47 protein-coding genes, 1 tRNA gene and 1 CRISPR repeat array (1 of these 49 running past the window's edge) are annotated in these 57671 nt (G+C 39.6%); of the genes, 29 read left to right on the top strand and 19 right to left on the bottom strand.

Annotated features, from left to right (window positions below):
* The 6 genes from hflX to JWR87_RS17820 all read left to right on the top strand — a co-directional run.
* Nucleotides 1–1155 carry the 3' portion of a GTPase HflX gene (gene hflX, locus JWR87_RS17845; protein ID WP_297822730.1) on the top strand. The gene continues 36 nt to the left of window position 1, outside the view, so 1155 of the gene's 1191 nt are visible here — the last part of the coding sequence; its start codon lies off the left edge, out of view; the stop codon is at nucleotides 1153–1155.
* Nucleotides 1156–1515 (top strand): Rieske 2Fe-2S domain-containing protein, encoded by a 360-nt coding sequence (locus tag JWR87_RS17840; RefSeq protein WP_297822728.1) that lies wholly within the window; start codon nucleotides 1156–1158, stop codon nucleotides 1513–1515. It begins immediately after the preceding gene.
* Between the two features lie 219 nt (nucleotides 1516–1734).
* Nucleotides 1735–1808: transfer RNA gene (locus JWR87_RS17835), tRNA-Asn, on the top strand.
* 1724 nt (nucleotides 1809–3532) lie between these two features.
* A complete protein-coding gene (locus tag JWR87_RS17830) occupies nucleotides 3533–9604 on the top strand; it encodes an ATP-binding protein (RefSeq protein WP_297822725.1) in 6072 nt (2023 codons plus the stop codon).
* A 337-nt stretch (nucleotides 9605–9941) separates the two neighbouring features.
* Complete coding sequence (locus JWR87_RS17825; protein ID WP_297822721.1) at nucleotides 9942–10196, top strand: hypothetical protein; 255 nt, start codon at nucleotides 9942–9944, stop codon at nucleotides 10194–10196.
* A 151-nt stretch (nucleotides 10197–10347) separates the two neighbouring features.
* On the top strand, nucleotides 10348–11889 hold the full coding sequence (locus JWR87_RS17820; RefSeq protein WP_297822719.1) for a bifunctional GNAT family N-acetyltransferase/carbon-nitrogen hydrolase family protein: 1542 nt from the start codon (nucleotides 10348–10350) through the stop codon (nucleotides 11887–11889).
* Between the two features lie 298 nt (nucleotides 11890–12187).
* Here JWR87_RS17820 and JWR87_RS17815 read toward each other — a convergent pair whose 3' ends face one another.
* Both JWR87_RS17815 and JWR87_RS17810 read right to left on the bottom strand, forming a co-directional pair.
* Nucleotides 12188–12385, bottom strand: a complete 198-nt coding sequence (locus JWR87_RS17815; protein ID WP_297822717.1) for a YwbE family protein — start codon at nucleotides 12383–12385, stop codon at nucleotides 12188–12190.
* 190 nt (nucleotides 12386–12575) lie between these two features.
* Nucleotides 12576–14153: a lipase maturation factor family protein gene (locus JWR87_RS17810; RefSeq protein WP_297822715.1), complete on the bottom strand. Its 1578-nt coding sequence runs from the start codon at nucleotides 14151–14153 to the stop codon at nucleotides 12576–12578.
* A gap of 290 nt (nucleotides 14154–14443) precedes the next feature.
* Here JWR87_RS17810 and JWR87_RS17805 point away from each other — a divergent pair, with 290 nt between their 5' ends.
* Nucleotides 14444–15532 (top strand): NAD(P)-dependent alcohol dehydrogenase, encoded by a 1089-nt coding sequence (locus JWR87_RS17805; protein WP_297822714.1) that lies wholly within the window; start codon nucleotides 14444–14446, stop codon nucleotides 15530–15532.
* A gap of 53 nt (nucleotides 15533–15585) precedes the next feature.
* Here JWR87_RS17805 and JWR87_RS17800 read toward each other — a convergent pair whose 3' ends face one another.
* The 5 genes from JWR87_RS17800 to JWR87_RS17780 form a co-directional block, all read right to left on the bottom strand.
* Nucleotides 15586–16506, bottom strand: coding sequence for an alpha/beta hydrolase (locus JWR87_RS17800; RefSeq protein ID WP_297822712.1), 921 nt, complete (start codon nucleotides 16504–16506; stop codon nucleotides 15586–15588).
* A gap of 118 nt (nucleotides 16507–16624) precedes the next feature.
* Nucleotides 16625–17305: an alpha/beta family hydrolase gene (locus JWR87_RS17795; protein WP_297822710.1), complete on the bottom strand. Its 681-nt coding sequence runs from the start codon at nucleotides 17303–17305 to the stop codon at nucleotides 16625–16627.
* A 563-nt stretch (nucleotides 17306–17868) separates the two neighbouring features.
* Complete coding sequence (locus JWR87_RS17790) at nucleotides 17869–18630, bottom strand: energy transducer TonB (protein ID WP_297822706.1); 762 nt, start codon at nucleotides 18628–18630, stop codon at nucleotides 17869–17871.
* An 822-nt stretch (nucleotides 18631–19452) separates the two neighbouring features.
* Nucleotides 19453–19644 carry a hypothetical protein gene (locus JWR87_RS17785; protein ID WP_297822704.1) on the bottom strand — a complete coding sequence of 64 codons (192 nt, stop codon included), beginning with the start codon at nucleotides 19642–19644 and terminating at the stop codon, nucleotides 19453–19455.
* Nucleotides 19645–19855: 211 nt separating this feature from the next.
* Nucleotides 19856–20401: a sigma-70 family RNA polymerase sigma factor gene (locus JWR87_RS17780; RefSeq protein ID WP_297822702.1), complete on the bottom strand. Its 546-nt coding sequence runs from the start codon at nucleotides 20399–20401 to the stop codon at nucleotides 19856–19858.
* 297 nt (nucleotides 20402–20698) lie between these two features.
* Between JWR87_RS17780 and JWR87_RS17775 the strand changes: the two genes are divergently transcribed.
* Both JWR87_RS17775 and JWR87_RS17770 read left to right on the top strand, forming a co-directional pair.
* A complete protein-coding gene (locus tag JWR87_RS17775; protein WP_297822700.1) occupies nucleotides 20699–21166 on the top strand; it encodes a c-type cytochrome in 468 nt (155 codons plus the stop codon).
* 123 nt (nucleotides 21167–21289) lie between these two features.
* Nucleotides 21290–21547 carry a hypothetical protein gene (locus JWR87_RS17770; protein ID WP_297822699.1) on the top strand — a complete coding sequence of 86 codons (258 nt, stop codon included), beginning with the start codon at nucleotides 21290–21292 and terminating at the stop codon, nucleotides 21545–21547.
* 37 nt (nucleotides 21548–21584) lie between these two features.
* Here the strand turns inward: JWR87_RS17770 and JWR87_RS17765 are convergent, their stop codons facing one another.
* The 3 genes from JWR87_RS17765 to gpmI all read right to left on the bottom strand — a co-directional run bounded on the left by JWR87_RS17765 (nucleotide 21585) and on the right by gpmI (nucleotide 25471).
* The gene (locus tag JWR87_RS17765) at nucleotides 21585–22520 is read right to left on the bottom strand and encodes a 1-phosphofructokinase family hexose kinase (RefSeq protein WP_297822697.1); all 936 of its coding nucleotides are present in this window, start codon (nucleotides 22518–22520) and stop codon (nucleotides 21585–21587) included.
* Nucleotides 22521–22540: 20 nt separating this feature from the next.
* A complete protein-coding gene (locus tag JWR87_RS17760; RefSeq protein WP_297822694.1) occupies nucleotides 22541–23686 on the bottom strand; it encodes a lycopene cyclase family protein in 1146 nt (381 codons plus the stop codon).
* A 255-nt stretch (nucleotides 23687–23941) separates the two neighbouring features.
* Nucleotides 23942–25471, bottom strand: a complete 1530-nt coding sequence (gpmI, locus tag JWR87_RS17755) for a 2,3-bisphosphoglycerate-independent phosphoglycerate mutase (protein ID WP_297822692.1) — start codon at nucleotides 25469–25471, stop codon at nucleotides 23942–23944.
* Nucleotides 25472–25595: 124 nt separating this feature from the next.
* On the opposite strand from gpmI, the gene JWR87_RS17750 reads away from it, so the two are divergent.
* From JWR87_RS17750 to JWR87_RS17735, 4 genes are all read left to right on the top strand, one after another.
* Entirely contained in the window at nucleotides 25596–25973 is a 378-nt protein-coding gene (locus tag JWR87_RS17750) for a DUF4783 domain-containing protein (RefSeq protein ID WP_297822690.1), read from the top strand.
* A gap of 273 nt (nucleotides 25974–26246) precedes the next feature.
* Nucleotides 26247–27104, top strand: coding sequence for a carboxylating nicotinate-nucleotide diphosphorylase (nadC, locus tag JWR87_RS17745; protein WP_297822688.1), 858 nt, complete (start codon nucleotides 26247–26249; stop codon nucleotides 27102–27104).
* 53 nt (nucleotides 27105–27157) lie between these two features.
* Nucleotides 27158–27502 carry a translation initiation factor gene (locus tag JWR87_RS17740; protein ID WP_297822686.1) on the top strand — a complete coding sequence of 115 codons (345 nt, stop codon included), beginning with the start codon at nucleotides 27158–27160 and terminating at the stop codon, nucleotides 27500–27502.
* Nucleotides 27503–27587: 85 nt separating this feature from the next.
* A complete protein-coding gene (locus JWR87_RS17735) occupies nucleotides 27588–28580 on the top strand; it encodes a C-terminal binding protein (RefSeq protein WP_297822683.1) in 993 nt (330 codons plus the stop codon).
* 63 nt (nucleotides 28581–28643) lie between these two features.
* Here JWR87_RS17735 and JWR87_RS17730 read toward each other — a convergent pair whose 3' ends face one another.
* The 3 genes from JWR87_RS17730 to JWR87_RS17720 form a co-directional block, all read right to left on the bottom strand.
* Nucleotides 28644–29750: an Ldh family oxidoreductase gene (locus tag JWR87_RS17730; protein WP_297822681.1), complete on the bottom strand. Its 1107-nt coding sequence runs from the start codon at nucleotides 29748–29750 to the stop codon at nucleotides 28644–28646.
* Nucleotides 29751–29778: 28 nt separating this feature from the next.
* On the bottom strand, nucleotides 29779–30324 hold the full coding sequence (locus JWR87_RS17725) for a hypothetical protein (protein WP_297822677.1): 546 nt from the start codon (nucleotides 30322–30324) through the stop codon (nucleotides 29779–29781).
* A gap of 239 nt (nucleotides 30325–30563) precedes the next feature.
* On the bottom strand, nucleotides 30564–32018 hold the full coding sequence (locus JWR87_RS17720) for an isocitrate/isopropylmalate family dehydrogenase (RefSeq protein ID WP_297822675.1): 1455 nt from the start codon (nucleotides 32016–32018) through the stop codon (nucleotides 30564–30566).
* A gap of 288 nt (nucleotides 32019–32306) precedes the next feature.
* Between JWR87_RS17720 and JWR87_RS17715 the strand changes: the two genes are divergently transcribed.
* Nucleotides 32307–32732, top strand: coding sequence for a hypothetical protein (locus JWR87_RS17715; RefSeq protein ID WP_297822673.1), 426 nt, complete (start codon nucleotides 32307–32309; stop codon nucleotides 32730–32732).
* A gap of 287 nt (nucleotides 32733–33019) precedes the next feature.
* The gene (locus JWR87_RS17710; protein WP_297822671.1) at nucleotides 33020–33586 is read left to right on the top strand and encodes a hypothetical protein; all 567 of its coding nucleotides are present in this window, start codon (nucleotides 33020–33022) and stop codon (nucleotides 33584–33586) included.
* A gap of 397 nt (nucleotides 33587–33983) precedes the next feature.
* Here JWR87_RS17710 and JWR87_RS17705 read toward each other — a convergent pair whose 3' ends face one another.
* Nucleotides 33984–36632 (bottom strand): HEAT repeat domain-containing protein, encoded by a 2649-nt coding sequence (locus tag JWR87_RS17705; protein ID WP_297822669.1) that lies wholly within the window; start codon nucleotides 36630–36632, stop codon nucleotides 33984–33986.
* 393 nt (nucleotides 36633–37025) lie between these two features.
* Entirely contained in the window at nucleotides 37026–37631 is a 606-nt protein-coding gene (locus tag JWR87_RS17700; RefSeq protein ID WP_297822668.1) for a hypothetical protein, read from the bottom strand.
* A 131-nt stretch (nucleotides 37632–37762) separates the two neighbouring features.
* Here JWR87_RS17700 and mutL point away from each other — a divergent pair, with 131 nt between their 5' ends.
* Complete coding sequence (mutL, locus tag JWR87_RS17695; protein ID WP_297822666.1) at nucleotides 37763–39634, top strand: DNA mismatch repair endonuclease MutL; 1872 nt, start codon at nucleotides 37763–37765, stop codon at nucleotides 39632–39634.
* 12 nt (nucleotides 39635–39646) lie between these two features.
* Here the strand turns inward: mutL and JWR87_RS17690 are convergent, their stop codons facing one another.
* The 3 genes from JWR87_RS17690 to JWR87_RS17680 all read right to left on the bottom strand — a co-directional run bounded on the left by JWR87_RS17690 (nucleotide 39647) and on the right by JWR87_RS17680 (nucleotide 42352).
* Complete coding sequence (locus JWR87_RS17690; protein WP_297822664.1) at nucleotides 39647–39778, bottom strand: hypothetical protein; 132 nt, start codon at nucleotides 39776–39778, stop codon at nucleotides 39647–39649.
* Nucleotides 39779–39868: 90 nt separating this feature from the next.
* Nucleotides 39869–41188 carry a D-alanyl-D-alanine carboxypeptidase gene (locus JWR87_RS17685; RefSeq protein WP_297822662.1) on the bottom strand — a complete coding sequence of 440 codons (1320 nt, stop codon included), beginning with the start codon at nucleotides 41186–41188 and terminating at the stop codon, nucleotides 39869–39871.
* A gap of 27 nt (nucleotides 41189–41215) precedes the next feature.
* Entirely contained in the window at nucleotides 41216–42352 is a 1137-nt protein-coding gene (locus JWR87_RS17680) for a formimidoylglutamase (RefSeq protein WP_297822659.1), read from the bottom strand.
* Between the two features lie 323 nt (nucleotides 42353–42675).
* Here JWR87_RS17680 and JWR87_RS17675 point away from each other — a divergent pair, with 323 nt between their 5' ends.
* Both JWR87_RS17675 and uvrB read left to right on the top strand, forming a co-directional pair.
* On the top strand, nucleotides 42676–43182 hold the full coding sequence (locus tag JWR87_RS17675) for a GNAT family N-acetyltransferase (RefSeq protein WP_297822657.1): 507 nt from the start codon (nucleotides 42676–42678) through the stop codon (nucleotides 43180–43182).
* A gap of 292 nt (nucleotides 43183–43474) precedes the next feature.
* A complete protein-coding gene (gene uvrB, locus JWR87_RS17670) occupies nucleotides 43475–45511 on the top strand; it encodes an excinuclease ABC subunit UvrB (protein WP_297822655.1) in 2037 nt (678 codons plus the stop codon).
* A 277-nt stretch (nucleotides 45512–45788) separates the two neighbouring features.
* On the opposite strand, the gene JWR87_RS17665 is transcribed toward uvrB, so the two are convergent.
* Entirely contained in the window at nucleotides 45789–46643 is an 855-nt protein-coding gene (locus JWR87_RS17665) for a VOC family protein (protein ID WP_297822653.1), read from the bottom strand.
* A gap of 635 nt (nucleotides 46644–47278) precedes the next feature.
* On the opposite strand from JWR87_RS17665, the gene JWR87_RS17660 reads away from it, so the two are divergent.
* The 11 genes from JWR87_RS17660 (at nucleotide 47279) to cas4 (ending at nucleotide 57163) form a co-directional block, all read left to right on the top strand.
* Complete coding sequence (locus JWR87_RS17660) at nucleotides 47279–49135, top strand: hypothetical protein (RefSeq protein ID WP_297822651.1); 1857 nt, start codon at nucleotides 47279–47281, stop codon at nucleotides 49133–49135.
* Entirely contained in the window at nucleotides 49135–50046 is a 912-nt protein-coding gene (gene cas7i / locus JWR87_RS17655) for a type I-B CRISPR-associated protein Cas7/Cst2/DevR (protein ID WP_297822649.1), read from the top strand. The genes JWR87_RS17660 and cas7i overlap by 1 nt, the downstream gene beginning before the upstream one ends.
* A 2-nt stretch (nucleotides 50047–50048) precedes the next feature.
* A complete protein-coding gene (locus tag JWR87_RS17650) occupies nucleotides 50049–50753 on the top strand; it encodes a CRISPR-associated protein Cas5 (RefSeq protein ID WP_297822647.1) in 705 nt (234 codons plus the stop codon).
* Nucleotides 50754–52994: a CRISPR-associated helicase Cas3' gene (gene cas3 / locus JWR87_RS17645; protein ID WP_297822645.1), complete on the top strand. Its 2241-nt coding sequence runs from the start codon at nucleotides 50754–50756 to the stop codon at nucleotides 52992–52994.
* Between the two features lie 8 nt (nucleotides 52995–53002).
* Nucleotides 53003–53680, top strand: coding sequence for a CRISPR-associated endonuclease Cas6 (locus JWR87_RS17640; RefSeq protein ID WP_297822643.1), 678 nt, complete (start codon nucleotides 53003–53005; stop codon nucleotides 53678–53680).
* Between the two features lie 83 nt (nucleotides 53681–53763).
* Nucleotides 53764–53940: a DUF1016 N-terminal domain-containing protein gene (locus JWR87_RS17635; protein WP_297822640.1), complete on the top strand. Its 177-nt coding sequence runs from the start codon at nucleotides 53764–53766 to the stop codon at nucleotides 53938–53940.
* A 5-nt stretch (nucleotides 53941–53945) separates the two neighbouring features.
* Entirely contained in the window at nucleotides 53946–54176 is a 231-nt protein-coding gene (locus JWR87_RS17630; protein WP_297822638.1) for a DUF1016 N-terminal domain-containing protein, read from the top strand.
* 183 nt (nucleotides 54177–54359) lie between these two features.
* On the top strand, nucleotides 54360–54788 hold the full coding sequence (locus JWR87_RS17625) for a PDDEXK nuclease domain-containing protein (RefSeq protein ID WP_366090939.1): 429 nt from the start codon (nucleotides 54360–54362) through the stop codon (nucleotides 54786–54788).
* A gap of 188 nt (nucleotides 54789–54976) precedes the next feature.
* Complete coding sequence (gene cas1, locus JWR87_RS17620) at nucleotides 54977–56011, top strand: CRISPR-associated endonuclease Cas1 (RefSeq protein WP_297822636.1); 1035 nt, start codon at nucleotides 54977–54979, stop codon at nucleotides 56009–56011.
* Between the two features lie 186 nt (nucleotides 56012–56197).
* On the top strand, nucleotides 56198–56488 hold the full coding sequence (gene cas2 / locus JWR87_RS17615; protein WP_297822633.1) for a CRISPR-associated endonuclease Cas2: 291 nt from the start codon (nucleotides 56198–56200) through the stop codon (nucleotides 56486–56488).
* A 102-nt stretch (nucleotides 56489–56590) separates the two neighbouring features.
* Nucleotides 56591–57163, top strand: a complete 573-nt coding sequence (gene cas4, locus JWR87_RS17610; protein WP_297822631.1) for a CRISPR-associated protein Cas4 — start codon at nucleotides 56591–56593, stop codon at nucleotides 57161–57163.
* A gap of 195 nt (nucleotides 57164–57358) precedes the next feature.
* A CRISPR array of direct repeats spans nucleotides 57359–57616; the repeat unit is 37 nt; unit sequence CTCACTGACCACCATCCAGAATAAGAAGGATTGAAAC.
* Between the last annotated feature and the right edge of the window lie 55 nt (nucleotides 57617–57671).

Here is a 57671-nt window from a genome sequence, read left to right as displayed (position 1 = left end):
AAAGCAGTGTTAATAGGGTTGGTTAATAAAGACCAGTCAGAAGCAGCGGTAAAAGAATATTTAAACGAATTAGCATTTCTTGCAGAAACCGCCGGTGCTGTTGCAGTAAAATCGTTTTATCAAAAGCTACCCCGTCCCGATAGCAAAACCTTTGTTGGAAAAGGGAAGCTCGAAGAAATAAAAGATTATGTGTGGGAAAAAGAAATACAACTGGCAATTTTTGACGATGAATTAACCGGATCGCAGATTTCTAACATACAGAAAGAACTCGAAATAAAAGTAATAGACAGGAGCGATCTTATTCTCGACATTTTTGCCAGCCGGGCACGAACCGCACAGGCTAAAGTGCAGGTAGAACTTGCACAGTATCAATATATCTTGCCACGTTTACGTGGTATGTGGAGTCACCTCGAAAGACAGGGAGGTGGTATTGGCTCAAGAGGCCCGGGGGAAACGGAAATAGAAACTGACAGGCGGATTGTAAAAGATAAAATAAGCCTGCTTCGTAAAAGGCTGGGTGAAATAGACAAACAGTCTTTTACCCAACGTAAAGATCGCGGAGAGTTTATACGGGTCGCACTCGTAGGTTATACAAACGTAGGCAAAAGCACGCTTATGAACTTACTCAGTAAAAGTGAGGTTTTTGCAGAAAACAAGTTATTCGCAACGTTAGATACAACTACACGGAAGGTCGTGTTCGAGAATACGCCTTTTCTTCTAAGTGACACTGTCGGCTTCATTAGAAAACTTCCTCACCACCTTGTTGAAAGCTTTAAAAGCACGCTGGATGAAGTAAGAGAGGCAGATATATTGCTACATGTCGTAGACACTTCGCACCCCCAGTACGAGGACCAGATTGGTGTGGTTAATAAAACGCTGCAGGATTTGAAGGCCTTTGAAAAGCCTATTCTTACCATCTTCAACAAAATGGATCTATACGAAAAGCAAACCTTCGACGAGTGGCTTGAAGATGACGTAAAGCAGGAAATCCTGCAGGATCTGAAACAAAGGTGGCAAAATATTACAGGCGGTAACTGCGTATTTGTCTCCGCGCTGGAAAGAAAAAATATAGACAATTTAAGACAAACAATTTTAAATAAAGTAAGGGAGATGTACCAAATTCGTTACCCTTATAAGTCTGAATATTTCTTTTAAATGGCCGTAAAAAATATAAAATGGTTTAAAGTAGCCGATAGCAAAAGCGAACTACAATGGCAGGATAACAATTTGATGGTAAAAGAAGTCGGAGGCAAAAAAATAACACTGGCACAAATTGGTAATGAAGTGTTTGCCTGCGCCCACAAATGCCCTCATGCTGGCGGCCTCCTTGCCGATGGGTTCATTGATGCAACCGGAAATATCGTTTGTCCCTTACACCGGTACAAGTTCAACCTTGGCAACGGTCGAAACGTTAGTGGCGAAGGGTATTATTTAAAAATCTATGCTTTAGAGGAGCGTGAAGCCGGGATATTTGTAGGCTTCGAAGAAAATAGCTGGTTAAACATTTTTAAATAGAGAAATAGTGTTACCAACATTATTACCTCAAGGGTCAGTTGTTGCGACGCTCCGTTCAACTGCTGTTTTCGGTTGGAGCCCAATACAATAACTTTATAGATCTATTCTCTCGTACACCAGGAAAATTCAACGTTTTTTTTCTAAAAAAAATTTTGCTGATATACTTTAAACCCTATTTTTGCAACCCCAATTCAATCCGTTGAAAAGGGAAAGCAAAATTCCTCCTTAGCTCAGTTGGTTAGAGCATCTGACTGTTAATCAGAGGGTCCCCCGTTCAAGTCGGGGAGGGGGAGCTACCAATCAAGCACTTATGAAGGTTCTCTTCTAAGTGCTTTTTTATTTACAGGCTGTTTTCAAGCGCTTTTCTCCCTTTTAGGTTTTTTTATTTAAGCTTATCCGACCATAGAGCTGTGAACATAATTTTTTGACATTTATCAATTCGAGCCTTTCTCTTCCTTCTTAATGCTAACATGACCTTATTATTAGTTAAAAGCAAGATTATGACATGGAAGGAAAAACTGCATGGTAACTTACTCCTTCGTAGTATGCTTCCGCTTTGATAGGATTTTCAGCTTCTGTAGCTAAAAATAATTTTATTCCTTACTTCCGGTATTAATTGGTATTTACCTTGTTTAAACGACTGAAGAAAAAATGAAAGCAGTACGAATGCTTATTTAAGAGGTTACACCCATCTTAACAACCACAATCACGGGCGAAATTATTCACACTCGTCATTACAGGGGCACAGGACCACTCAATAGTCGCAGCAAAGCAGCATATACAGTTTTTTAAAAATACCAATTAAAAGAGGTTTCAGGGAAAGACCATGCAGGAACATTAAGCAGTCGGTAATACTATAACGCCGTAGAGCAGTTCATGAATCAATAGCATACCGTGAAGTAGCAGAGCATCTAACCTTTCGTTTGGCTTCGGTACAGCCATTTTCTGCTCGCAGATGCAAGCATGTTGATGACAGCTAAAATAATCAGGAATATTTTCGTTTTCATTGTTACTTTTTCAGCTTATAAAACTTTCACTCTTTCAAAACCCAGATGCTTGCCCATGCATTCAACTCCGGGAAGTCTCTGACCTGTAAAATGCAATGTTTTAAGTGATGCAGAGAAGAACTGAGGGTCTGCCAGATTTCGCACCATAGATTTTACCCCCTTTCCCGGTTGGGTAATTTCGAAGTGTAAAAACTTTCTCTCCAACGTTTACAACTGTTGGAAGCCTAAATTGTCTTGTCGACATTACCGTTTTCTGTTCGCTTATGAATTAACCCCTCTTGCATTTAAAGTTTTTTATGAGTAGTATTAGATGTAGTTAAAAAGCAATTCGAAGCTTCAATACCTCCATTGCCACGAACTCCCTTAAACCGAATAAGTTCTACTTATATAATCGGGTTTCGCTCTAAAGGCATAGCTGCGCTTCTAACCATTATTTTCGATGTAGATGAATGATGGCCAGGGCGACAAGCTGCACCGGGCTATAATATTGTGAAAGCAGATGGGGGGAGAGGCGAGTGGAAACGAAGGAAGGTGAGTAAACGGGGCTTTTGGTTCATTGACCATTATAGCTTATAGGGTAACCTCATCTTGCTAGCGTGCTACGTAGAAGAATGTTTCATACGCTTGGTAAGTTTCGTTTTTCTTACCCGATTCAATCCTAGTCTATTGCAATGAGAAAGTACCTGCTTGCTACACTTCTTATTTTATCTCCTGCTCTTACACCGGCAGAACACTTGAGCTTCGAAAGCTTGAAACGCCAACTTAATGATTCAAAAGAAGACACCGGTAAGGCTTATCTTTTAGCACACTTGTCGAAGTATTATATCAATATCCAACCGGATAGTGCTTTTTATTATGCACGTCGACTTGTAGAACTTTCTCGGAAACTGCAGTATCATACGGAGAGGCAATGGGTTTTTTTACCTGTCCGGCGCTTTAGATAGACAGTAGACAAAATTTTTCAGCCCTTCTTTACAACAAAACCCACTGGGTAGGGAACAGGACTGGGATTGTCGTTGAGTTATGATATTATTGAAGCGGGTGGAGGAGTATTGAAGGTTAAAAGCAAGGAGGGAGTGGGAGCCGACTTTATTATTAATTGCCAATTAGTTGATATGAATACGCAACAAGAAGAACTACTGCTTAAAAGAAATGCTAAGTTGGAACAGACACTAGCAGCCATGAACCGTGAATTGGAAATAGAAGCTGCATTAGAAAAAGTGCGGACGAAAACCATGACAATGCAAAAAAGTGATGAATTGTTTGAAGTTATAAAAACAATTTATGACGAATTTCAGAAGCTGGAATTTGATGCGTTGGTTGCGGATCTAATGATTTTTACTGAAGATAAAAAGGGATATGATATATGGCTGTCGGGACGTTATGGAGCAGAAGGCCCTTACAGTGTGGGAGAAAATTTTTATAATCACCCACACCATAGCGGTACTATGAAGGCATGGTTAAATGGCGAGGAAGTTCGTATAACTGAGTTGAAAGGTGAAATGTTTACGAGTTATTTTGAAATTGTGCTTAACAATATAACCGGGCTGCAAAACTTATCTGAAGAAGATAAAAACAAAATATTTTCATTAGGACAGGTTGTGCAGACTGAAGTTTTTACGAGGTACGGCTGTATTCGCGTTGGTGGGGCTGAAAAACGAACAGAAGCTCAATTAGGTATTCAAAAACGGTTTGCCAAAGTATTCGATCAAAGCTATACACGTTTCCTTGATTTGAAAAAAGCTGAAGCCCAAGCCAGGGAAGCACAAATAGAATTGGGATTGGAAAGAGTAAGAGCAAGGGCAATGGCAATGCACAGCTCTGATGAGTTGAATGAACTCGTAAAAACGCTGTTTGAAGAGCTGACCCGTCTTGATGTCGGGCTTGCGACATGTTTAATTTGGACATGTAATCCAACTACTTTGAATGCAAAAATATGGATATATCATCCTGTAACAAAAGAACCTAATGCTTATGTAGTTCAGTATAACGAAGACCCTTTTTACCTGGAATTGCTAAGGGCATGGAAAGAAAGAAATGCAGACTGGAGATACTGTCTGCAGGGAGATGAAAAAATAAAGTGGGGAAATTTTCTCTTTACTGAGACAGGTTTTTCACTTTTATCAGACGTGGTAAAAAATGAAATGCGAAAACCTGGCAAAGTATTTTTCTCTGCATCTTATTATAAATCCGGAGCGATACAGGCAGCAGGGCTGGAGCCGTTCTCGCAACAGAACATTGATATACTGCAACGTTTCAGCAAAGTATTCGATTTATCTTATACCCGTTTTCTGGATCTGCAAAAAGCAGAAGCACAGGCAAGAGAAGCACAAATTGAAGCTGCATTAGAAAAAGTTCGTTCGCGTTCTTTAGCTATGCATAAAAGCGACGAGCTCAATGAAGTAGTTACCGTTGTATTTGAAAAACTACTGGAGTTGGAAATGGTATTTGATGGAGGAGCCGTTATTGTAATATTTACGGAAGGTTCAAAAGATCTCATTTATTGGATAGCTAGCGAGCTGTTGTCAACAGCTTCATCTTTCCGCTTTCCGTATATTGATCATCCCATGGTTACCATGTATGAAGATGCCAGAGACCAGGGACTCGATTTTTTCTCCAAAATCTTTTCCTTCCAAGATAAAAACAGCTACTATACATATGCGTTTGAGCATTCCGATTTTAAATTCTTGCCAGAAGATTTAAAGAACTATATTCTTGAAAGCAAAAGTATCGGTGTTTCGTTTGCTTTGTCAAAACATTCTGCAATTCTTACTCCCAGTTTTGGGGGACAAATGATTTCAGAGCAAAGAGGTGAATTGCTGAAACGTTTTTCCCGCGTTTTTGACCAGGCTTATCGCCGTTTTCTTGATTTGCAGCAGGCAGAAGCGCAGGCTAGAGAAGCACAGATAGAAGCAGCCCTGGAAAGAGTTCGGGGCAGGGCTATGGCAATGCACAAAAGCAATGAATTGCTCGATGCCGGAGAACTGTTGTACCGCGAGCTTTCTAAGTTAGGAATTACAAGTTTTACAACAGGATATGTGCTGATGGATGACGAAGAAAAATTTGGATGGATTTATGCTGCAAGCCCTGCTGATGGCACCCTGCTTCCTGAACCGACGGGCCTTCCGCATGAATCAGATGTAATGGGTTCAATAAAGGCAAGCTGGAAAAAACAGGAACAGTTTCATGTGGTAGAGCTCGATCCACAGGCTACTATTGAACATCATACTTATTTAGCAAAAAACAGCAAAAACTTTCTTTTTACGCTAGAGGAGTTTCTTGCTATATCACCTAAAGGGGTGGTATTGCATTCTTTCAACTTCAAACAGGGATATATATTGGTTGTGAACGAGCAAAGGCTAACTTCTGCACAGGAGGAAATGGTGGTGCGTTTTACCAAAGTATTTGAGATGACTTACCGCCGTTTTCTCGATTTGCAAAAGGCCGAAGCGCAGGCAAAAGAGGCAAAGATTGAAGCAGCTTTGGAAAGAGTGCGTGCAGGAGCGATGGCGATGCACAAAAGCGAAGAACTGGGCAAGGTGGGTTCACTAATGTTTGACCAGATACGGTTGTTTGAAGGCGAATTATGGGCTTGCGGCGTTGTATTATGTGAGAAGGATAAACTTGATACCATACAATGGATGAGCGTACCGGGTATAGGGATGATTCCGCCGAATAATGTTCCCAGGGACTTGGAGGTTTGTCAGCAGCACATGTTTGATGCATGGAAAGAAGGCAGGGAACTTTTTATGGAAGAAATTAGCGGAGAAGCAATTATAAAGCATTACGAGGGGCTCAGTACCATTCCCAGTTTGAATGAAGCCTTTCAAAGGATAATTGAGTCAGGTACACCCTTACCTGTCTGGCAGAAGAATCATGTAGCTCCTTTTAAACATGGGTATCTTTTAATCATTACAATAAAACCATTTGATCAGGTTAATTTATTTCCCCGTTTCGCTAGAGTTTTTGAACAGGCGTATACCCGTTTTCTTGATTTACAAAAAGTAGAAGCACAGGCACGAGAAGCTAAAATAGAAACTGCTCTTGAAAAAGTACGAAGCAGGACGATGGCTATGCAGAAAAGCGAGGAGTTGAAAGAAGTTCTTCAGTTGATTGTAGAACAATTATGCCTTCTCAATTTTAAAATCGACTCCGCAAGCTTTGCCTTGGATTATAAGGTAAGTAACCATTTTAATTTATGGCTTGCTACACCCGATCAGCAATACCCTACAAAAATATATCTTCCTTATTTTGATCATCCTATATTCAACCGTCTTGTGGAGGCAAAGGAAGCTGGCGAAGAAATATATACACTACACTGTCCGGTTGAAGAAAAAAATGAATTCTTTGATCACTTTCTAAAATATGTTCCAGGAGTTCCGGCGGAAAGGAAGGAAGTAATGTATGGTGGGTCTGCATGGGTGCAATCAGCCGTATTAATGAAAAATGTAGGTTTCAATGTTCAAAATTACTCCGGCGATCTTTATTCTGATGAACAGAATGCCACCCTGTTCAGGTTTGGTAAGGTATTCGAGCAAACATATACCCGATTTAATGATTTAAAGCAAGCAGAAGCCCAGGGAAGAGAAGCAAAGATAGAAACTGCTCTTGAAAAAGTAAGAAGCCGAACCATGGCAATGCAGCGAAGCGATGAACTGTCTGAAACAGCTTTTGTTCTTTTTCAACAATTTAAGGAGCTGAATGAAGCGCCGGACCGACTTTTCATAGGCATTGTAAATGAGGAAGCAGGGATGATCGAATTTTGGATCACGGGTTGGGGAGGGTCCCAACTCAACCAGAAATTTAAAGGAAGTATTGAAGAGCCGGTGGTATTCAACAAAGCTTATAAGGCTTGGAAAGAACAGCAAAAATCATTAACGCTCCACATTTCAGACAAAGATTTAGTAGCCTATCTCGATTATTTAAAAAAAATAGGTTTTCCGGTACAAGAAACTTCCTACCTCAATACACTGGTAAATAGTTTTGCTACTTTCTCTAGAGGATATATTGGAGTTGTAAATACAGATTTTGCCCCTGCAGAAACCATTGAGTTGTTAGAAAGATTTGCAGGAGTATTTGATCTTACCTACACACGTTTCCTCGACCTTCAAAAAGCAGAAGCACAGGCAAAAGAAGCGACCATTGAAGCTGCGCTCGAAAAAGTTCGTGGCAAAGCAATGGCAATGCATAATAGCAACGACCTTGCTTCTACGGGCAGCACGGTATTTACTGAATTAAGAAAGCTTGGCATCAGCCCGATACGATGCGGGGTGGAACTCCTTAATAAAGAATCCCGCAGCGCGCAATCATATTCTGCCACTTCATCACCCGCTGGTGATAGTTTTTCATCGATTGGCTCGGTCTTGTTATCAGCGCACCCCGTATTGGAAAATATGTACAATACATGGCTTAACAATGACAATTATTTCCCGGTATTAAATGGTGAACAACTTAAATCGTATTATGAATTGCTTTTAGCCGGCTTATCGCTTCCTTCTGTTTCGCAAAGCGGACAAACACAATATGGTCATTTCCTTCCGTTCTCTGCAGGTTGTCTTTACGCCTGGTCAGAAGTTCCTTATAATGATACAGAGATAAAAATTTTAAAACGATTTGCTTCAATTATTGATCTTACTTTTCGTCGTTATGTTGAATTACAAAAATCAGACGCTAATGCCCGTGAAGCCATACGCCGGGCCTCACTCGACCGTGTTCGTGCAGAAACTGCATCCATGCGCACAACTGCAGACCTCGAAAAAATTACACCATTAATATGGAGTGAACTGACTACACTCGGTGTTCCGTTTATCCGTTGCGGCGTATTTATTATCGATGAACGGCAGGAACAGATTCATACTTTCCTTTCGACTCCCGATGGAAAGTCAATTGCCGCATTTCATTTGCCTTTCAATACTCAAGGCGCTACCGCAAAGATGCTTGAGCATTGGTGTAAGAAAGAAATGTACAGAGACCATTGGGATGAAGAGGCATTTACTGCCTGGACAAAAAGCCTGGTAGCACAAGGAGCCATTGCATCTTCTGAAAAATATCTGTCGGAAGATCGTATCACCAATCTCGATTTACATTTTCTCCCCTTCTTGCAAGGCATGTTATATGTAGGCAATGAAGCGCCTTTAAGTGATGATGAAATTCATCTGGTGCAAACATTGGCAGATGCCTTCTCCACCGCCTATGCCCGTTACGAAGACTTCAATAAACTGGAAGCCGCCAAAGAGCAAATAGAAAAAACATTGGTAAATTTAAAGCAGGCACAGGCTCAATTGGTTCAAGCGGAAAAAATGGCATCGTTGGGTGAACTTACAGCAGGCATTGCCCATGAAATTCAAAACCCGCTCAACTTCATCAACAACTTTTCCGATGTAAACCGGGAATTAGTTGATGAATTACAAAGCGAATTAAAAGCGGGCAATACGAAAGATGCAATTGCTATATCAAATGATATAAGAGAAAACGAAGAAAAAATTAATCATCATGGGAAACGGGCAGATGCGATTGTAAAAGGTATGCTTCAGCATTCTAGAGCGACTGTCTCACAAAAAGAACTAACAGACATCAATGCTTTGACAGATGAATATTTACGTTTAAGCTATCATGGTTTAAGAGCTAAAGACAAATCATTTAATGTAGATTTTAAAACAGATTTTGATGAAAGTATTGGAAAAATAGAAGTTATTCCGCAGGATATAGGAAGAGTATTGCTGAACCTATACAACAATGCGTTTTATGCAGCGTCTCTCTCATGCAATGGGGTGGCGAAAAACACGATGCCTAGTAAGAAACCGACTGTTTGGGTAAGTACAAAAAAGTCCTCGCTCCCCTTTCAAAAGGGAGGGGGTGAGGTCATTATAAGCGTTAGGGATAACGGGCCGGGTATTCCTAAAAAAATAATTGACAAAATCTTTCAGCCATTTTTTACAACTAAGCCAACCGGACAGGGAACGGGTTTGGGGTTGTCTCTGAGTTATGATATTATCAAAGCGCATGGAGGGGAGTTGAAAGTGGAAACAAAGGAGGGAGAAGGTGCGGAGTTTACTATTCAATTACCTGTAATAAAAGCTTAATTGCATTATGAAGGTTCCCTTCTAAGTGCTTTTTTATTTCCAGGCAATTTGTAAGAGCGTTTCCCCCCTTTATGTTTTTTTATTTAAGCTTATTCGACCAACGCGGCTGTGAACATCATTTTTTGACATTTATCAATTCGAGCCTTTCTTTTCATAAAAAAAAAGAAAGTAACCAAAGGTTGAAGCTGTCGCTTGCATTCTAATTTTACTCGTAGTTCCGCATACGCTTTCTGCTTCTCCCCCCCTCTGCCTTCAACCTGGGCAACCCCGCTTATCAACGACTCTTAGCGCGGCAAACAACCTACAACCGGTTGCGTGAAATAAAAATGCGGCATTCATGCAACAGACCAATATGGCATTATCTTTTCTCTCCATATTTTCTAAAACGTCAATTATGCCAAACCAGGGAAATAAAAGCAAGGGTCAGTCAGGCATCGTCCAGAAAAAGAAAAGCGCGACTGCACCTTCCACACCTAAGAAGGGCACTGCAAGTGCTACCAAACATAGTAGAGACGAAAACGGCCAAAGTGCATCCGGAAGCGATGGTAAAGGTGGAAGCAAAACGAAATCAGACGGCACCCCGAGCGATTAAATGAACCAAAGTCTGTAAAGGGTAATTCGCTTTACAATGCCGCAAATGCTATTTGCGGCATTGTCTTTACCGGAAAATTAAAAAGTGAAAGTTGCGTTTTTAAGCAACCGAATTATGATTTTTGTAGAAAAGCGAAACTAAATTGCAGCAAATGGAAACAAAGAACGAGGATTTAAAAATAGAGCTACGAACGCTTACAAAAGATGATTACTTGGGTTTAAAGTCGTCAATGATAGAAGCGTATTCAGATTGGGAAGGTGCATCTTTCTGGGGTGAGGCGCATATTAGCAAACTGGTTGAGATATTTCCCGAAGGACAAGTTTGCCTCGTGGTGAATGGTGCAATAGCAGGATGTGCGCTGTCACTAATTGTAGATTACCACAATTTTGGAGACAATCATACCTATGGACAAATAACGGGTAATTATACTTTTTCGACACATAACCCAAAAGGAGATGTATTATACGGAATCGATTTTTTTGTGCACCCCGAGTACCGGGGAATGCGTATTGGAAGAAGGCTGTATGATGCCAGGAAGGAAATATGTGAGAGGCATAACCTGAGAGCAATAATAGCAGGGGGCCGAATTCCTAAGTATAAAAATTACGCAGATAAGCTTTCACCCAAAGAATACCTTGACAAGGTCAAAGGAAAAGAAATACATGACCCCACCTTATCATTTCAGTTAGCCAACGATTTTCATGTAAAGAAAATTCTAAAAGGATATTTGCCGGGCGATACGGAATCGCTTGAATATGCATCTCTTTTAGAATGGAACAATATCTATTACAATGAGCAGGCTGCGCATATCAACTCTAAAAAGTCTATTGTAAGACTGGGTTTAGTGCAATGGCAAATGAGACCGTTCCCTAGCCTGGAATCGCTGTGCGAACAAATTGAATTCTTCGTTGACGTTGTAAGCGATTATCAAAGCGATTTCATCTTGTTTCCCGAGTTATTCAATGCCCCTTTGATGACTGCTTATAATCATCTCAGCGGAGCCGAAGCCATGCGGGAAATAGCCCAATGCACCGTTCCTCTGCGCGATAAGTTTATGGAGTATGCCGTTAGCTACAACATTAATATTATCACCGGAAGTATGCCTTATCTTGATAACGGTTCATTGTACAATGTTGGCTACCTCTGCCGGCGGGATGGGTCATACGAGATGTACCAGAAAATTCATTTAACTCCTTCAGAGAAAAATGCATGGGGAATGGTCGGCGGCGATTCTATTGCCATTTACGACACTGACTGTGGTAAAATTGGTATTCTGATTTGTTATGATGTTGAATTTCCAGAACTACCGCGACTATTAGCTGAACAAGGAATGCAAATCCTTTTTGTACCCTTTATGACGGATACCCAAAACGGCTATACCCGCGTTCGCAGTTGTGCCCAGGCAAGGGCAATCGAAAACGAATGTTATGTAGCCATAGCCGGTAGTGTAGGCAACTTGCCCAAGGTTCATAACATGGATATTCAGTATGCACAGTCCGCAGTTTTTACCCCGTCTGATTTTTCCTTTCCCAGTAATGGTATCAAAGCCGAGGCAACCCCCAATACTGAAACCACACTCATTGCTGATGTCGACGTAGACCTATTAAAAGAACTGCACAGCTTTGGTGCGGTCCGAAACCTTAAAGACAGGAGAACAGATATTTATAAAATCATCAATAAGAGTAAAAAATAGCACATACTCGCACGGTTGGTAAAGAGGTTCGGCCACGCAGCAATCAGCTGGTTAAAATTAAAAATAGTTGTGGTTATTTGGTACGAGCCGGCTAGCTCCGATTAATCATTGTTGCGTCGCATTCCGTTCATCGGCAGACTATTAATTTAGCCTTTTGTGGCATCTGCTATCTGTCCGAACCGGTATTTGTGGGATGGTTGCGATGAGCAGGATGAGTACAGGAATCAATTGTTGTGTTCGCCTGACCAACAATTGATTCCTGTACCGTTGGTAACCAGGCAGCTTCTATTCCTACACGTTAATCTTCCAGAATTTCCTGCACCCGGCCAACCTGGCCATCTTCTAAACGTACTTTTATTCCCCGGTGATGTTTCGGAGAACTGGTAAGAATATCCTTTACAATCCCTTCTGTAAGCATTCCGCTTCGTTGATCTTTTTTCAAAATAATATTAACCGTCATCCCCGGTTTAATATCCGCTCTGATTGTTCCGTCCATTTCTGAATTTTAAAACACAATTTACGCTAGTTCCAGGTTTTTCAAGTCCCCCTCTCTATCGGGATATAAGAAAAAGCATTAGATTATAGTCTGAAACGCATTTGCAAAAGCGGCCCAAAAAGCTCCCCTCCTTTTAAAGGAGGGGACAGAATATTTTAAAAAACTTGTTTTTTAAAATATTCTGGGGTGGTTACCGTATCCATCCTTCCCCCTTCAAAAAATCAATCAGCACTACATCATTTGCAGACAATGGTGAAATCCAGTTACCAAGCCTTTCCCTCTCCCAATAAAGCCCTTGAGGATTACCCGGACGAGCAAAACTGTACCGATACAAAACAGCCCTAACATAACGGGGTGGCTGAGCGGGAAAAGGGTTACCGGCAAACAAACTCAAAGTGCCGGGATCATTATGAAGCAGTTTCCAAACCAGGTTATAAGTCCAAGGGTAGTCGGAAGGAGTGGCCATAGATGCAAACCACATTTGCCAGTCTAAACGCAATTGGTAAGGTGCTATTTGTCGCGAACTTTTGTCAGGCAAAACAGGAAGACCTTTGTAGATATAAGGCTTCCAGTCGGCATGGGCGCTTGTGTCATTATCCGCCGTTCCTTCAAAAACTACGTTCAAACGTTCCTGCCCTACGGTACCGAAAGCGCCATAGGTATTTACAAGATCAAAAGGTTCAAACGAAGTGTTCATGATCTGACCCGTAGACAACATGTTAATTGCAGGGCGGAAGCTAAGTAGTGCAATAATGATTGTTACGGCCCAGGCAGTGGTGCGCATCGGTTTCGACTCTTCGGCCCTTTCGGCAGCCGTTTCAGCGTTACGAACAAGCCGCGCAGGAAGAATTGTTGACCAGAAGCCGTCGTCGAAACAGGCTAAAGCAGGAATAATTGTCAGCCAGTTTAAAAACGAAAGATTGCCGCTAAGGATAATAGTAAGCTGGAACAACACAATCACTACTCCGGCAATATGACGTGCAACTCTTGGCCAGAAAACAAACAGTGGTGCTGCAACTTCAGCAATGTGATTAAACCAAACACCTATCTTCAAACCGGACTGTGGCAGAAAATGAAAGAAGCGGCTGAGCGGACCGGGGATAGGCTGTGTTTCGAAGTGGTATTGAAGTGCGGTAGCATTTCGCCATGCTACATCACCGCGCAACTTGATCAGTCCCGCGCCCATCATAATGCGGAAGATCAGCCACCGGAGCAAAACAATAATTTGAAATGGTGGTGCATATTTTGGAAACGGACGAGGGTCAAGCAGCGGACAAAGAAAGATAGCCAGAAAGCCAGTCTCAGTAAGCTGAATCTCCCAGCCGTATCCATACCACTCTTGCCCAACGTGATTAAACGACATATATAGGATCCAGAGAACAGCAAGCACTACCGCATTGGCATACCCTGCCACTACTACACACGAAAGCACCAACCCGACCCAGGCAACAGCCTGGAGCGTGAAGTCAGAATGCCCAAACCAAAATACCGAAGGCAAGCGCATAAACCCTGCTCCATCCCCTCCCAGCGCAGCACTTACCCGTTTAAGGTAAATGCTTACAGGAGTTAGCCCATCGGCGCCAATCAAAGGAACCACCTGGTTAATGGCTACCAAAAAGGCGATAGCGTAAATAAATCCGAGCAGTCGAAGAATGACAAAACGGGTAAGCCAATAAGTTGGAGCAGTAGCAACCTCCTCTGTTTCTTCTTCGCGGTAACGGTCCGTATTGTTTAGCACTTCCATTTTCAGCAGGCCCTCTCGATGCATGAATTACTAATGTGTAGTTTACAAAAACTAATCCTTAAAACCGGGGATTTGAAACACATTTGTTAGCCAGGAATAGCGGTGTAGCAGGCATTTTAAATTCTTATCCTTATTTAGCTTTCTGCTACTTATTTTTTCTTTTGACTAAAGGTTTGAAGATAGCAGCAACAGATGGTTTCCCAAACAACTATTGCAGTTACTGATGTTGTTTTGTACTTTGTTTTCCTCACGCGGGCCACCCCCTTCTTAATACTCCCTCAGAAACCGTATCATTCACTAATAAAAACAATACTATGTTCGAAACTCAAACAATAAATGTTGATGAAGTCATTTCAGAAACTTTGCCTACTCGGGCTTTCGCTGCCCAAAGTTCTACCTCTCAGTTAGCCCTATGGAATTTTGAACGAAGAGCAGTTGGGCCTCGTGATGTTTTAATTAAAATTCGTTATTGCGGAGTATGTCACACTGATATTCACTTCTTAAAGAATGATCTTGGCTTCTCTGTTTATCCTTTGGTGCCAGGTCATGAAATAGTTGGAATTGTAACGCGGACAGGAGACCTCGTAAAAAAGTTTAGTGAAGGAGATGTGGTGGGTGTAGGCTGCCTTGTAGAGTCTTGCAGGACTTGTGCAAATTGCAAAGAAGGAGAAGAACAATATTGCCTTAACGGTGCCGTATACACCTATAACGGAATAGAAAAGGAAACAGGTAATATCACTTATGGTGGTTACTCAAGCCAGGTTGTTGTGAATGAAGATTTTGTATTGCACGTATCTGATAAATTACCTCTGGAGAAGGTAGCGCCACTTTTATGCGCCGGCATTACTACTTATTCTCCCCTACGACGATGGAACATAGGCAAAAATCATAGAGTTGCTATTGTAGGTTTAGGTGGTTTAGGACATATGGCCGTAAAGTTTGCAAGGTCATTTGGAGCGGACGTTACGCTACTAAGTACTTCCCCGTTGAAGGAACAAGACGCACTTGCTTTAGGAGCCAACCAATTTGCAGTTACAACGGATGATGTACAAGTGCAAAAGCTAACAGGTTCTTTTGATTTCATTTTAGATACAATCTGCTCGCAGCATGATCTAAATATTTATCTTGGGATGCTTAAAACCCATGGTTCACTTGTATACCTTGGCATTGATCCTGCTCCGTCAAAAATAGCTTTGGTATCTATGGTTTTTTCAGGACGGACAGTGGCTGGATCACTTATTGGAGGAATAGCTGAAACACAGGAAATGCTTAATTATTGTGCTGAACATAATATTACATCAGATGTAGAGATAATTGACATAAAAGACATCAATGAGGCATATGTGAGGATGGTTAACAAGGATGTTAAATACCGTTTTGTAATTGATATGGCTACTTTATAAATTTTCCCCCTCCTTTAGTTGAGAATCGGGTACCCCAATTCCGGCATCAAACTTTACTTTTTTGAAAGACTCCTAATCCAATCGATGCATAACGAAGTCCAGTTTTCCAGGTTACCTTGACCGACTGCTAATCCAAATCCATGACCTCCTTTTGGATAAATATGCAGCTCGCCAGGCACGCCTTTGTCTTTCATTGCCTGGAAGAAAAGCAGGCTATTTTCCATCGGTACACCATTATCGTCCATGGCATGCACTAAGAAGGTAGGCGGCGTTTCTTTTTTTACCTGCAGCTCGCTCGAATATTTTGCAGCCAGTTCAGCATCGGGGTTTGAGCCAATCAAACGGTTACGCGATCCGGTGTGCATGATAGGCTTCGTCATAGAAATAACAGGATACATCAATATGCCAAAGTCAGGTCGAGAGCTTTGCTGCTCTATTGAGTCTTTCGATGTTTTATCGCCTTCATCGAACTGCGTAAGCAGGGTGGAAGCAAGATGGCCACCTGCAGAAAAACCCATAACGCCAATTCGATCTCTTTGTATGTTCCATTTGCCGGCATTTGCGCGAACTATCCGCAAAGCTCTTTTAGCATCCAGCAAAGGCGAAAGGTGTTGCGTTATACTGCTTTTAGTATCGGGTAAGCGGTATTTTAATACAAACGCGGCAATGCCTTTTGAGTTAAGCAATTTGGCTACTTCTGTACCTTCCCACTCATAGGCAAGAATGGAGTAGCCGCCGCCAGGACAAATTACTACAGCCTGGCCCGTAGCATTTCTTTTTGGAGGCAGGAACACAGCAATATCAGGATTTTGCACCAGGGAGATTCGCAGTATATCAGCGGTTTCTCTTTTTTCTTTTTCTCCGCCATTTCGATAATTTGGTACCGCCCCTGCAGGGTAAAGCAGTACGGTTTCTTGTGCTGTTATCAATTGTTGAAAAGCTAAAATGATAAAAAGGGTAAATAAGTATTTCATGTAGTGAATAAATGTTGAGGTGGTGTCTCAAATATACGAGCTGTTTTTCTACTGATAGCGTTTGTTGTTATTCTTCTGCATCAAACATTTTTGATCGGGTCTTCTTCATTTGGTAAGCTTAGTTGTCGTGTTTTGAGTCTACAATGTTCAGGAGGTTATTCATCCAATCAATCGTATTGTCTGCTAATGGCTTAATCGTGTCTTGTTTGCCAGCCTTAAATGCATGATCTGCTCCTTCTATCTTTACCAATGTTGCTGTTGCAAGTTTTGAACATAGGTCTTCTACGAGGCTTAATGTTGCTAACTCATCTCTCGTGCCTTGCAGGAAAAGCATTGGTATGGAAACAGCTTTTAAATGTTCAGCCCGATCAATAGAAGGTTTACCCGCAGGATGTAATGGAAAGCCGTAGAAAATAATACCGCGAACGTAGGGTATGGGGTTAAGGGACAAGTACTGTGAACTCATTCGTCCGCCAAACGACTTACCTGAAACAAACAAAGGCAAAGAAGGAAATGCTTCATGAGCATGATGGACAGCAGCCTCAATAGTTTGGTGAGCTACAGCAGGTACATCAACTCTCTTTTTTTTGTTTTCCATGAATGGAAAATTGAATCGAAGTGTAATAATTCCAACAGCCGACAATGCATTGGCAAGGGTAGTCATGAAAGGATGATCCATGCCTGCGCCGGCACCATGTGTGAGTGTGACCAAACCTATACGTTTTTCAGGCACTATATACGCCGCCGTTACTGCACCAATATCGGGTGATATGTTCAATGCAAAAGATTGTTGGTTCATGGGGTTAAACGTTTGATCTTGATTTATTTTGATTTCTGATGTAAATTTTGTCGCATTCACCATCTACTTTTAGGAGTCTTTGCGTGAAAGAAAACTAAGGTTACCTGGAATGATTTGATACAACAAACTTCCTTTTTTATGAGGGAAATAAAAATTGCAATTGCGGAGGATGGTGTTCTACTTTAACAGGCGTTACGAAAACCGAATTGTTTAAGGTTTTAGAAGAGGTAAAACGGGAGCAAAGTACTTTCCCCTTTACATTTAGTACGCTGAGGAATATGTGATGTGCCAAAAGATATGTTGGGAGCAGCCGACGTAGCGTAGTACTAGAAGAAGAAAAGGTTACAGGAATGTGAGCTTTCTATTTATTCTTTAATTGCGGCTTGAGTTAGTATTGCCAGTATGGTGCCATATCAGTCCGTCATCTTTGAGCTTGTTTTTATACTCGTCCAGCTTAATGACATCAAAAAACCTTTTCGACAGAAACTCTTGTTAAAGCGATAGCGCTACTGCAATAGGGTAAGTAGATATTGTTGAAGAACGTTTGCAACCCGGGGCTAACCTTACCCTTTTTTCACCCCTTCAACGGCCTCGAAAATTATGTTTTGAATTACCTCAAAAGTAACCGGTTCATTATTAAGAATCGCTGGTTCCCATTTTGGAGATTCTCTGAGAACCCTTAAAGCTTCTGCTCCGCATGCCTTGCATTTGACGGGTACTGAAACCGCCTTTAGGTTTGTGGGTATACCCTCTTTATCCAATACAAATTGAACTTGTACTGCATAGTTGCCGGCAGGTGCTCCGACAGCGGAGGGTATAGTAGCGTTTAAATTCTTTTCTAAATATTTTTTCCAACCTTCGTTTCCGCCTTTAAACTCGGCTTCCCTTTCTACCACAAAATTTTTTATCTCCTTGCCGGCCTCATCCCAGCCCTTTTGTAGTTGTATCCCTTTATCCGAATATACCGTATAAGATTTTTTATCGCCTGATTTGTGGAAATAGGTTTTGTTCAAGGGCTTTCCATCCGCATACTCTACGGTATAGTCTAGCTGTCCATCCTCTTTGTAATTGTTTACACTACCATTGGCAGTTTGAAAATTCGTTTCATTATAGTCACCTTCCGATTTCAAAATATTTCTCTTTGTATCGTATTCTATACCGTGCCATAGGTTGGCCTGCCTGAAAAACTTTACGTAAGAAAGCGCACTGTCTCTTGTTGTTTCCTTCCCATTTTTTCCGTAATATTTTATAGTAGTATCAGATTGCGAAAAAGAGGGAAAATACCCAAAAGCGGCAATAAGTGTAAAGAGGGATATTCTTTTCATAGAGAAGAGATGAGAAATAAAAATAGTAAGTTCTACCCGCTGTTGCTACTCTTTAACAGGATTTTGTGCGACTACTTTTGCCCCAGGGAACAGTTCGTAAAAGCGATATTTGCTTACTGTTACTGATACAATTAGTACTACAGTACAAGGGTATGACACAACGATGTTTAATCTTGGCACTTCGGCTTGGCCAATAACACTTCCATTCCAACGAAAACCCGCATTGGCCGGTAAACCGTTTTTTGGTTCACCTATAAAGAAAACAGCCTTCGTTTTTAAAATAATACTCTTTAATTCTTAGCTTAATTTTCTTACAGAGAGGTACAAGCCTTATGTTCTTTTTGCCCTTTTTATACTGTTAGCTTCAGCTAATGCAAACGTCCGCTTACCCTACTTTGACCGCAACTGATAACCATTATTACCCCGCATCTTTTATGAATTATATTCTTGGCGGGGATGCAAAAGCCTAGTTGCCAGTATTAACTGCATAGGGTTTAGGTGAACGGGCCGGCTAAATAAGTATATTAGAAAGTGGTGGGGTTGTATTAAGAAGGTGAACACAGCTTACCTTCTTATATTCTTATTACAATCGTCAGTAGATCAGAAAAAGATTCTGATTCCAAAATTGAAAATCCTCGGCCTGAAGTGGGATAGGTTTATCTTAGGCAATTTTACCTACCCTTGTTGAGGAATTTTTTTTTGGTTCTCATTAATTACGCTGCTACTATCCCACCTTATCACATCTGGTGTAGCTGCAGGCATTAGGTTTTTCATCTATCAGCAAGAAGCCAATAATTGGAAGGAATAAAAATGTGGCAGAATTTAGACAGCTTCTACTAAGGCATACTCTTCAGAATAGTCAGCTGTCTCCATATTTGCTGGAAGTTTTCTATACGCTCTTACCTTGGTTAACCCTTTAATTTCCTTTTGACTTGCCGTTGTAAGATAGCTTAAATAGATAAAGAGCGAGATTGATGAAATCAACATCATTGAGAAGGCAAAAATCAGTATCATAAAAATTAATTATAGTTTCTTTTATTTCTTTCTGGTTCTACCCACTTTAAAATCCTGTGCCATCTGCTGCTGCTGCTGCTTAAAACCAGGCGGTAGGCTTGTTGGCTTTTGATGATACAAATGTTAAAAGGTTTAAAAGAGCTATAAGAATTATTAAAAAAAGATAAAAAAAGTAAAAGCCCGACTTCACTATTTTCGATGTTGTAACTCGTTATCTAGCTCTGCTTTGTATTATGTCTCTCAGTTTAACTTTTGCCCTGGTATATTGGGACTTACTTGTACTTTCCTTTATGCCTAATTTTTTTCCGATTTCCTGGTGAGTAAAACCACCAACGGCATACAGGTTAAAAACAGTTTTACATCCCGGACTAATAGTATGCGATACTTTCAATAAGTCCTTTTCGTACAGCCTTTCAAGTACATCAAAATGTTTTGCTACCAGAAAATCTTCCAACCCTTCCAATTCTACTACAGTAATTCTTTTCCGTTTAATGTATTCAATCGAAATATTTATGAAGATTCTTCTTACCCAACCCTCAAATGATCCCTCACCTCTAAACTTGTGCAGGTTTATAAATAATCTGGCAAAGCCATCCTGTAATATGTCTTCGAGGTCTGCCTCGTTTTTAGTAAAGCGCAAACACGTATATCGCATCATGACAAGGTATTTGTCATAAAGCATCTTTTGACTTTTCCTATCTCCACTAATGCAATTTTTAATTATTAAACTCTCACTCATTATAAAGTCCTTTGTCATAAAGATGTTTTTATCAATTAATACCAACCTTTAAATCTTTTTTTAATCCGCGAGCTATAGAGATAAAAGAAACACAGCAAGGTTTAATGGGAGCTTGTTTCATAAATGTTAATGCTTTCTTATCGTCTCAAAACTGCTATTAATTCAACCTTTTTCAACCATAGATGATACCCTGTTAAAACTTACCTTTTTAAATGCGTGGCACAAAGAATTGACTATACAACAATATTTAAAGTTTCTTTTAGTTTTTACTTACTTTTAAGAACATTTATAATACAACCATTAACTAACTTTTGAATGAAAAAAACTTTATTAATTGCTACACTGGTTTGTTTAATCAGTTTGTCGTTTGCCTTTCAGCAGACCCAGGTAAAATATGAGAATTTGAAGGTATTGCCCAAGAATACTACTAAGAAAGAGATGGATAGTATTATGAGACATTTCTCGATGTCTCTTGGGGTAAGGTGTAATTTTTGTCATGTTCGCGGTAATGATGCCCAGAGAACTATGAACTTCGCGAGTGATTCAAGCAAAAACAAGATTGTTGCCCGTAATATGTTCAAAATGATGAACAAGATAAATAAGAAGTATTTTAAACCTGACGACGACGACAATCGTAACCTGGCGAACAACGCGAATCGTATTCCGCAGGTATCGTGTTATTCTTGTCATCACGGGAAGGAACACCCTGAAAACAAGCCTCCTGCACCAACAGGTCCTCCTCCTGCGGGGGGTGCACCTGCCTCTGGTGAACGTAAACCATAACTACTTTTGTAAAACATAAAAAAAGCCTGGTAAAACAGGCTTTTTTTATTAGGTTAATAGGCAGTACGATATTTTTCAGATGGCATAGGCTTTGAAAGCATGCTAACACAAAAGTTACTACCTATGGATACACAGCCTTTTTTTGTTGAGTATTTACACAAAGACGATTCTGAGATTGCTGAGGTGAAGCCTTGTTGCCAGGAAAACAACGTTTTTTATTATGATATTTATATTAGAAACCAATACCAATTTACTGTAACACCTTCTGCTGACGAAGAAGAAGGTTTAGCTTGGAAAATCTCGTTAAAAAACGCTGATAAAAATATTGAACCGGAACTTATTAATACTATTGGCCAGCAGATTGAAAAGCATTTGTTGTAAATATTCCCAATAATTTAAGCTACAGGTAACCGTCGTTTTAAACCTTTTTTGCTCTTAAACAAGTATATAATCTTTCTACGTCTTCTTTTTTACACAGTTCTGTACCTGGATTCATGGTAGTGGCGGTACCTGTAGCGATGCCATACTGCAAAACCTCTAACCACGTAGCACCTCGGGAAAGAGCGAGCACCATACCTGCTACCATACTATCGCCCGCACCCACTGTACTTTTGCTTTTTACTGTGGGAGATGACACCTCTATAACATCATCTTTAGTAATTAACATTGCGCCCGACGCGCCCATGGAAATCACCATTACTTCACTTCCTCCTTTGTTTATGATTGCCCTGGCTGCCCGAATCACATCTGCTTCAAGCAATTCATCTTTGCCGTATAAGTTACTAAGTTCACCAAGGTTTGGCTTTATCATAAAAACCCCTTCATTTGTTGCATGCCTCAATGGTTCACCAGATGTATCAACGATTAGTCTGGCGTCCACTTTTTTAGCAACACAAGCTAACCGTGCAAAAAAATCTTCGGGAACACCTTCAGGTAAACTGCCACTTGCCACAATGTATTCCACGCCCGTACTGTCCTTTAACAGATCTAAACACTTCTGCCAGTCATTTTCATTTAGCGATGGTCCGGGCATGCCGAAACGATATTGAGAATTGGAAGACTCGTCTACAACTATCAGGTTTTCCCGGGTCTGTCCATTAAATTTAACTACAACCGATTCAATTCCTTCTTCATCCAGGAGATGTTGAAGATGGTTTCCGCTATAGCCCCCGGCAATATAGATGGCTGTTGATGTTCCGTCGAGCTTTTTAATAGCCCTCGATACATTAACACCTCCCCCGCCTGGTTCGAAAACTGGTTGTGAACAACGTAGTTTTCTGTCAGGTACTATGGCATTTACCGTAGTACTTTTATCTATCGCCGGATTAAGTGTAATTGTTACAATCTTTTGCATTCAAGTAAATTTTATTGTTTTTATTTAAACATCTCCTGAAAAGCAGCCTTTATAAATACTCCCTGTGGCAGCGTGGCTACCAGGTTTATTTCATCCTCCAAAGTAGTTTCATTATCTAAAAATCGCAGTACTCGTTCTGTCGGGTTCTTGTTGAAAAGGTCGGAGAATATCTTGTCTCCCGGCAGTTTGTTTCCTGATAAAATATTAAGGAGTGTACTGTCGTAAAAATTAAAACGTTTATCGAAAAAAGGCTCGTTTTCTTTTAAATAACCATACTGTAGCAAATCGGCAACTATCTTGTCTGAGTGCTTTTGAATGAACTGAAATGTGTATCCACTGCTTCCTTTTGTTTGTCCGCCTGCAGTACCAATGTTTATTACCCTACCCACTCTCTTTACAAACTTCATATTTGTCATCGGTATAACTCCGAACTCTTGCTCGAGCATAGAATACTCCTTTATTCCTAAGATGTTGAAGATGTAATTTTTTAAGGCAGTGGCATACTCATTATCTGTAAGCAATTGCTTTGAGAACAGGGTATACTCCACTAAAGCTTTGGTTGAAGTAAAAGGCAAAACGTAGGCAAAAGTGGTCCCATTGTTTTGAGCTACTCTAAAATCCATCAGTGTCGCTTCCGCGGGATTAAACAAGCTTTCTTTTGTCTCTATAAAAAACCCCATAAAGTGTTGAAGCAAATAATGTACGTTGGCTGGCGATTGAGATTTTATAAATAGAACACTATTAAATACATAGTCAGCAGTGTACCGAGTTCCATCAACAACGACTAGGCCTTTATTCCCTGCATTTCCTGTAGCTTCTACATTTCCATATACAAAACTGATGTTAGAATGCTTCTGTGCCTCTAGTTGCACATAATCATAAAGATCTATGCTCCTTATCATTTTATACTCATAAGGGGCAAGATTGAGAAGTGAAGAAAAATGGCTTGAAAAGAAATGAGCCTGCTGCCATCTATGATGCACCAGCGGCTCAAATAATCCTGGCTGCCTTTCCCAAAAACACCAGGTATGATCGTTTTCATTTTTTGGGGCTTTATCAACAACCAGTATGCTCTTAGTATTAAAAGCAGGGTTGTTTATAAATCGCATTAAAAGGCTTAAACCCGCTAATCCTGCCCCGGAAATGATATAATCGTATTGCTTCACAGACTATCGTTTACAAAATTTGTTCCTCCCGAAGATTATGAAGGTTTATAAAAAGAAGGCTACTGTTGAATTTTAATCTTAACGTATAAGTGTGCGACGCAACAATGCTTAATAGAAATTTTATGCTGAGTACAAAATGCCTTATAATGCTTAAAAACTGAACTACAGGCTAACTAAATTATACTTTCGACCATCTCCGTTATAGATAATCGGAAAAGTTGATTGTACTTCAGTATAAATACTTCTTACAGTTTTTTAATTAGCAATTAAAACATGACCCGACATCTCTTTTGGAATAGGGACATTCATCATAGTAAGAATAGTTGGAGCTAAGTCTCCCAACTTGCCATGTTGGATCTGACCTTTGAAATCGTTATCTGCTATAATAAAAGGCACAAGGTTTAGCGAGTGTTGAGTATTAGGCGTTCCATCTTCATTGATCATAAAATCGGCGTTGCCGTGGTCAGCAATAATGAAAACGGTATAGTCGTTTTTTAAAGCTACAGTTACCAAACGCTCCATACACCTATCAACCGTTTCAATCGATTTTATGACTGCACTAAAAAAACCTGTATGGCCAACCATGTCGGCATTGGCAAAATTGAGACAAATAAAGTCGGCCGTTTTATTTTCAATCTCAGGTAATATAGCATCCGTTATTTCTTCTGCGCCCATTTCGGGCTGTAAATCGTACGTAGCTACTTTTGGTGAAGGAATTAGAATACGGCGCTCGCCTTCAAAAGGAATTTCGCGGCCGCCATTGAAGAAAAAGGTAACGTGCGGATATTTTTCTGTCTCGGCGATACGTATCTGGGTTTTATGATTTGCGGCTAAAACCTCTCCAAGTGTATTATTTAAATTATCAGTTTGAAAGACAATATGAACGTTTTTAAAACTCTTATCATATTCTGTAAGGGTAGTGTATCGCACATTCAGCTTCTTCATATCGTAAGCCGGAAAGTCTTCCTGGGTAAGCACTTCAGAAATTTCCCGGGGGCGGTCTGTGCGATAGTTAAAACAAAGAAGCACGTCTCCGTCTCTTATTGTAGCTACAGGTTTTTGATCGGCATCTGTTATTACTGTAGGCTTTATAAATTCATCTGTCTCGCTCCTGTCGTATGATGCCCGAACAGCAGCAGTTGCCGATATTGCAGTTTGCCCCTGGCCTTTTGCCATGCCATCGTAGGCTTGCTTTATTCGTTCCCAGCGCTTATCACGGTCCATCGCGTAGTAGCGACCAGTAACAGTTGCAATCTTACCAACATTGGCATCAAGGTGCTGTTGAAGGTCGGTGATAAAATGTAACCCACTTTTTGGGTCGGTATCTCTGCCGTCTGTAAATGCGTGTATGTATACCTCGTTTAGGCCTTCATTTTTGCATAATGTAATAATCGCCTTTAAATGATTTATATGACTATGAACACCTCCATCGCTTACCAGGCCCATGATGTGCAAGGGCTTGCCGTTGTTTTTTGCATAATTTATTGTTTCAAGCAGAACGGCATTTGTATAAAACTCGCCGGTACGAATGGCAACATTTATTCTTTGCAGCTCCTGGTAAACTATGCGACCTGCACCTATATTCATATGCCCAACCTCGCTGTTTCCCATCTGTCCTTCGGGTAGGCCTACATCTTCGCCATATGTAACCAAAGTGGTATTAGGATATTTATTGTACAAAGAAGAAACGAAGGGCACATTTGCATTTTGTATAGCGTCGGCCAACTTCACTTTTCCAAGTCCCCAACCATCCATTATAACTAAGATCACTTTTTTACTTTCCATTTTATAAAACTATAGCTTTTTCAATAATTACAGGAAAGTTGCAAAAGTGCAATTATCTTTTCAGAATTTTTTAATTTGGCATATTTTTCGCCTATAGGTGAGCAATTGAGTTTAAAACCCAAATATGAAAAAGCTATTAATAATAATGATTGTGTTTTTTGCTTCAATAGCAACAAAAGCACAGGAAGGAAGTAACCTTGTAAACGCCTTAAAATCAGCAAATGCAGAAGAAGTGTCAAACTATTTTGATAAGATTCTAGACATCAAATTTCCTGATAAAGAAGAAATAAAAAGCATTGGTAAAAACCAGGCTGGTATTGCTTTAAAATCTTTTTTTGATAACAATAACATAAAAGGTTTCGAGCTTTCTTCTCAACGCGAAATGGGTGGTACTATGTACATTGCCGGTAAACTTACCAATGCAGGTGAGGGGTACAAGCTATCAATTATGATGCGAACCAAAGAAGGCAAACCGCAAATCATTACGGTTAGAATTAGTTAACCACCGTCCTTTTCAACTCTTAAAGCCTCGTTATAAAACGGGGCTTTTTTTATAGCTAAAAACAAGTCTAGTAGATTTAATTAGAGGTTTTTTTGTTCCTATCGTAAAAGCTGTATTCAGCATTGTTGTGTCACTCACTTGTACTTTTTGATTCGTTATTCGAAACCAGACCCACCTGGTACAGAATGTCAGCTGCTTCAGTTACCCGCTCCTGCAACCTTTTATCTCTCCTAATCCAGCCATTCGTGTTACAACAGGTTGTAGCTTTGGTTGATGAAAACTTACAATGAAATGCTGGAGCATTTGATTAGCGAAGCCCTAAATGAAGATATAGCTGATGGCGATCATTCCACCCTCAGTTGTATACCTGCCGACGAAAGAGGAAAAGCAGTTTTAAAGATAAAACAAGATGGAATTTTAGCGGGAGTATCGGTAGCTGAAACAATATTTAAAATGGTAGAACCAGCAGCCGTTTTTATACCTTTTAAAAAAGATGGAGAAACAATGGCTTTTGGTGAGCGCGCATTTACCGTAGAAGCATCAGTTCATACAATCCTGAAATGCGAAAGGCTGGTGCTAAACATTATGCAACGTATGAGCGGTATAGCTACACTAACACATCAATATTCGAATACTATTAAAGATTATAACACAAAAATTTTAGACACCAGGAAAACTACTCCAAATTTTAGATTACTTGAAAAAGAAGCCGTAAGAATTGGAGGAGGCACCAATCATCGTTACGCTTTGTACGACATGATTATGCTAAAAGACAACCATATAGATTTTGCCGGAGGCATTGAAAACGCTATTAATAAAGCCGCAGACTATGTGCGAACAAAAAAACCAGGTTTAAAGATTGAAGTAGAAACCCGCAGTATTGCAGATGTAAAAAAAGTGATTCAAATGGGAGAAGGAAAAATATTCAGGGTAATGCTGGACAATTTTAAACCGCGGAAAATTAAAGAAGCGGTTGAACTGATTAATAAAAGATTCGAAACCGAAGCAAGCGGGGGAATTGATTTGGATAATATAGTTGAATATGCAAAAACAGGAGTGGATTATATTAGTGTAGGAGCATTAATTCACCAGGCAAAAAGCCTTGATTTAAGTTTAAAAGCTGAACTGTAATTCTTTTTTAATTATCTGTCACCCGTTAACTATTACCCATCACTTTATAAAAAATGAGCAAGAAAAATAAACCGGACAAGAGCGGCTTTGTTTTCAGCACCGATCCAAATTTTAGGTTTGAGGAAGAGCCGCAAGAGGTGCACGAGACATTGCCCCCAAATCAGCAAAAACTGAAGGTAAGGTTAGATACAAAGCAACGAGCTGGCAAAGCAGTAACGTTGGTTGACAACTTTATTGGCAAAGAAGCAGATGTTGAAGAGTTGGGTAAAAGCTTAAAAAACTTTTGTGGTACAGGAGGAAGCGTAAAAGACATGCAAATAATAATACAGGGGGACCAAAGAGAAAAAGTGTTACAATGGCTCGTTAAGAATGGGTTTAAGAGTACTAAGAAAATATAGAAAAATGACACAATTTTTATCATCCGCAATGTAAGGATAGGAAGCGCTACATTGAGGATCTTAACCCTAAAAACCAAAGCAACTAATGGATAGAAAACATAAAGTTATCATTGCTGACTTCATTAATGATTCATTAGTTATTGAAAAGGAAATTCTTGGTGATACCGCAGACGTAATTGCATTAGATGCTAATAACGAAAGGCTGCTTGAAGGTAAAATTGAAACTGCTGATGCAGTAATAATGTATCATACACTGTCTCTAACCGCATTTACAATAGACAGGCTTAAACAGTGTAAACTGATTGTAAGAGCCGGCGTAGGTTTCGACAATGTTGATCATAATTATGCAAGAACTCTAAATATTCCTGTAGCAAACATTCCCGATTATGGTTCGGAAGATGTTGCTGATACAGCTATCGGTATGATGCTTAGTCTTACCCGGGGCATTTCGGTTTTAAACTCTTGGTTAAGAGACGGCATAGGAGAATGGAGTTATACACAAGTACGACCGCTTACAAGATTACGAAATCGAAAAATTGGAATTGTTGGCCTTGGCAGGATAGGAACAGCTACTGCGCTACGAGCAAAGGCACTGGGAATGGACGTAATTTTTTACGACCCTTTCAAGCCAGATGGTTTTGACAAAGCTTTAGGAATTGGACGGGCCCAAACTCTACAATCACTGCTTGAGCAAGTACAGGTGTTAACCCTGCATTGTCCTTTAACCCCGGCGACTCATTATTTGATAAATGAAAATACCCTTCACTATCTTCCTAAAGGATCCTATCTTATTAATACATCCAGGGGTGGAGTTGTAGATACATCAGTTATTCCTGCCGCTATCGAAAGGGGCTGTCTTGCAGGAGCAGCGTTTGATGTGTTGGAACAGGAACCACCGGTTGGTGATGCATTAATTCAAGCATGGAAAAATCCAAATCATCCTGCCTATCATAAAGTAATCATTAATCCGCATTCAGCTTTTTATAGTGAAGAAGGGTTAATGGAAATTCGGGTTAAAAGTGCGCAGGCATGTTTACGGGCATTGAGGGGAGAGGAGATAAGGAATGTAGTAAATTGAGAGAAGCTTTGAGCTATAAGCTTCGAACTACCAGCTCTTATGGTTTGCTATTAATCTCCTGCATCAATCTACACCCTTCAAATCAATCCCGGTCTCTTCCGCTATTATCCGCAAAGACTTCACTACTTCTTTATTAACAGGTATTCCGTCTACCTTTCTTTGTTGATAGGCTATTCTTTCGGGGTCTCCGGGTATTAGCACTGCTTCTGCTCCTGGCTGAGGCCTGGTGCTTCGCATAGTATGTATCCATTCGTCAATTTCTTTTTTAAATTCAGTTTTATCCCGAAAACCATCTATATCGAATGCGCCAAAAAAGTGACCGATCCCTTTTCCGACCTGTTTCTTTAATGGGGCGACATGAATGGCAAACGGAATAGCAAAGGGGCCCCAGTTAGCACCGCTTAAAACTGCTGTTAATATATCTACCATACTTGCAAGACAGTAACCTTTATGTCCGCTGCCGTTTACATCACTACCTAAAGGCAAAAGGGCTCCACCATTAATCATGTCTGCCGGATTATTAGTAGCCTCACCATTTTTATCAAGGCACCAACCTAAAGGAACAGGCTCTCCTTTCCGGTTAGCAATTTCTACTTTTCCGTAAGAAACAGTGCTGGATGCAAAGTCGATAAGAACAGGGGGTTCATTAAAGCCGGGAAAAGCAATTGCAATTGGATTGGTTCCAAGCATTTTTTCAGCACCCAAAAAAGGTGCTACGCCTGCAGTTGTATTGGTCATAGAAAGACCAATAAGGTCTTGCTTTAAGGCCATTACAGGATAATAACCTGCAGCACCGTAATGATTGGTATTGCGTACAGAAATCCATCCTGACCCGTGTTCGTGTGCTTTCTTCATTGCTATCTCCATGCACTTAGGACCAACAACCAATCCCAAACCGTTATCGCCATCTATAGTAGCGACACTTGCTTTTTCCCGCACTATGCTTATGACAGGGTTTGGGTTTATACGATCTATTTTTAATAGATCGTAATAAGTTTTTAAGCGCGCGATACCGTGAGAGTCAATTCCATGTTCATCACTGTAAGCGAGAACATCGGCAGCTAAAACTGCATCGTCATGAGGGACATTGCAGTGTTTGAAAACTGCAGTTGTAAATTCACGTAACGAAGCAAATGAAAAAATAAGCGAATGACTATCTTCTTTCATCATATTAGATAAATCCCTTAAAAAAACTTGATTACCTGTTTGCTGAAATAACCGGGTGGGACCTCGTATTATTGGTTTGATTGTAAAAAGGCATTGGATAACTATTTCTTTCTACACCTATGCTTCCGGAGATGGAAAAAGTCTTCTCATCATTTACATATTGTAAACCCAGTTCGGCTCTTGAATAGATACCTAAACTGCCCGATTTTAAAAAGGCATTATTTGGGTTTGCTTTATTAAAATCGGAATTAATGAAAGACCGGTTAAAGTTTATATAAGCGGGTGCTACAGAAACACCGGCAAAAGCATAAAGATTATTGTTTAGTCTACGATTAAGTTGCAGCCCAAGCGGTGCAGAAACAACAGTAGCATTTCCACCTTTGAAAAAAGTAAAGCTTGTTGATATGCCACTGTACTTGCTAATAAACCATTTCTTTTTAGCTGTGCTGTCGTTCGGGTTAATGTTATTTGCAAAATTTCCCCTGTAACCGTTGTCGATAAAACTTCCTGGTAAGAATCGCTGTGCTTGTAGCGTAAAAACCGAAAGCAGTAAAGTGATAAATATGATTAAACGCATCCTACTAAATTAGGTAATAAAAGTACATTTTGTTGTCTTACTAAAAAGGGATGCCGCAAAAGTTAACAACTCATAACCTGGTAAAAGTTCATAAGAATTACCACCCTTAAAACGGAGCGTCGCAACAATGCTGCGGTTAGGAACGTTGCTGGTTGAAAAATAAAAACAAGCTTAATCAACAACAGCAAGACAAAAAAAATGAGAGCCCCGCGGCTCTCAGCTAATAGCTGGCGGCTTCTCTACTGTCCTGCCGCCAATGAATACGCTTTCTTGCCATCCCAAACATTTAAAAGCTCGGTAGAGCAAATCTTAAAGTCCTGGGCGAGGTGTCTGTATAACTCTATAATATCTGTTTGGGTAACGGAGACTTCACCGATACTTTCAAAACGGCATGCATAAGTATTTACAAGATTGGTGTACATGCTTCCTGTAGGCCAAACCTGCGTACCACGATTACTAATCGTCACCAGTTTAAAAAGTCCGAAAGTATGCTGTAGGCACTTCTCAGCTATCACTGCCGGTTGTGCATTGCTTTCAATAAACATATCGACACCGATGATCGTTTCATTAATGTTTTCACTGTTCTCCAGCATCGGGTTTCTATCGAGTTTAAAAACGGTAGGCGTAGCAGGCTGATTTTCCAACATCGGCCTTGGGCTGATTGCGGGAACTTTTCCGAAATTGCCAACAATTGCTTCAGAGAACTGCGTTGTATTCATTGATGGAACCGACCGGTCTCCAAAATCTCCGGTATGTACGCCTTGCTCTAAAGTATATAACAAAGCATTTTCGATTGTTGCCGCGCTTTCCATCAATCCTACATGGCGAAGAAGAGCAAGACCGCTTAACAATAGCGCGGTAGGATTTGCAATATTTTTTCCCATAATATCCGGAGCAGTACCGTGAACCGCTTCGAAAATAGAAATGTGGTCGCCGATGTTTGCCGAAGGCGCAAAACCCAACCCACCAACCAATCCGGCACAGAGGTCAGAAACAATATCACCTTGCAAGTTGGTAAGTACAACCACGTCAAATAAATCAGGACGGGTCACGAGTTTCATACATAGGTCATCAACTATAATATCGTCAGCTTTTAGCTCCGGATACTCTTTTGCAACATCATAAAAAGTTTGAAGGAACAAGCCGTCCGTTAGCTTCATAATGTTAGCCTTATGACCACAGGTAATGCGCCGGGTGCCTTTCTTTTTAGCCATCTCAAAAGCATACTTAATTACCTGCATACTTCCGGGCTGGGTAATGAAACGACGGCTTAGGGCAACATCGTGCGTAAGCATGTGTTCAATTCCGCCGTATGTATCTTCTATATTTTCACGAACTATGGTAATATCTATTGGAATGCCTGCTTTCGAAAAAACTGTATCTACACCGTGAAGCGTTTGAAAAACGCGCTTGTTAGCGTAAGTATTCCAGGTTTTTCGTGCCGTAACGTTTACACTTTTTACGCCTTTGCCTTTAGGGGTTTCCATTGGGCCCTTAAACAAAATACCCAGGCTTTCTATCGTTTGCTGTGCTGCCGGCGTCATTCCATTACTGTATCCCTTATCAAACACCCACTTACCCATATCAACGTATTCATATTCAAGCGGAACATTGGCAGCGTTAAAAATTTGAAGAACAGCGTCCATTATTTCTGGTCCTATTCCATCGCCTTTAGCTACGGCAATTTTAGTCATGTTATGATGTTTTAGAGTAAAAATTTTTCTCGTTGCAAAGGTAAGTTATGTGTACATACTAAATTGTCTTACAAAAAACGATCGGGTAGTCAGCTACAAAAACGTAACCGAACATCGTTGCGTCGCACTCTTCTACTTTCATACAAAAACTCAGCGTTTCTCATAAAGTATATTTCCAATTTCACGTAAATGTTGGGTAAAAAAGAGAAAGCAGGGACATAAATGATATTTGCTGATAGCTGGTGTAAAACTTTGATTCCTGTATTTTGCTAAACTAATTCTGAATCTATGAACTGTTTTAGTTGCTTTTTTATAACAATCACGCTCCTGGGATGTAGCCGAAAAATTTCAACTAAGGCTTTATCTCCAGCTCCCGGCGACTCTGCAACAGCAATAGTATCGACTGCTGCGGTAGGACAAAAGACTCCATCATGTATTTTGATGCGAATTGAAAGTATAAAAAAGGAGCATGTATGGAACCCGCCCGGAGAGGTTTATGAGTACGAATATCAATCGAAGAAAGTGTACACCATATCTTCAGACTGCTGCGACCGTTTTACAACCGTTGTTGATGCAGATTGTAACTATATATGTGCGCCATCAGGTGGATTTACAGGACGAGGTGATGGAAAGTGTACAGATTTCTTCAAAGAAGCAAAACGGTTACGGTTGGTATGGAAAGACGAACGCGCAGAGAATAAAAAAAGACTTTGAACAAATATTTACAGTAATGTTAGAAAGCAGATTAATATTACAGTAATAGTATTACCACGCCTGCTCTTGCCTTAAAAAATTTAACGGGCATTCTTACAATTGAAGGCCCGTGCCACTAAATTATTGGTTACAAACGTGAGACATTCCCCTTCTCCGGTTTGCTTTGTATAAATGTTTAGTCTGGTTTTACAACAATTTGGCCCTTTTGTTGATTATAGAGTGTTTTTAAATTTTATAAGAACATAAAATCAGTTGTTGTTGACCCGTTCTGTAATTAAAAAGTATTAATGATGGAACAAGTATTGAATTATTACCCTTTTATTGCTCTTTGTTGTATAGCCGCCCTTATTGTTTTTAAATTCAGACTGTCTAAATACCTTAAACACTCAGAACAATTTAGTTTAGTGTTCTACCCGGTAGAGGTTGTTGAAATAAGAAGAAAGACACTAATCAGAAGACAGTATTTCCTTACTGGAATAATAGGATTACTGTTAGTTTCAGTTGCAATGCTGAGTTTCAATAACACAACTCAAACAAACATCTCTTCTAATGTAAGTGCCGAAACTCCTGTAGCGAGAAAGGTTAGTTTTAAGCATAAAAGAAAAATTTATAAAGTAGATGTCAACCTGTTGAGCGGAAATGAAGGGGACACAGTTTACAAATTATATTTCAGAAGCACTGGTAAGGATACGGGTAATAACACTATGGAGTTGTTTAAAAAGGAGAATAGTGATGGGTCGGTTACATGGGAATGTAAGAGTGACTCGTCGTCTGATAAACAATTTAAAGAGTTTGCCTCAGTAGCAGGTGCAGCAATTGAAAAAATTTTACAGGAAAAAAATAAAGGCTCCTAATTCCAGCTCTCATACAATGACAGCTTTCCTTTGTTTTGTTTAGATGCAGCAGTGCTTATTTAAACACTTATCTTAATTCTCTTTAAAAGAAGGCTTAAAAATCAAATATCACATGTTTATGTGGTTGTCTTGTTCAGATAATAACCCCACTTTTACTATGAGTATTGGGGGCAATATTCTTATTTAATTCAAAACCCTTCCTTTCCAGGAAGGGTTTGTTTTTTTAAGTAATAATAGAGATAATTCTTCCTCCCTTATCAAAAGCGGGCATTCACCATTAGCCTATATGGCAACTTGGAATATCAACAAAATTTCGCTCTTTTTTGCAAGACAGCTTGCTAAGCCAACATATCTACACGGTATTTTATAATTAAGAATAACGTTTTGTACTCTATAACTACTTCTTCTGTTGCGACAAAAAGGTAATGAGCGATGCAAATTCTTCATATGATAAAGCATTTGCGAGGCCAGAAGGCATCATTGAGGTTTCCATCTCTTTCCTGCTAATGATATCTGCTGTTCTGACAGTACTAACCTGGCCTGCAATATCTCTCATCGTAATTTTGTCCGCCGTCTCAGCAGTCACAAAGCCGGTATAGCTTTTATTTCCTTTTGCAGTAATGAGTACAGTTGCAAAACCCTGTGAAATGGATGCGTTAGGCTTTAGAATTGACTCGGCAATCTGTTCCCTGTTCATAATAGATCCTACCTGGCCCATAAACGGTCCTTTCAACGCCTCGCCCTTATTAATACTATGGCACGCCACACATCCCTGCCTGGTGAAAAGGGTTTTACCCAGCGTCGGGTCACCTGTAATTTTGGCCATCGCCAGCATCACGTCTTCTATAGATGATTCGCCAATCTGCCCTTTTTTATTTCTAATTTTTTCAAGATCGATTTTAGGTTCTTCTTTGGCAGCAATAGTCTCTTCTCCTCCAAACTCAGTTATACCCATTTGAAACTTAGCATTCAAATCTGCAAAAAGCTGCTTTTCTGATATTGATTTATCCTTTTCTTCACTAAGAAACTTTTTAATGGAAGGCGACAACTCCCAGTCCATTGCCCGATAGTATGGACCGTGACCATCAGGACGAGTGCTCCACCAGAATAAACCTTCCTGTGGTGCCTCTTTTTTATACAGGCGAGATAAAGTAGTAATGATTTTGCCTTTAAGTTCCTTGTCAGTCGTTTTTGTGTATGCTGCTATTAATCCGTCAACAGCTATTGGGTCATGCATGTACCGTAAAGCCCAAAGGGCCATTGTTGAACTTTCAGATCCAATTGCATTAACGCACTCATTAACTGCATTGAGGTTTAACAAAGAACGAACAGCAAGATGTGCAGGAATAATGGCTGAGTTGGGAGTGGCATGAGGACCTTCTTTGTCTTTTTGAGGGGCTGCAAACGAACCAGGAACTTTTACCTGCAACAAAGCTGGTATTGCTTCCTTACGGTCTAACCGGCCAAGACCTATAATTGATGCCACTTGTACCCGGGGTGAAGGGTCGTTAAGGGCCTTGATAAAAAATTCGACGGGTACGTTTTTTACAAATTCTTTGCGATCAGCCAGCGCCCGTAATGCCCATTCCTTCACATCACTATCTTCAGTCAACTTCAGTAAGTTTTGCGTTCCGGTCTCACCCGCAGCCTGGGCGTAAGTAAAAATTCCGGCTACCCGATTGTAGAGCGGCAACGATTTATCCTGCGCAATTTTTAAGGAAGCCTTTCTAGCATCTTTAGCAGGGCGATTTAAAAGTTCCTGTTGCGCATTCAAACGGGCAACAGCACTGTTGGATTTCAATAATTCTACAAGCTTTTTAACCGATAACTTTTTTACATCCGGAAATGCCTTATACTTCCAATTCTTTGGTACCGCACGTACAACAAACCCTTTATTTGCGCTACCGGAATAACCTGCGCCATCCCAGGCGGATAAGTAAAGACGGCCAGAACCATCGATATCTAAATCTGTTATCTGCGCTAGTTTTATAAACTCTTCATCCTTTTGTGTAAAACTTGCACCGTCAGGAGTTACGCGATGAAGATAAAGTGCACTTTTACCCCAATCGGCCATCATTGGTACATGATTGTATTTTTCGGGCCAGCTCGGGTCGTCCATAAATAAGTTGCCTGTACCAGAACCACCCCCAACGTCAACCAAAGCGGGTAGAATTTCCTCTGTAAAATGTTTAAAAAGAAGCGGGTAACCATATTCTCCCGATTGAATTTGATGGCTAAAACGAATGTTCCAACCTCCTCCATCATTGGTGTTATCGCGTGTAAAAATATTCATGTACGGATCTATTGCAACGTCATACACATTGCGCATGCCGTGCGTGTAAACCTCCATTTCCTTACCGTTTGGCCTTACCCGCACAATTCCCCCTCCAAGCATAGTCAACGTTTTACCTGACCTGTCGATGGCATTGTGAAAACCAAAATCGCCTACAGCAATATATATCCATCCGTCAATACCCATCCTTATCCCATTTGTAGCATGGTCAGTGCCGCGGCTTTGTAAAAATTTAGGTGAACTAAGGTGTTCAATAAGAGGTTTTTCGGGGCCATCCGCTACGCCATTGTTGTCTTTGTCTTCGAAAACTACCAGGTCCATGCCTGTTGCCAGTTTGGTTTCTTTAGAAAAAGTAGTATGAAGGACAAAAACCTGGTTTCCGAGGGAAATAATACCACGTGGATTATCAACCGAAGCAAACTGGGTATGCTTATCTACTTTACCGTCGTTATCGCTGTCGATTAGCTTTACGATGCTGCCTTTACCAGGGGTTTTACCAAGAGACCCTATTTGATCCACTCCAACAAATACTTCACCAGTAGCGGCCACAGCAAGGCAGGCTGGGCTGGGAGTCAGATCAGCGCCTGTGAAATTTGTAACACTTAACTCAGGTGGCCAACTTGTGGCATTGCGAGCAGAGTCTTTACTGTACAGACTTTTATCTATGTTGGCAACACCGGAATTTTCTTCAAAAAAAATATATCCGGCATTTATAAAAAAAGCACAGAATAAAGCGAACGTAATCTTAATCATATAGCAATTTATAAACTGAATTGTTTCAGATTGCAAAATAAGCACACTTTACATTCGCTTTGTATTTACTTTTTGGTCATAATAGTCGCTTTTTGAAAGGGAAATATTTACAACTTGCAGGCATTGAGGAACGGGGCCGAAAGTACTCTTTCACCAGGTGCTTACTATTATAGAACATCCAGCTGCTAAAATTGGGCTTGGTCAAGTTGCTTTTACCTCTTCGGATGAAGTGTGCGACGCAACGATGATGCTATAAGAACAACTGGCGACTACCAAAGAAATACAACATTAGTACCTGGCAACAGGAGGAGAACCTGGCGAAGAAAATTAGGAAATTGGGACAATGAACATCTGTAAGCTCGAAAGCCCGACTTCAATAAAGGGCATTTACGTTTACAACTCCTTAATCCAAAGAGAAATAGGATGTGGAGCTAATTCGTCTCCGCCAAAATAAGGATACAGCCGGTAACCCTCAGCAGTAGTTGTTTTGCTTTCTCTTGGCATTTTGGTTTCCTTTCCGTTTAGAGTAAACAGGTATGTTTCTTTTTCTACTTTAATGGAGCAATTTGTTTCTACGCCGATCGGAATAATTCCCAATTCCTTAAAGCTCATAACGCTGTTGTTATACACGTAGCCAAAAAGCTGCAATTCGTTATCGCTCCATCTCCAGCCAAATCGGGCGCTATACTCATGATGTTGCGCATTGTTGTCGCTAAAACCAAAGAGCTTGTTTATATCATTTTGGTTAGAAGGAACGATGGTCTGGTAAATAGCTGAGCTATCGAACTTGACAATAAAAGATTGCTGCTGATAATTGGTTGCGCTGTAACTGCTTCTGTCGCTGAATTGGTCTCCCTTTGGGATAATGAACTTCACAAACTCGCCAATTTTCATTGGGGCACTTTTGTTTGTCATGCCGTTAACAATACTGTCGACTTTCTTTTCGCACGATGCGAGGCTTAAGGCGACAAGGCTTAGGATAGCCAGTTTTTTTTTCATAGGTAGCTTGGGTTATAGAATTTTTATTATATAGGACAAAGAAAAAACGCACAGTTTTCTTAATTATTGTAAACCCAATACAAATGCGCCTGCTGAAGGTTATTTTTACATTTTAACAAAAAGGAGATATAGTGCCGGATATAATTCAGTTGTTGCCAGATAATATCGCTAACCAGATAGCTGCAGGAGAAGTTATACAAAGACCGGCGAGCGCAGTTAAAGAGTTGTTGGAAAACGCAGTAGATGCAGGTGCTACAGAAGTAAAACTGATTGTAACTGATGCAGGGAAAAACCTGATACAGGTAGTTGATAATGGTAAGGGGATGAGCGAAACTGATGCAAGGATGTGTTTTGAGCGACATGCAACGTCAAAGATTTCGAGCATTGAGGACCTGTTTAAAATAAAGACAATGGGTTTTCGCGGCGAAGCACTCGCTTCTATTGCTGCTGTCGCCCAGGTGGAGTTAAAAACAAGGAAGGTGGATGACGAGCTGGGCAGTTGCCTTGAAGTGGAGAATAGCATCGTAAAGAAGCAGGAACCTTGCGGCGCTTCGGCCGGTACAAATATCTGTATGAAGAATTTGTTCTTTAATGTGCCGGCAAGGAGAAATTTTTTGAAAAGCAATGCTGCAGAGATGCGCCATATTGTAGATGAGTTTATACGCGTGGCAATGGCTTTTCCTCATATTTTCTTTTCGCTTACCAGCAATGGACAGCAGGTTTTTCACCTTGAGTCTGGTAGCCTGAAACAAAGGATTTCACAAATACTTGGGACCTCTTATACCTCTAAACTTGTTAGCGTAAGCGAAGACACCGATTACATGAATGTTTACGGATTTGTTGGAAAGCCGGAGACAGCAAAAAAAACAAGGGGAGATCAGTATTTCTTTGTCAATAACCGTTTTATTAAGAGCGCCTATTTGAACCATGCCGTCATGAGGGCTTTTGACGAGATGATTGCAAAGGATAGTTTCCCGATGTATGTTTTATTTATAGATCTCGACCCGTCTCAACTTGATATCAACGTACATCCAACAAAACAAGAAATAAAGTTTGAGGATGAAAAGATTGTATATGCATTTGTACAGGCTGCTGTAAAGCATGCCTTGGCCCAGTTTAGCATTGCACCATCTCTTGACTTTAGTTTGAACGCCGACATACAGCAGATGGAAGCTGTTTCCAAACCTGTTTCCGGCGATAGGATGGAATCGATTACTTCATCAAACCTTTTTAAAACATTTAGCCAGAAAAACCAGGCGCACAAGATTGAGGGCACTAACCGAAGTGAGTTAAGAAGCTGGAAGGATTTCTATGAACCTTCTGCTCAACCCTTGCCTTCAGATGCGTATACTGATACCGAAACAGAAAACACAAGTGGCCAGTTAGAATACACTGGCTACTCTTTACTAAAGGATGAACAGAAACAGAGGTTGTTGCCCGATGCAATCCTAACCCAGCTTCATGCAGCCTACATTGTAACCCCCACAGCACAAGGGTTTTTGTTGGTGCATCAACAGCAGGCGCACGAACGTGTGCTGTACGAGCGCTACAGCGAGGCGGTTCACGGAAAGCAGATGCCAACGCAACAAAGCCTTTTTCCATCTACTATACAATTAGGTGTATCAGATGCTGTCTTAATGCAGGACTTGCTTCCCGACCTGAAGGTACTTGGTTACCTGATTGAGCCTTTTGGTAATAATACTTTTGTGGTGCAGGGCACGCCAGCAGATATTTTACAGGGAAACGAGAAAATGGCCATTGAATTATTGCTGGAGCAATACAAACACTTTAGTAGTGATATTAAATTTACGAAAAGAGAAAAGTTGGTAAGATGTGTTGCTAAACAACAAGCCATCAAAACAGGTAGGAGCCTGGGGCAAAAAGAAATGATGGTACTGGTAGAGGAACTTTTCTCCTGTAAAACGCCTAATATAACTCCCAACGGCAGCCCTACCTATTTGGAGTTTAAAGCAGATTATTTAGAGCGGATGTTTGGGAAATAGGACGCCGATACTTTAGGAGTAAATATCAGCCAGAGTAAGTTGAACCTGGAAAAATGGCAGCGCTATGACTTCGTCCATCTCTGAGAAATATTTTACTGACCAATCGCCGTTCTCATCTTTTCTCGTAGAGGATTCCTGTTTCATCTGGTTTTATATATTCTTCTAAAGAAGAACTTTTATCTGTATCTGTTACTTGCTGCATAAATTCTTTATACCCAAATTCACTCTCTTCTTTTAATATCTGTCAATAACAGAAGTTATAAAGCTTTCAATTCCCTTTCTTATAAAAGGCGCGGAAGCCTGGTGATTATTAACCATTACAGAAAAAATAAGTTGTCTGTTTTTCTTAGTGATGAGGTAACCGCTTAAAGCAAGATTATTACTGATTGTTCCTGTTTTTGCAAAAATGTGTTGCTCGTAACCTTTATATAAACCTTCCAATGTTCCTTCATTTGCCCCCGGTAAAATGATCTTTAATCTTTCAAAACCAAATTCATCTTTTAGTTTTTTCAAAAGTTGTACAAAACCTTCCGGAGATATAAGGTTATAACGGCTTAAGCCACTTCCGTCAACCCATTTAGGTCTTTGGCGCAGGTCCTTCAAATCTGTCTTAAGCATGGTGTCAATCATTTTCGTATCGTTCATCTCACCCAAATGTTCATTGGCTGCCATTAGCAGGGTTTGCTCTGCAAAAAAGTTATCACTTCGATGCATCATGATTTTAAAAAGAGAATCGCTCGGTTGAGAATATACAGGAAAACCGGAGGTTGAATTTTGAGGCGTATAATCAGTATTCACTTCTTTATGTAACGTGTCAGCGAGGTAACGGCTGGCAAACAGTCCCTTTTCCATCGACATGGTAATGGTTTTTGAAGGCGCTAAAGTGCCCCCGGTCGTATCGATGGTATAAAAGTGAGCAGCTAAATTTCTGGTCACGTCCCATTTCTTTCCTCTTTCAGGGGTGCCAATTAAAAATGGCTTTATTACAGGCGGGTTAGTTCGAACCGTATCTCCTTCAAAATATACCGTGGCAAGATTACCGTAGATAGGAAAGGGGTCTCTCTCAGCCATATAATCGTACGCATAATCGTCCCAGGCCCAACCTCTTCCAAAAGGTTTCGAAGCAAATGCCGTATTTATTCTGACAGAGGTAATAGTCTTTTGCTGAAGAAATTTTAGCAATGGCTGGTTTTTGAAATCCGGATGTAGAAACGTTGGATCGCCCGTTGCCTGAATGATGGCAGTTCCCTCATCCATAGTAACACGTGCTGCAATAAGACTATCTTTTAGATATTTCATCCCCGCATACAATGAAAATAACTTGGTATTACTTGCAGGAATAAAATAATGGTCAGACTGATTTTTGTATAAAAATTGATTGGTTGCAGGATCAAAAACAGCAATGCCAATATGGGCAGGTAACAGTTCTTTTTGATCTAATAAGTAAGCGCGGGCGTTTTTACCCAACTGCTTTTGAGTAGAGCAGGAAACAAGCAGGAAAATGGCAAAGAAAAAAGTAAGCGAATGCACAATAACCGGTTTCTTATTTTCCATTTTCGATATTAGAATTTTCAATTTGGTTCACGTTCTCTCAACGGCTCTCAACCATCTTTCCGGTATATCGTTGGCTGAAGCAATCATATAATCAAGGTGGCTGCAGGCAATCATTTTTCCATCAGGTATCTCCATCCACCACCGGCCGGTTCTTTTGCTTTGTAAAAAAGTTGTTTCCAATTCTGCAAAAGCCAGCCTAAACTCGTTAAAGCTGTCGCGGTCTTCAAGCTTTGCCTCATGCTTACCTTTGTTCACCCCGTCCATCAGGTACCAAAGCATGTGCGATATTTGCTTTGCCGTAAGGTTGTGCTGATCCTGGTCAGGAAGGTAGCCATAAATACCAATTGTATTTAGATGATGGCTCATGCCTGCATACTGCATCAACATACAAGCTTCTTCGCCGCTAAAACCGTTGGGTGTAATCCAGTTTGCAGGAGCATGGCTGTTTTGAATAGCAGAAATATCAAAACTAAATAAGTTTGAGTTTCGGATAACAGGCTCCATTTCATCCATTTTTTCCTTTACCCGCCCCACCCTGAAACAATCGAACCTCAGCCTGTCAATAGTCTCGAGCATTGTAGGATGTACAAAATAACTTTGAAACCCGATGTGGTTGTAGTGTCGGATAAAGTTGGGCTCGCCTACCAGCATTTCCATTAAGAAATGATCAGAAGGTAAAACGCTATCCATATTCAGGTCAATTCTTGCGTCTACACAGGTAGCCTCAATAATTTGTTCGAGGTCTGCATATGCCCTGTATTGAGCCTTAGTAAGGTCATGACTTCCGCCTAGTATTACTACCCGTTTGTTATGCCGTATCAGTTCATTAACCACTGATTTTAAAGCAGCGTAAGAGTCTTGTAATGTTGCCCCCGGCCGCACGTTTCCAACATCGGCCACCTGTACATCTGTATGCCATTGAAACAGGGAGTAAAACTCTTTTCGAATTGCATCGGGGCCTGCATTTACGTTTCGTAAAGGCCCCATTCCCCGGCTTTCGCCAAAGCCTACAATTACCAAATCTGCCCCTGCCAGATCCGGAAAAAATTCATCATTTACTAAAATGTGTTTTCCGAGTTGCGTCTCCTTATATCCTTCGTCTTCAGACAGCTCGTATAAATTAACAGGCTCAAGAAAATCCAAAATGCTTTCAAAATCAGGCATCAGCGTACAATTTGATATGGGGTTTAAACTAACAAACTTTAATAGACCTTTTATGGAACTAAACAAACTTACACAAAAAGGCTTTGTACCTAAATAATGGGGAATAATGAAAGTATACACCTCATTAATTAACAATGCAGCGTAAACAGCCGAAATACTTTTAGGGAGCGGGCATTGAATAGAAATTATACATTGTTGTGTCACTCACTGCATCTGAAAATTGTTATTCAACTTTTCCCGGTATTATTTTGAAATTAAAATAAGGGTAATGTCCTTTATATTTATCCGCAAATACTCAAGCCACTGCATTTACTGCTAACAACATGAAAGATGGAGTACAAATAAGACCCTTGAAACCTGAAGATGCAGGCGTGCTTGCAGCCATCTGCAACAACAAAAAAATTTGGCTGAATGTAAGGGATCGCTTTCCCCATCCATATACCGTTAGCAATGCTGTTGAATGGATAGCTTTTACGCTTAATCAAAAGCCTATTCAAAATATGGCTATCACCTATAACGGAGAAATAGCAGGCAGCATAGGCATAATGCCTAAAGACGACGTGTACCGTAAAAGCATAGAAATCGGGTATTTTGTAGCAGAAGATTATTGGGGCCACGGCATTGCAACTGCGGCGGTGTCTTTACTTATTCACTATATAAAAGCTCATTTCGATGTTTTTCGTATTTACGCTGAGGTCTTCGATCACAACATCGCATCAATGAAAGTGCTTGAAAAAAGCGGCTTTCACCTGGAAGGCATAAGAAAACGGGCTGTAGTTAAAAACAATGTCGTAATGGATGATTATGTGTGGGTAAAGTTTATCGGGTAGCTGAGATCCTCTACCTATGGCTTTTATTTATCAGCACAGGGAGCATAGCCGGTAACCTGGCATTATGGTAAACAAAACGTACGGGCCATTCGATTAAATTAAGGGTAACCCTTCTGTTGGGTGTAGGCGCAGCATTAACAAGCAAAAGTACACGGGTGCGACGCAACCAAAGCCCAATAGTAGCAGGATTTACGGCCCCCAAAAAATCCCCACTGTATTATACCTGCTCCTTATAAATAACGTCTTATTAATTCATCATTCAGTAATTTGCGTACCTGCAATTTCAGATAATATGGGTTTCAATTTAGTATCTCCTTACCAGCCAGCAGGCGACCAGCCCCAGGCCATTCAACAATTAACAGAAGGTATTTTACAAGGCGAAAGATACCAGACCTTACTTGGAGTTACTGGTAGTGGTAAGACTTTTACGATGGCGAATGTTATTCAAAACACACAGAGGCCAACACTGGTGCTTACCCACAACAAAACATTAGTTGCCCAGTTATACGGCGAGTTTAAACAGTTTTTTCCTGATAACGCGGTGGGTTATTTTGTTAGCTACTACGACTATTACCAGCCCGAGGCATATATGCCGGTTAACGATACGTACATAGAAAAGGATCAGAGCATAAATGAAGAGCTGGATAAACTTAGGTTGCAGGCAACGTCTCAATTGCTGACGGGAAGGCGCGACATAATTGTGGTGGCTTCCGTTAGTTGTATTTATGGTATTGGAAACCCAACGGAATTTGAAAACGGAATTGTGCGCATCAAAGAAGGGCAGGTAATATCGCGACAAGGTTTTTTACATGCTCTTGTCAATAGTTTGTATAGCCGAAGCCAGGGCGATTTTACCAGGGGAACTTTTAGGGTAAAGGGAGATACGATTGATATCAACCTTCCATACATGGATTATGGTTATCGCATTACTTTTTTTGGGGATGAAATTGAAACGATTGAAACGCTGGAGCTATCAACTGGCAAGCGGATTAACAAGATACCGGATGCTGCAATTTTTCCTGCTAATTTGTATATCGCTCCAAAGGACCAGATGCAGCAAGTGCTGTACGAAATACAGGATGAAATGACCTTACAGGTTGAATATTTTAAGAACACGGGAAAGTATATAGAAGCGCAGAGGATTAGTGAAAGAGTGAATTATGATTTAGAGATGATTCGCGAATTAGGGTATTGCAACGGTGTAGAAAACTACTCGCGCTTTTTTGACCGGCGCAAACCGGGTACAAGACCTTTCTGTTTGCTCGATTATTTTCCTAAAGATTTTTTATGTGTAATAGATGAAAGTCATCAAACGATTCCGCAGGTAGCAGGAATGTATGGTGGCGACCGTAGCCGGAAAATGACTCTCGTTGAGTTTGGATTTCGGTTGCCAAGTGCGCTGGACAACCGTCCACTTAACTTTCATGAATTTGAAGGCTTATTAAATCAGACAGTTTTTGTAAGTGCGACACCGGCAGATTATGAACTGGAAAAAACAGGTGGTGTGGTGATAGAGCAGGTGGTTCGCCCAACAGGCTTGTTGGATCCACCAATCGAGATAAGACCTAGTGTAAACCAGATTGATGATTTATTGGATGAAATTGATAAACGTGTAACAAAAGGTGACCGGGTATTGGTAACCACCCTTACCAAGCGGATGGCAGAAGAGATGGATAAATACCTTGCCCGCATCAACATAAAAAGCAAATACATACATAGTGAAGTAGATACGTTGGAGCGTGTTGAAATACTGCGGCAGCTGAGGCTTGGAGACATTGACGTGCTGGTTGGTGTAAACCTTTTGCGTGAAGGATTAGACTTACCTGAAGTTTCTTTGGTGGCCATTCTGGATGCGGATAAAGAAGGTTTTTTAAGAAATGAAAAAAGCCTAACCCAAACGGCGGGTCGTGCGGCACGTAATGTAGACGGACTGGTGATTTTTTACGCCGACATCGTAACCGAAAGCATGCAACGAACTATTGATGAAACCACTCGAAGACGCGAGAAGCAGATTGAGCACAATATTGCTAATGGCATTACGCCCACAACCATTCGTAAAAGTATTCAGCAGATTATGCAGCAAACGTCGGTGCTGGATATTAAAGGTGATCCGGTAAATCAATATGCAATTGATGATGAAGGTTCGCTTGTAACAAGAGCGGCAGAGTCTGAAGGATCGTACAATACGATTCCGAAAATGGAGAAAGCTATTTCGCAAACTAAAAAGCAAATGGAAAAAGCTGCCAAAGACCTTGATTTTATCCAGGCCGCTTTGTTAAGGGATCAAATGTTTAAAATGCAGAAGGAGCTGGAAGGGATGAAAGCGTAGAGTTTTTAACGGATTTGTATTTCAATTAAGCATTGTACTACTGTGGTGAAAGACGGTTGAACGTCGCTGCGTTAACGATATTCCTACATCTTCCGAATTACAGAGAAAGCTAAAAACGAACATGCATGAAAAACAAATGCGGAAGCCACAGTAGCATTGAAGCTTAATCAAGGGGAAAAGAAAGGAACGCGATGTATATCGTTCCTTTCTTGATTTTTCTTTGGTTACTTTCTTTTCATTAAGTAAATAGAAAGTGACAAAAAGCGCCCTCTTAAACTTAGGCTGGTTCCCGTGAAGCTTCAACCAACGTTTGAATGTCTATTTTACCCATTTGCATAAGGGCTGCCATTACGTTTTTTCCGTTACCACTGTCTGTTACAAGACTACCTAAAACTTTCGGCACTATTTGCCACGACACGCTAAACTTATCTTTTACCCAGCCACACCTTGACTCTGCTCCGCCTTCGGACAGTTTGTTCCAGTAGTTATCAATCTCTTCCTGTGTATCCACTTCTACCATTATAGAAACGCCTTCATTAAAGCTGAAGTTATGGTTACCGGTACCGTCCATTGCGGCAAACATTTCATTGTTTAAGCTAAAGTGCCCAAATTTTACATTGCCTTCCGGTTGTTCTTCGCCCGCTTTATAAATCTCCAAATGGTTTATTATGCTGTTTGGAAAAATGGACGTGTAATGCTTCATAGCCTCTTGTGCTTTACCACATAATTCGCCTACAAAAAGTAAACTGGTAGTAATCTTTTGTGCACCTGCAGGTAACTGGCCGAGCATTAGTTGCCAGGTCATCCCAAACTGATCTGCCACCCAGGCGTATTTTTCACTCCACGAATATTTGTCTAAAGGCATCATTGAGATTCCTCCCTCAATAAGCTTGTTATGAACGCGCTCTAATTCTTCGTGTGTTTCACAAGTAACAAACAGGGAGATCGAAGGGTTTATTTTAAAATAAGGACCTCCGTTCAGGCCCATCATTTTTTTACCTTCAATTTCAAACTGTACCACCATAGGTGTGTCTGTGATGATTTTTGAATTACTAAATACCTGGCAATAAAACTCCGCTGCTGCTTTCGCGGTGCCATCAAACCAGAGGCAGGGAAAAATGTTGTTATTCATTTTGAAGTTTTTTTGGAGTGAACAATCGTTACAACTTTATCCGGATGTTGAAGCAAAGCTAGTGTTTAGGTTGAGCCTGGCGATTAAGACATTCATACCATAAACAGTTTTTAAAAAATGAACAAGAATTTTTGCCAAAGAGTTCCAGCATCCAGAAACAATACTTTACTTACTCGAGCAGATCAGCTAAATTCTTAGCCTTCAAATTTTTTTATTTCATCAGAAATTTTATTAACTGAACAGGATTAGATTCTTCAAACGTATTATTTTCCTTATCCCATTTTTCGATTAACAGACTGAGCAAATCGACTGTCCCTCAATAGCTTTAGCTTTGCGCAGTCTTACAAATTCTTCCAATATCGCGTAATACTCATTGTATTGAGAAGCGGTTTTAACGATTGTATAACGGGAACAGATACCGCAGCTATTTTTAGATATAAAATGTGCATAAGCTTTGAATTATTTTAAATTTCGCACAGGTTGCCATAGTTATTAAAAAATCTGTGTAGTTTCCAATTGCATTCCATTTAAGTATTTCCCCTGATACATCTAAGTAGGAAACAACCTGCATGGCGATTATTATCGTTTTGATATAAAGCTTTTATATCAGTGTCTCTCTAATCGTTTATGTTTAAATGATTGGTGTTGTTTGCGGTCGTGGCAGGTGTAACAATATTCAAATTATCATATCTTCTAAAAGAATTATGACTTCTATTGAATTTAATCGTACCTCAAATGTGTTTCTCAACACAGGAATAATTGCTCTGCATCATTATCTCGAAATGTGTGCAGAAGATGAAAGTCTCTTAGCTTACCCATTAAACCAATCCAACTTTAACCTGGAAAAAGATAAGCTTACAATAAACCACGATAACCTTTTTCAGTTGCTGGAAGATGTTTATTATTTGATGGGGAAAGAAGTTTACGATACAGCTACGAACAAGCAAAGGGAAGAATTAGGAAATGTATTTTATGTGGAGGAAACTGATTCATTTGAAAGATTTCCTAAGATATATACTTTAGGATTAACAAATCTTATTACTAATAATGCTCAAGGTGGTACGAGAGAAGAAACAAATACTATAAAGCTTGAAGAATTAAAAAAGAAAAAACCGGAAGTAGCTGAAAAGATTGAAACTTATTTCGCTGATAACAAACTTACCATTCTTAGTAAAATTTATTTTAATGAACCTTATACTAAGATTACCCGGTTAGACAAACCAAACAAATTATACTTTGAACCAGGTAAAGAGTTCTGCTATCTTACTGGAGGATCAATTAAAAAGTTAGTTGACAATCAGAACACATCTCCATTCTTTTCCGGTCTTTTGAATTTCAATTCTTACTTAAAAGGCGGTGACAAAAAAATTAGTTGGAAGGCAATGTATTTAAGTCGTTTTGCTCCAAAGTTTTGTTTGTATATGTACGTGAGCGGCCTTGATAGTATTGTTTGCTATCTTTTTGAATCTGGTAACTTAGAACAGCTTCAACAAATATATAATGAAAACAGAAGCGTTTTCAAAAGCAAGTTGGAACTATTGGATGCTAATTACATGTCTAATTTCAAATTCCACAATTTTAATTACAGAAAGGACAATGAAAATAAACTGACGCTTAAAAGTGATTATACAGAACAGGCGGAGATTTCCTTCATGTTGATTTATACAATTTACAGGCAAATACTTTTTAATCAAGGTGTCGATGAAATAACCGATACTAATGATGATTTTGATCCTATGTCTGAATCTTCATTTAAGAAATTACCTGTGTCTTTGGTTTCCTTCAGAGCTGATAAATTCGCAGCTACACTACGCCCTAACGCATTTGAATATTTTAACAACTTCAAATTTGCTATTAGACTCATTAGCTATCTTGAAAGAAAGGAGGTTAGTTTTCAACAAGCGTTAGGCAGTTTAAAGTTTCTTAAACCTTCCGAAAAGACTTCAAAAAACAGTTGTCGTCTTGAAAGACAAACCAGAAATAGGGTTTTGAAAAAGATACTCGATCAAAAGTCTATTCTCGCAGACATTGAAACTTTATTCTTCCAATGTTTTACTTTAATGACGTCTGGGGAAAACGTTGGTTTCAAAAACTTTCATGTACTACTGAAATTAGTTGAATTATATCAACCCATCATTTATTCAAAAGATAATAATAACATGAAAGAAGAGACGGAAAAAATACAGGAGAAAGCAATCAAATTTGGTTCAAGCATTGGCATCAGTATAATTGGATACGAGAATGCGAATACGTTAAGTGAGAAACAAAGTAATGCTAAAAATGGAAGAGCGTATATAATTTCTCTTCATAAATCACGAACTCTATCTCAATTCACTGAGGCAGTTATAAGGCTTCAAAAAAAATACAATATTATTTTTAGCGGGGAGCTATTAAATAACATTAATGAGGAAAATTTTGAAATGGTAAGGCAATTTGCAATTATTAGCGCTTTAAATCAAATAAACTCAGTTCTAAAAAACACACAGCCATAATGAAAACAAACAGTATAACCATCACCTACTTATCTAAGGTTTCTTTTGCAAGTTTAAACGGTGCTGATAAAGAAGTTGATAATATTAATCCTATTAAAAAGATTACTCTTTCGAACGGAGAAGAATTGCCTTATGTGTCATCACAGGCGGTTAGAAGAGCATTACGCGACGGTTTAGAATCGATGGGATTTACACTATCGCCAATACAGGAAGCAAGTGCAAAAAAAGGTGCTCCAAAAACTACTATTAAGCCTGTTGAATACATAGACGATGATTTGTTTGGATATATGGATGCCTCACCCTCGAAAGAGGAAAAAGGCCGGGGAACATCAACAACACGTACGTCACCTATAAGAGTGGAAGCCCTATTAGCATTAACTGAATATAAAGGAGATTTAGATTATGCAACCAATTTTATGGGAAAGGGTGTAAAAACAGAAAAAGGAGAAGATATACAACCGAATATTTTTGAAACGGAAGTTCATTCAGGTATTTACAGGGGTACTATTTTAATCGAGTTAGATAGAGTTGGTGCCGGACAAGGCTTCGAAGCAGGAGAATTATCAAATGAAGAAAAAAGTACCCGGGCAATTGCCTTTTTAGACGCTTTTCGCAATTTATGGAGTAGTGGAAGGCAAAGTCGCTTTTTATCAGACATTTCTCCAAAATTTATTGCTGCTGCGTATATGAAAGCTAAGAACCCAATTTTCCTTGAAGCGGTAAATGTGGGTAAGGATGGGAAAATAAATTACGAACAATTAAAAACAGTAGTATCAGACTATGAAAAGTTTTTAACTGATTCTGTATTTGCAGGACAGGAAGCCGTGTTTGAATTATCCGATGGTGTAGTTGGACTAAAAGCAGGGTTTGAAAAAATAGAATCGTGGATAAAGGAATATTATAAATCATAGGCATGCCGTATTGTATTGTTGAACTTGTAACGCAAACAGCTACGTTCAGAAACCCAGAGTTTCAAAACTTTCACAAGTCTTTTTTATTACCGCCACCAACTACTCTTATTGGATTAGCAGGTGCTGCAATGGGATTAAGTCCTAAAAGTGCTCAGGACTTTTTTGAAGATGGATTTTATGTTGGTATTTACGGCACTTCGAAGGGTTATTGTAAAGACTTATGGAAGTATAACACATTTGATGAACAGGGAAGTATTATACTAAAAGAAATTCTTTATGATAATCATTTTATTTTGATTTATGGGAGTGATAATGAATCGGTAATTGAAACGCTTAAAGAAGCTTTTTTGGCACCACACTATGCTCTTACATTGGGAAATGATGACTCCTTGGCAAAAATTGTTCAGGTAACTATAGACAACGATTTTACTGATTCCTTTGAAATGTCTAATTGTCTCATAGAAGGTAATATTTTAGAGGAAGTTGTTGAAAAGGCAAAGAACGGGCTTTCGTTTTCAATTTACTCAACATCTGAACCGATAGCTTTTGATTTACCGTTACGTTTTCATTACGAATCAGAATACGGATTTAGACGTGTGATCCAGCGGAAGACGCTTTCGTTTATTGGCGAAAATATGCAGTTGAATTTTTCTAAAAAGGGAGTAAAGTATAAAAACCTGTTCATTCCGGTTTTCAATTTAAACTAAATGGTTAACGAAATTTTAGCCAAATCGGAACCCAATAAGGAGTCTTTAATCGAACATACTGAAAAAGTTCTTTCTATATGGCGAGAATTGAAAAATCGTTATGAGGCTACTTTAAATAAAGGTGATGACTTTTGGCGAAGGTCTTTCTTATCTGCTTTATTTCACGATTTTGGTAAAGTTGCTCAAAATTTCCAGTTGGTCATACAACGCAAGAAAAAGTATGATGAAAATTATATAAGACATGAGTTTTTATCTGGAGTTTTTCTTTATTATTCAGGAGCGAATGACTATAATCAAAATCCATTAAGCTTGTTTGCTGTTTTTAGTCATCATAAGCCGTTAACAGATACTCTTTTTCAAGATGATGGATTTGCTGAGATAAATTCGAAGGAAGAAGATATGACTTTGGTTTTTAAAGATTTTAATAATAAGTTGATCAGCAATGGGTACAATTCCCTTAATCATAAATTAATTCCTTATTGCCTTAAAAGGTTTAGTAAAATGGATAATGGACTGTCCATTTTGTATGATGACTTTGAAAAATTTTTCAAAGGTTTCAAAAGAGATTATCCAATTAGTCAAAATCATAGGAAAGAATATATTCTTTATAAAGCTCTTTTAAATATTTCAGACTGGACAGCATCAGGTCATACTATGCTAACAGAAAAATTTTCCTATACAATAGACCAGCTTAAAAGAGAGATTGTAGATAAACTTAGGAATGAAGGAAAAGAACAAATAGCCCAAGATTTTAGATTCAGAGAGTTTCAGATAAAGAGTAAGATAGAAGGTAGCGTATTGGCTATAGCTCCAACAGGGAGTGGAAAAACTGAAGCTTCATTGATATGGGCAAGTCAGAAGCCGGAATGGAGTAAACTGCTTTATCTTTTGCCTACGAGAGTTACTTCAAATGCAATTTATGAACGGATAACTAGTTATTTCGGCAAAACAAATACTGCTATAACACACTCTTCCGCTCTTTTGTATCGTAAAGAAATTGACGATAACAAAAGTTATGAGAAAACAGAATATCTTAAAGATAAAACTTTCTTTAAAAATGTAACGGTCAGTACTGTTGATCAAGTTCTAACCCTAGGGTTTAATTTAGGTTATTGGGAAATCAAAACGTTTCATTTATACAATGCAAGAATTATTATTGATGAAATTCATCTTTACCAACCTTTTACATTAGGTCTTATTATCTCCTCAATTCAGTATTTGAAAGATCAATTTAGAAGTCAGTTTTTCATAATGACCGCGACAATGCCCTCAAAACTAAAAGTACTACTTCAGAAAACACTTAATATAACCAACGAAAACGCTATCCAGGATAATGAATTACTGAATGAAGCAAGGAATTATTTTGAAGTAAGAGAAAGTTTGGTAGATGATTTACGCGAAGAAATTCAGGAGGCACTTAAGAGATATAAAAAAGTTTTGATTGTTGTGAATACAGTTGATGAAGCAATACGCCTTTATGAAATATATAAAGAAATGGCTGAATACAGCATTTGCTTTCATTCAAGGTTTATCCAAAAAGATCGTTTTGATAAAGAGCAGGATATTCTGAAAAGAGAAAGAGCAGATTTACCAACCCTTTTAATTGCAACCCAGGTAGTGGAAGTTTCTTTAGATATTGATTTTGATATAATGTTTACTGAAAATGCTCCTATAGATTCAATCATACAAAGAGCGGGAAGAATTAATCGAAAAAGAAAAGCAGATAAAGAATCTAGAGTAATTGTATTTCAGCATCAAGCCGTAACTGAAGAATTTATTTACACTGAAGCCGGTATTTTAAGAAAAACATTTGATGTGTTGATTAGGGAGCACGGAAAAAAACTTACGGAGAATGATTTAAATAAATTGGTTGATGAAGTGTATGAAAATTTTGATATTGAAAATCATTTAAGCTTCATAGAAGGGAAAAAAGCATATTTGGAAGTACAAAAAGGATTACATTTTATAAAAGACAATACAGAACAGGATAAAGTTTTTACCAGGGAAGGATTGGATTCGATCAATGTTATTCCTGCAATATTTGAAGAAAAACTATATGCAGTAAGTGCAGAGGAAAAGACGAAATATGAGTTATCTATTAGAAGAACAAAGAAATATTCAACAAAGAATTATCATGATAAAAAGCATAGCTGGTTTATTTACATTGATGCTGATTATGATTTTGATACTGGACTGAAATTCAAACAAAAAGGAACTGAAATTCATACAATGAACTTTTAACTTTCCCCATGCCCACCCCTATCCACCAAACCATCATTCGTTTCCCCGAGATACAATTGGCTACCCGTGACGCGCATAAGTTGCGGGGGTATTTCGGAACGCTGTTTCAGGAGCACTCACCGCTGCTGCACAATCATTTGGAGAGCGGGGAGAGTGCATACAGGTATCCACTGGTTCAATATAAAGTGTTGGATACTGTACCTACGCTGGTAGGTTTAAACGAAGGCGCTGAATTGCTGATTAGCCTGTTTTTAAAAATAAAAGTGCTGGAAATTGGAGAGCGGTCTTATCCTGTTTATCAAAAAAATATTGAAAGCAAAATGATCAATATTGGTTTGTCCGATGATTTGCATGCTTATAGTTTTAAAACCCTTTGGATGGCGTTGAACCAGCAGAATTATTCGACGTATCTACATGAGAATGATGAGCAAAAAGCCAAACACATGAAAGCAATCTTAGTAGGCAACCTGCTAAGCTTCTTTAAGGGAATGGATCATCGCGTGGAAGGAACCATAATGGCCAACCTCAAAATAAAGGGCCAACGCGAAACGCAATTTAAAAACAATACCATGATGGCTTTTGAAGCAGACTTTGTAACCAATACTATGCTGCCCGATACGATAGGATTAGGCAAGTCGGTAGCAAGGGGTTTTGGAACGATAGGAAAAAATAATGGAGGCCTGTAACCTTCTGGTGATGGAATATTAAAGCTATCTCCTAATAAAAGACCACTAATTCACTGTAAGGTTGGCTATTATCGGTAAATTTTATGCAATTAAATTCTGGTTTTTATCAAACTATAAGGCAGCTAATTGAGCAGGCACGTACGCGTGTAAAAGCAACGGTTAATTTTACAATGGTAGAATTATACTGGTCCATTGGTCACCGCATTGTAGAGGAAGAACAGGGTGGCGAAAGTCGTGCGCCTATGGTAAAGTCATATTAAAGCAATTGGCTGAGCAACTTACTGCTGAATTTGGAAAGGGATTTGACCAAAGTAATTTGCGCTATATGCGATTGTTTTACCAGGCTTTTCCAATTTGTGACGCACTGCGTCACGAATTAAGCTGGACGCAATACCGTATTCTTTGTAAGGTACGTGATGAAGATGCCCGCAAATGGTATATGAATGAAGCGGCACAGAATACCTGGTCAAGCCGTGCCCTGGAGGCGTCAGATTGAGGTCTTGTATTTTGAGAGGTTACTTTCAAGCCGGTTTGATAAAGATATAAAGAAGGAGGCTATTGAAAAATAGAAGCATTGCCTGCATCACCTTTAGACTTTATAAGAGATCCGTATGTACTGGATTTTTTGCAGCTTTCTGCAAATCAACAGCTATATTAAGAAGATTTAGAACAAGGGTTATTGGACAACATTCAAAAGTTTTTGCTCGAACTGGGGAAAGGCTTTGCATTTGTAGCACGTCAACAGTATATTGAAGCAGGCGACGAACAATTCAGAATAGATCTCGTTTTCTATAATTTTATTCTCAAATGCTTCGTTTTAATCGATCTTAAAATAGGTAAACTTACCCATCAGGACATAGGGCAAATGGATATGTATGTGCGTATGTATGAAGACTTAAGAAAGCAGGAAGGCGACAACCCGACAATTGGTATTATTTTATGTTCTCAAAAAAATGAAGCGGTAGCAAAGTATTCAGTTTTGAAAGACAGTCGTCAACTTTTTGCTTCGAGGTATGTAACTTTTTTGCCAACTGAAGAAGAATTAAAAGCGGAAATAGAAAAGGATAGAGAAATAATTGAGCGTACAAAAATGTTGAATAAAGAATAGCCGGCTTAAGGCGAAAATGAATATGATTTGAACATGTGCCGCAAAGAACTAAAAGTACACGAGTGCGACGCAACGGCGGTAAAATAGTAGCAATACAGTGTGGCTCCTAATAATTTTCGGTATATTAAATTTCATTATTCCATCAACAATATTCACTCAAGTCAGGCTCGTGTACGAGACTTTATCTTATGCAAATATACCTCAACACATATGGCACCTACCTGCATGTAAAAGATGATATGTTTGAGATAAGAATACCTGAGAAAGATGCTGAACCAAGAAAGCAACATATAGCGGCCCACAAAATATCAACCATTATAATGTCTACATCTGCAGCATTAAGTACAGATGCAGTAAGGCTTGCGCTGATGAATAATATTGATATCATTTTTACTCAATCTGATGGTCATCCAATGGGCCGTATCTGGCACAGTAAACTGGGAAGTACTACCAAAATAAGAAAGCGTCAGCTGGAGGCAAGCCTGGGTAAAGATGCGGTAACTTTTACAAAGGCGTGGATTGGCGAAAAAATGAATAACCAGCTTGAATTTATAAAGGATCTTAAGAAACACCGTTCGCAAATGAGTGAGTTTCTTGATGATAAAATCAGCAGGATGCAAAATCTGTTGCTGTCATTAAAAGGTCTTGAAGCCGATAAAATTGAAGAGATAGCTGATAGTGTACGGGGATTAGAAGGCACTTGTGGCCGCATGTATTTTGAAACCATCAATTATGTTCTTCCCGAGCAATACATGTTTAACGGAAGAAGCATGAGGCCAGCTAAGGACCCCTTTAATGCTTTTATAAATTATGGATTTGGCATATTGTATACAAGAATAGAAAAGAGCCTGATGATTGCAGGTCTCGATCCTTACGTTGGTTTTATGCATCGCGACGATTATAATCAAAAAAGTATGGTTTTTGACTTTATTGAGCCATACCGCATTTTTGTTGAAACAGCGGTGTTTAGATTGTTTGCAGCAAAGAAGGTAAACAAAGCGCATACTGACGAAATTGCAAATGGGGTAACGCTTAATAAAGAAGGCAAGGAGCTACTGGTAACAGCGTTAAACAACTATATGGAAAGCGAAACGATCAGATACAAGGGCCGCAACCAGACAAGGGCAAACGCAATGCAGCAGGATTCACATAGGTTTGCAAACGGACTTATCGGTAACAATAAGTTGGCGGATGAAGGACAGGAAGGTGAGGATAACAGTTGACTGTTTACATGTTTGCGAGGCATAAAGCAAATTTGCTGTTCAAAGCAGAATTTTTATGCTCCGGTCATAGTAGTACTATTAAACATCGTTGCGTCGCACACTTGTACTTTTTATTTTTTATAGCAGCGTGCGCAGGCAACACTCAATAACCATCGCTTTCTCCATTCACGACTCACAACTCACACTATGATTGCATGGGTTATTTATGATATTAAAGAGGATGATGTACGCGGTAAAGTAGCAAAGTGTTGTAAACAGGCCGGTTTATATAGAGTGCAATATTCAGTCTTTCTGGGAACGATTGATGAAAACCAAAAAGACACACTTCAATTACGGCTCGAAGGATTAATAGATGAAGAAACAGATTCAGTATATATATTTCCGATGTCGAAAAGTGAATTAAAAGCCACTGTATTGCTGGGTAAAGCATTTGATAAAAAAATGGTGACCGATGAAGTAAAAGCTTTGTTTTTGTAATTACGTAAAAGCTGCTGCCGTTAGCCACAAGCTGCAAGCGGGTTCACGTTTTTATAGCTTTGAAGCTTGCAGCTAAAAGGTTGCCGTGTAACACAAACTCTCATGACCCTTACACCTTCTCATATAATTGAATATTTATATTGTGCAAGGTTTACCTATTTCGAATATGTATTAACCATACCCCAATATGAAGACCGGCACTATAAAGTACAACGTGGGCGTGAGGTGCACGACCAGAAGCTGGAACAGAATAAAGAATATTTAAGGCGCAGAATAGGAGCTGTGGAAAGATATAACGACCAATACCTTACCAATAACCTGCTTCGTGGAAAAATTGACGAAGTACTGAAGCTGGAAGATGGAACAATGGCTCCGTTGGATTATAAGTTTGCTAAGTATGACGACAAAGTGTATGAAACATACAAGACGCAAATGTTTTGTTATGCATGGCTTATAGAAGAAAATTTTGGATGCCAGGTAAATAAAGGGTTTTTAGTATATACGCGAAGCAGTAATAAATTAATTGAAGTTGAGATTAAGGCTACGGACAAGCAATTGGTAAAGGAATGTGCAAGGGAAATAGGAGTGATTATAAGTACAAATTACTTCCCTGCAGCCACCAAATACAAGCAGAGATGTGTAGATTGCACATACCGGAATATTTGTATAAAATAGCGAAATTCCGGGTAACGTTTTATTTAAATCAAATAAAAAACATGCTGCAATCAAGTGAAGAAGAAGGCGTTAGCTATTCGGAAACTACTACGAAAAGAGATTTAAATAGTTCTTTGACATATTGGAAGTTAAAAAATAAGCATACCAGAAATGAATACAGTTTATTGAGAAGCAGTAAGTTGGAAGAATATACCTCTCACTGACCACCATCCAGAATAAGAAGGATTGAAACAAACAGGGATTATCTCCCTTAAATAAAAGATCTCCACTCACTGACCACCATCCAGAATAAGAAGGATTGAAACGGTGGTAAGTTGCGTTTTCGTAATTCATGATTTTTGTCTCACTGACCACCATCCAGAATAAGAAGGATTGAAACTTTCCTTACCTCTTACCCATAAAGCGCAGAACCAAGACTCACTGACCACCATCCAGAATAAGAAGGATTGAAACAGTAACGTCATAGGTGGACGAGAAGTAGCCAAGTCCTCTCACTGACCACCATCCA

This window comes from Segetibacter sp., from assembly GCF_025963695.1.
GTDB lineage: Bacteria > Bacteroidota > Bacteroidia > Chitinophagales > Chitinophagaceae > Segetibacter.
The sequence above is the reverse complement of the archived record's forward strand: the minus strand, read 5'-3'. Positions and strand labels throughout refer to the sequence as shown.

What these genes read in the sequence shown, in the direction of transcription:
- JWR87_RS17840 (WP_297822728.1), top strand. Translation starts at nt 1,156, where the DNA reads ATGGCCGTAAAAAATATAAAATGGTTTAAAGTAGCCGATAGCAAAAGC.
- JWR87_RS17825 (WP_297822721.1), top strand. Translation starts at nt 9,942, where the DNA reads ATGCAACAGACCAATATGGCATTATCTTTTCTCTCCATATTTTCTAAA.
- JWR87_RS17820 (WP_297822719.1), top strand. Translation starts at nt 10,348, where the DNA reads ATGGAAACAAAGAACGAGGATTTAAAAATAGAGCTACGAACGCTTACA.
- JWR87_RS17815 (WP_297822717.1), bottom strand. Translation starts at nt 12,385, where the DNA reads ATGGACGGAACAATCAGAGCGGATATTAAACCGGGGATGACGGTTAAT.
- JWR87_RS17810 (WP_297822715.1), bottom strand. Translation starts at nt 14,153, where the DNA reads ATGCATCGAGAGGGCCTGCTGAAAATGGAAGTGCTAAACAATACGGAC.
- JWR87_RS17805 (WP_297822714.1), top strand. Translation starts at nt 14,444, where the DNA reads ATGTTCGAAACTCAAACAATAAATGTTGATGAAGTCATTTCAGAAACT.
- JWR87_RS17800 (WP_297822712.1), bottom strand. Translation starts at nt 16,506, where the DNA reads ATGAAATACTTATTTACCCTTTTTATCATTTTAGCTTTTCAACAATTG.
- JWR87_RS17795 (WP_297822710.1), bottom strand. Translation starts at nt 17,305, where the DNA reads ATGAACCAACAATCTTTTGCATTGAACATATCACCCGATATTGGTGCA.
- JWR87_RS17790 (WP_297822706.1), bottom strand. Translation starts at nt 18,630, where the DNA reads ATGAAAAGAATATCCCTCTTTACACTTATTGCCGCTTTTGGGTATTTT.
- JWR87_RS17785 (WP_297822704.1), bottom strand. Translation starts at nt 19,644, where the DNA reads ATGATACTGATTTTTGCCTTCTCAATGATGTTGATTTCATCAATCTCG.
- JWR87_RS17780 (WP_297822702.1), bottom strand. Translation starts at nt 20,401, where the DNA reads ATGACAAAGGACTTTATAATGAGTGAGAGTTTAATAATTAAAAATTGC.
- JWR87_RS17775 (WP_297822700.1), top strand. Translation starts at nt 20,699, where the DNA reads ATGAAAAAAACTTTATTAATTGCTACACTGGTTTGTTTAATCAGTTTG.
- JWR87_RS17770 (WP_297822699.1), top strand. Translation starts at nt 21,290, where the DNA reads ATGGATACACAGCCTTTTTTTGTTGAGTATTTACACAAAGACGATTCT.
- JWR87_RS17765 (WP_297822697.1), bottom strand. Translation starts at nt 22,520, where the DNA reads ATGCAAAAGATTGTAACAATTACACTTAATCCGGCGATAGATAAAAGT.
- gpmI (WP_297822692.1), bottom strand. Translation starts at nt 25,471, where the DNA reads ATGGAAAGTAAAAAAGTGATCTTAGTTATAATGGATGGTTGGGGACTT.
- JWR87_RS17750 (WP_297822690.1), top strand. Translation starts at nt 25,596, where the DNA reads ATGAAAAAGCTATTAATAATAATGATTGTGTTTTTTGCTTCAATAGCA.
- nadC (WP_297822688.1), top strand. Translation starts at nt 26,247, where the DNA reads ATGAAAACTTACAATGAAATGCTGGAGCATTTGATTAGCGAAGCCCTA.
- JWR87_RS17740 (WP_297822686.1), top strand. Translation starts at nt 27,158, where the DNA reads ATGAGCAAGAAAAATAAACCGGACAAGAGCGGCTTTGTTTTCAGCACC.
- JWR87_RS17735 (WP_297822683.1), top strand. Translation starts at nt 27,588, where the DNA reads ATGGATAGAAAACATAAAGTTATCATTGCTGACTTCATTAATGATTCA.
- JWR87_RS17730 (WP_297822681.1), bottom strand. Translation starts at nt 29,750, where the DNA reads ATGATGAAAGAAGATAGTCATTCGCTTATTTTTTCATTTGCTTCGTTA.
- JWR87_RS17725 (WP_297822677.1), bottom strand. Translation starts at nt 30,324, where the DNA reads ATGCGTTTAATCATATTTATCACTTTACTGCTTTCGGTTTTTACGCTA.
- JWR87_RS17720 (WP_297822675.1), bottom strand. Translation starts at nt 32,018, where the DNA reads ATGACTAAAATTGCCGTAGCTAAAGGCGATGGAATAGGACCAGAAATA.
- JWR87_RS17715 (WP_297822673.1), top strand. Translation starts at nt 32,307, where the DNA reads ATGAACTGTTTTAGTTGCTTTTTTATAACAATCACGCTCCTGGGATGT.
- JWR87_RS17710 (WP_297822671.1), top strand. Translation starts at nt 33,020, where the DNA reads ATGATGGAACAAGTATTGAATTATTACCCTTTTATTGCTCTTTGTTGT.
- JWR87_RS17705 (WP_297822669.1), bottom strand. Translation starts at nt 36,632, where the DNA reads ATGATTAAGATTACGTTCGCTTTATTCTGTGCTTTTTTTATAAATGCC.
- JWR87_RS17700 (WP_297822668.1), bottom strand. Translation starts at nt 37,631, where the DNA reads ATGAAAAAAAAACTGGCTATCCTAAGCCTTGTCGCCTTAAGCCTCGCA.
- JWR87_RS17690 (WP_297822664.1), bottom strand. Translation starts at nt 39,778, where the DNA reads ATGAAACAGGAATCCTCTACGAGAAAAGATGAGAACGGCGATTGGTCA.
- JWR87_RS17685 (WP_297822662.1), bottom strand. Translation starts at nt 41,188, where the DNA reads ATGGAAAATAAGAAACCGGTTATTGTGCATTCGCTTACTTTTTTCTTT.
- JWR87_RS17680 (WP_297822659.1), bottom strand. Translation starts at nt 42,352, where the DNA reads ATGCCTGATTTTGAAAGCATTTTGGATTTTCTTGAGCCTGTTAATTTA.
- JWR87_RS17675 (WP_297822657.1), top strand. Translation starts at nt 42,676, where the DNA reads ATGAAAGATGGAGTACAAATAAGACCCTTGAAACCTGAAGATGCAGGC.
- uvrB (WP_297822655.1), top strand. Translation starts at nt 43,475, where the DNA reads ATGGGTTTCAATTTAGTATCTCCTTACCAGCCAGCAGGCGACCAGCCC.
- JWR87_RS17665 (WP_297822653.1), bottom strand. Translation starts at nt 46,643, where the DNA reads ATGAATAACAACATTTTTCCCTGCCTCTGGTTTGATGGCACCGCGAAA.
- JWR87_RS17660 (WP_297822651.1), top strand. Translation starts at nt 47,279, where the DNA reads ATGATTGGTGTTGTTTGCGGTCGTGGCAGGTGTAACAATATTCAAATT.
- cas7i (WP_297822649.1), top strand. Translation starts at nt 49,135, where the DNA reads ATGAAAACAAACAGTATAACCATCACCTACTTATCTAAGGTTTCTTTT.
- JWR87_RS17650 (WP_297822647.1), top strand. Translation starts at nt 50,049, where the DNA reads ATGCCGTATTGTATTGTTGAACTTGTAACGCAAACAGCTACGTTCAGA.
- cas3 (WP_297822645.1), top strand. Translation starts at nt 50,754, where the DNA reads ATGGTTAACGAAATTTTAGCCAAATCGGAACCCAATAAGGAGTCTTTA.
- JWR87_RS17640 (WP_297822643.1), top strand. Translation starts at nt 53,003, where the DNA reads ATGCCCACCCCTATCCACCAAACCATCATTCGTTTCCCCGAGATACAA.
- JWR87_RS17635 (WP_297822640.1), top strand. Translation starts at nt 53,764, where the DNA reads ATGCAATTAAATTCTGGTTTTTATCAAACTATAAGGCAGCTAATTGAG.
- cas1 (WP_297822636.1), top strand. Translation starts at nt 54,977, where the DNA reads ATGCAAATATACCTCAACACATATGGCACCTACCTGCATGTAAAAGAT.
- cas2 (WP_297822633.1), top strand. Translation starts at nt 56,198, where the DNA reads ATGATTGCATGGGTTATTTATGATATTAAAGAGGATGATGTACGCGGT.
- cas4 (WP_297822631.1), top strand. Translation starts at nt 56,591, where the DNA reads ATGACCCTTACACCTTCTCATATAATTGAATATTTATATTGTGCAAGG.